The sequence below is a fragment of the Streptomyces sp. NRRL F-5727 genome (assembly GCF_000719555.1).
Lineage (GTDB): Bacteria > Actinomycetota > Actinomycetes > Streptomycetales > Streptomycetaceae > Streptomyces.
In genome coordinates this window covers 1-56131 of the sequence record NZ_JOGX01000017.1, presented here as the reverse complement: position 1 = coordinate 56131, position 56131 = coordinate 1, and the positions used below count along the sequence as shown (strand labels likewise).

The following is a 56131-nucleotide window of genomic DNA, read 5'->3' as shown; positions in this document are numbered from 1 at the left end:
CGGCCGCCCTCGCGGCCACGGCGGTGCTCCTCCTCACCCCCGCCGTCGCGGCCTGCTCCGACGACGAGCCCGCGACCGGCAACCAGGTCACCTCCACCACGCCGCCCGGCATGACGGCCCGGCCGCCCGGCGCCGGCGAACCGGACGACCCGGCCGCCGCCCGGGCGGAGATCACCCGGAACTGGACGGCCTTCTTCGACGCCGACACCCCGGCCGCCGAGCGGGTGAAGCTGCTGGAGAACGGCGAGCAGATGAAGGACGTCCTCGCCGCCTTCGCCGGCAACCCGCAGGCCGCCGCGACCACCGCGAAGGTCACCGGCGTCGCGTTCACCTCCGCGAGCGGCGCCGACGTCACCTACGACCTGCTGGTCGGCGGCAACCCGCTGCTGCCCGACTCCCGGGGCACCTCGGTGCTCCAGGACGACACCTGGAAGGTCTCCGTGAAGACCCTGTGCGGCCTGGTGAAGCTCAGCGGTGTCACCGTCGAAGGCTGCTGAGGCGGTCGCGGCGCGGCTCCCGGCCCTGCTGCTCGCCCTCCTCCTCGCCCTCCTCGCGGGCTGCGGCAGCCGGCTCCCGGAACGCGCCTTCGAGACGCGGCCCACCGCCCACCCCTCCGGCGGTGAGCCGCTCCGCGTCGGCATCATCACCAGCGCCACCAGCCCCGTCGGCGGCGCGGCCCTCACCGGCCCGCGCGACGGCGCCCTCGCCTTCTTCGACGCCCTGAACGCCGCCGGCGGCCTCGACGGGCGCCGGATCGAGGTCGAGACCTGCGACGACGGCGGCAGCGGCGTCGGCAACACCGCCTGCGTCCACGAACTCCTCGACGAGCGGAAGGTCTTCGCCCTCGTCGCCACCACCGCCCTCGACTACGCGGGCGCCCCGCTCGTCTCCCGCGCCGGGGTGCCCGACATCGGCGGCCAGCCCCTCACCCCCGCCTACGAGACCCATCCCCACCTCTACTCCCTGTACGGCAGCTCCGCCCCGCGCACCGGCGCCTCGCCCGGCTGGGACGGCACCCTGTACGGCGGGACCGAGGTCTACCGGTGGTTCGCGCGCGAACGCGGGGCGCGGACCGCCGCCGTCGTCGCGTACGACCAGCCCGCCTCCGCCGCCTACGCCCGGCTCGTCGAGCGGGGGCTGCGCGCCGAGGGGTACCGGGTGGTGACCGAACGCGTCGACTTCGTCCTGCCCGACTTCCGGGCCGTCGCCGCCGATCTGCGCGAACGCCGGGTGGACCTGGTGTTCGATGCGCTGGACGCGCACGGCAACACCCGGCTGTGCGAGGCGATGGAGGCGCTCGGCGTCCGGGTCGACGCCAAGGTGACGAACGTGCAGAACTGGTCCTCCGACGTGCCCCGCGCCTACGCCCGCGCGCCGGGCTGCCGCGACTCCCTCTGGGTGACCGGGTCCAGCCGCAACTTCGACGACACCGGACACCCGGAGGTCCGGGCCTTCCGCGCCGCCATGGGGGACCGGGAGCTCTCCCAGTGGCAGCTGGAGGGCTGGGCGGCCGCCATGTGGTTCACCGACGCGGCCCGCTCCTGCCTCGCCCGCCCCGACCGGGGCGGACTCACCCGGACGTGCGTCGAGGCGTACCTGGAGCGCCCCGAGCCGTACACCGCCCGGGGGCTGCTGCTGCCCGTCCGCTTCGAGCACCTGGAGCGGCCGCCCGCCACCCGTGAGACCTGCCTCTCGGTGGCCCGCTGGCGGGACGGGCAGGGCTGGCGGAGCCAGGGCGAGATGACCCGGAACTGCGCCACCGTCCCCCAGCTCGGTTACCGGCCGTGAGGGCGGGCGCCGCCGGAGCAGTACAGTCGCCCCGACCGACCAACTGACCGGGGGGAACCGGCAGATGCGCATCTCCTTCCTGCTCCACAACGGCTACCACTACGGCGGCACCATCCGGACCACCTTCACCCTCGCCGAACAACTGGCGGAACGTCACGAGGTGGAGATCGTCTCGGTCTTCCGCCACCGCGACCGCCCCCGCCTCGGCCTCCCGGCCGGGGTGACCCTCCGTCACCTCGTCGACCTGCGGGCGGACGGGCCGGACTACGACGGCGACCACCCCGACTTCCACCGCCCCGCCCGGGTCTTCCCGCGCGGCGACGGACGCTGGAAGCAGTACAGCGCGCTGACCGACGCGCGGATCGGGGAGCATCTGCGCGGGGTGGAGGCCGACGTCCTCGTCGGCACCCGGCCGGGACTCAACGTCCACCTGGCCCGGCAGGCCGGGCCCGGGCCCGTGCTCGTCGCCCAGGAGCACCTGATCCTCGACGGGCACAGCCGCCGGCTGCGCCGGGACATCGCCCACGAGTACGCGCTGCTCGACCTCGTCACCACCGTCACCGAGGCCGACGCCCGCGCCTACCGGCGGCTCCGGCTGCCGGACTCCGTCCGGGTCGAGTCCGTGCCCAACAGCGTGCCCGCGCCCGCCGTCCCGCCCGCCGACCCGTCCGCCCGGGTGGTCGTCGCGGCCGGCCGGCTCACCCGGGTGAAGCGGTACGACATCCTCGTCGACGCCTTCGCCGAGGTCGCCGCCGACCACCCCGACTGGAGCCTGCGGATCTACGGCAGCGGGGACGCCGCGCAGGACCTGCGGGGCCCGCTGGCCCGGCAGATCGAGGCCCGCGGGCTCGGCGGGCAGGTCCGGCTGATGGGCCAGGTCCACCCCATGGAGCCGGAGTGGGCGAAGGGCTCCATCGCGGCCGTGACCTCCGAGCGGGAGGCGTTCGGCATGACGATCGTGGAGGCCATGCGGTGCGGGCTTCCGGTGGTCGCCGCGGACTGCCCCCACGGGCCGCGCGAGATCGTCGAGGACGGCGTGGACGGGCGGCTCGTCCCCGTCGGCGACCCCGGCGCGGTCGCCCGGGCGCTGCGCGAGCTGATGGACGACGAGGAGCTGCGGGCCAAGGCCGGCCGGGCGGCCCTCGCGGCGGCGGAACGCTTCGACCCGGCGCGGATCGCCGCCCGCCACGAGGAGCTGTGGACCGGGCTCCTGGCGGGCCGCGCCCCCCGCCGCGCCCACTCCCCGGCGGCCGTCGCCCGGCACGTCTGGGCGGGCCGTGCGATCGACGCCGCGTACACCGCCAAGGCGGCGGCGGGCCGCACCCTGCGCCGCCTCGGCCTGCGCTGACGACGGGGTCTAGGGGAGTTCCCGCCGGTCCCGCCGGGCCGGCCGCGGGCTCGTCACCCGGATCCGCTCGTAGTCGGCGAACTCCGGGTGGTGCAGGTCGAAGGCGGGGGACTCGGAGCGGATCCGGGGCACCTCCACGAAGTTGTGCCGGGGCGGCGGGCAGGAGGTGGCCCACTCCAGGGAACGCCCGTGGCCCCACGGGTCGTCCACGTCCACCCGCGGCGCGTACCGCCAGGTCCGCCACACGTTGTACAGGAACGGCAGGGTGGAGACGCCCAGCAGGAAGGCGCCGATCGACGAGAGGGTGTTGAGCGCGGTGAAGCCGTCCGCGGCCAGGTAGTCGGCGTACCGCCGCGGCATGCCCTCCGCGCCGAGCCAGTGCTGGACGAGGAACGTCAGGTGGAAGCCGGTGAAGAGGGTCCAGAAGTGGATCTTGCCGAGCCGTTCGTCGAGCAGCTTGCCGGTGAACTTCGGCCACCAGAAGTGGAAGCCGGCGAAGGTCGCGAAGACGACCGTGCCGAAGACCGTGTAGTGGAAGTGGGCGACGACGAAGTACGAGTCGGTGACGTGGAAGTCCATCGGCGGCGAGGCCAGGATCACCCCGGTCAGCCCGCCGAAGAGGAAGGACACCAGGAAGCCGGTCGCCCACAGCATCGGGGTCTCGAAGGAGAGCGAGCCCCGCAGCATGGTCCCCGTCCAGTTGAAGAACTTCACCCCGGTCGGCACCGCGATCAGGAAGGAGAGGAAGGAGAAGAACGGCAGCAGCACCGCCCCGGTCGCGAACATGTGGTGCGCCCAGACCACCACCGACAGTCCGGTGATCGTCATGGTGGCGGCGACCAGGCTCAGGTAGCCGAAGATCGGCTTGCGGGCGAAGACCGGGATGATCTCGCTGACGATGCCGAAGAACGGCAGGGCGATGATGTAGACCTCGGGGTGGCCGAAGAACCAGAAGAGGTGCTGCCAGAGCAGCGCCCCGCCGTTGCCGGGGGCGAAGACCAGCGCGCCGAAGCGCCGGTCGGCCTCCAGGCAGAGCAGCGCCGCCGCGAGGACGGGGAAGGCGACGAGCACCAGGATCGCGGTGAAGAGGACGTTCCAGGTGAAGATCGGCATCCGGAACATGGTCATGCCGGGGGCCCGCATCACCACGATGGTGGCGAGGAAGTTGACCGAGGCGAGGATCGTGCCGAAGCCGGAGAGCGCCAGCCCCATGATCCACAGGTCGGCGCCGATCCCGGGGGAGCGTTCGGCGCTGTTCAGCGGCGCGTAGGCGGTCCAGCCGAAGTCGGGCGGCCCGCTCGGGGTGAGGAAGGAGCCGACCACCATCAGCCCGCCGAGCAGGAACAGCCAGTACGAGAACATGTTGAGGCGCGGGAAGGCGACGTCGGGCGCGCCGATCTGGAGCGGCACCAGCTCGTTGGCGAAGCCGGCGAAGGTCGGGGTGGCGAAGAGCAGCAGCATGATCGTGCCGTGCTGGGTGAACGCCTGGTTGAACTGCTCGTTGGAGAGGTACTGGAGGCCGGGGCGGGCCAGCTCCGCCCGCATCGCCATCGCCAGCAGACCGCCGAAGAGGAAGAAGACGAACGAGGTCACCAGATAGAGGTGACCGATCTTCTTGTGGTCGGTGGTGGTCAGCCAGTCGACCAGGATCCGGCCGTGCCGCTGCCGTGCCGATTCGGCCGTGGTGGTCGCCGCCTCGGTGCTCATCGGTGCCTCCGCCCCGTGTTCCGGTTCTCCGGCGTCCGGCCAGAGTAGGCATCTTGTAAGGGAACGGTGAGGGAGCCGCGCGCGGGCCTCCGCATATTTCGCCGGTTGGCCCCGGGGCGGGAATTCGGCCAGGCCGGGTCCGGCGGGGCGGGAAAACACCCCGAACAGCTCGTGCGAACCTCCGGCCGCCTATTCGAATTACCGGAGAAACGGCCGGGAACACCGTCTCCGGCAGCGGCCCGGCCGCCGCCGCGGCTGTCGGGAAGTTGTGACGCAAGCGTGACCGCGAGGGGACTAACGTGAACCCCATGGCACCCATACCGCGCATCCCCGAACCGCCCCGAGACGCGCCCGAGTCCTATGTGGGCCTCGACGCGGACGGCGCCGCCCGGCTCGCCAGGACCCGTGGCTGGCGCACCGTCCGGACCCTCCCGCCCGGCGCGATCGTCACCATGGAGTACGTCGCCGGACGCCTCAACCTCGAGGTCGCGGACGACACCGTCACCCGCTGCTGGATCGGCTGAGGCCGGACACGCGAGAGGGCCCCGGCCGGGTGGCCGGGGCCCTCTCGCGTACGGACGGGGCGGTGGGTCAGGCGGTGAGGCGGTCCGACGACGGCCGGCTCCGGGCCGCCCTGGCGTGGCTCGCCGCCGCCCCCACGGTCTCCCGGGACGGCTCCTCGGCGGCCACCGGTGCCGGGAAGAGCCGCGGCCCGCCGGACGCCACCGGCAGCGAGGGCACCAGCCGGCGACGGGCCCGCAGCCGCGCCCTGATCCGGTCGCGCCGGTCCAGGAGCCACGCCTCCACCACGGCGATGACCGGCTCGCACCAGGGCAGCGCCAGCAGGATCAGCAGGCCGGCGGCCCAGCCCAGCAGCACGTCGCTCAGCCAGTGCGTGCCGAGGTAGACGGTCGTGAGGCCGACGCCGAGCGCGACCACGGCGGAGAGCGCCGACAGATAGCGCCGGGCCCGCGGGGTGGTGGCGAGGTAGGCCAGGATGCCCCAGGTCACCACCGCGTTCGCGGTGTGACCGGAGGGGAATATGTCGCCGCCCGCGAACAGCTCGGCCGAGCCGATCTGTGTCGCGTAGTGGGGGCCGAGCCGGCCGAGTCCGAGCTTCACCGCGCCGACGGTGACGTTGAGGAGCAGCAGCGCCGCGCCGAGCGAGAGGAGCGGCCGCAGGGTGTGCTGGCGCCAGGAGCGCCAGCCCAGCCAGGCCGCCACCATCACCGCCGTCGGGCCGCGCTGTCCGAGGACGACGTAGTAGTCCAGGAAGGCGTGCAGCTCCGGCCACTGCTGGTAGGGACGGAAGAGCATGATCTTCCAGTCGAGGGTCACCAGCCAGGTGGACAACAGCACCGCCACCACGACCGCGAGGTAGAACGCCGACGTCCCGCCGAAGAGGGCGAGACGCGTCCGGGTCATCCGCGGGACCTCTATCTTCGGCGGGACCGGCTCCCGGTCCAGCCGGGCAAAGATGTCGGTACGCACCCAATCGACGTTACAGGGGGTGAGCAGACGACCCGGGCGATCCGCTCCCTTCGTGATGACGATGTGATGTGGAGTAGGTCTCAGTGGCCCGGCAATTCCGGACTCCCGTCGGAAAATCCGATGACCTTCCGCCCTATTGCCGCCGGTGCTGATTCCGGAAGCCTGTTTGTACGGCACGGAATTACTTCAAACACCCGTCCGTGCGGAATTCCATGCGACGCGCGGGGCGCACCCTGTGGCGTACGCCACACCGGGAGCCTCGCCGGGGTGAGAGGTGCGCCACCCTCCCCGGGCCCGTCCTCGCGTACGCTGACGGCTCACTCGCCCCTCATCGCCGCGCCGCCGCACGCACATCAGCCCTGGTCGGCGGCGCCATGCCGAGCGCGAGAGCGTCACTTGGAGGTACGTACATGTCGCGGACGATCACGGCCCGAGCAGGACGGCGTGCGGCCGTCGGCGACGCGAACCGCTGGGCCGTCCTCGTCGTCCTCTGCGTCAGCCTGCTCCTGGTCGCCCTCGACGCGACCATCCTCCACGTCGCCGTCCCCTCGCTGACCGAGAACCTGCGCCCCGGCTCCACCGAGCTGCTCTGGATCGTCGACGCCTACCCGCTGGTCTGCGCCTCGCTGCTGATCCTCTTCGGCACCCTCGGTGACCGGATCGGCCGGCGGCGGGTCCTCCTCCTCGGCTACGGACTCTTCGGCGTCGCCTCGGCCGTCGCCGCCCTCGCCACCGAGCCCTGGGTCCTCATCGCGGCCCGCGCCCTGCTCGGCGTCGGCGGCGCCATGATCATGCCGGCGACCCTCTCCATCATCCGGACGGTCTTCCCCGACCGCCGCGAGCGCGCCACCGCCATCGGCATCTGGACGGCGGTCGCCGCGATCGGCGCGGCCGCCGGTCCGGTGCTCGGCGGCTTCCTCGTCGAGCACTACTGGTGGGGCTCCGTCTTCCTCATCAACATCCCGCTGATGGCGCTGATCCTGCCGCTCGCCCGCCGGCTCCTGCCCGAGTCGCGGGGGAGCGCGGAGGGCCCCTGGGACGTCCTCGGCGCGCTGATGGCCGCGGCCGGCGTCCTCGGCTGCGTCCTCGGCGTGAAGCGGGCCGGCGCCGGAGAGCCGCTGTTCTCCCCGCTCACCGCCGGACCCCTGCTCGCCGGCGTGCTGCTCCTGGTCCTCTTCGTCCGGCGCCAGCGGCGCAGGCCGCACCCGCTGATCGACATGCGGCTCTTCTCCCGGCCCGCCTTCACCACCTCCGTCGGCTGCATCGTCCTCGCCATGCTGGCCCTGGTCGGCCTGGAGCTCATCGCCGTCCAGTACCTCCAGCTGGTCCTCGGACTCAGCCCCCTGGAGACCGGGCTGCGGCTCCTCCCGCTCACCTTCGCCGCCATGGCGGCCGGCGCCACCGGTTCGTACACCCTGCGCCGGCTCGGACCCCGCCGGATGGTCGGCTGGGGCTTCCTGCTCACCGCCGGAGCGGTGCTGCTGCTCACGCTCATGGGCCAGCACGACCGGCCGCTGCTGCTCACCGCCGGTTTCGTCCTGCTCGGCTTCGGCCTCCAGACCACCCTCTTCTCGGCGTACGAGTCGATGCTCAGCGAGGCGCCGCCGCGGAGCGCCGGCGGGGCCGCCGCGATCGGCGAGACCTCGTACCAGCTCGGCGCGGGCATGGGCATCGCCCTGCTCGGCAGCGTCATGAACGCGGCGTACGCCCCCGGCCTGACCGGCGTCCCCGGGGTGCCGGCGGAGGCGAGCGACGCCGCGGCGAACTCGCTCGGCGAGGCGTACCAGGTCGCCGACCGGCTCGGCGGAGCGGCCGGCGCGGCCCTGCACGCCGCCGCGCGCCACGCCTTCGTCGACGGACTGCACCTCACCCTCCTGGTGAGCGCGGGCCTGCTCCTCGCCGGTGCCGTGATGGCCGTCCGGCTGCCCCGGGTGATGGAGTGCCCGGTGGACGTCGAGGCGGCGCTGGAGGAGGCGGCGGCCGAGGCCGCGCGGGCCGCGGGCGCGCCGGCGGCGGGGGAGCGCGACGGGTGCGCCGGTCCGACGATGGTGCCCGGTCAGCCGGTGGCCTCCCCGGGCGACACCGGGGCGGCGGCCGAGCCCCGGCCGCTGCCGGGCTCCGGCCCCGCGGAGACGATGAGCGGCGCGGCCGGCCGGGCCCGCTGACGCGACCGGCCCGGTCCCGCGGGGCGGGTCCGGGCCGGGGTGGCGTCGGTCGGGATCGCGGGGCGATCCGGGGGCGGCGCGGTGCGGCGCCGGGCGGTCGGGGCGCGTCAGCTCTGATTGAAGAAACCGTCCTGCTGACGGCGGCCGGACTCGCCGCTGACGATCTCGGTGTCGGCGGGGGTGAGCAGGAAGACCCGGGTCGCCACGCGCTCGATCGAGCCGCGCAGGCCGAAGGCGAGGCCCGCGGCGAAGTCGACGACCCGCTTGGCGTCGTTCGGCTCCATGGCGGTCAGGTTCACGATCACCGGGACACCGTCCCGGAAGAGCTCGCCGATGGCCCGGGCGTCCCGGAAGCTGTCGGGCGAGACGGTGGCGATCCGGCGGCCCCGGTCCTCGGCGGTGTCCGAGGCGACCCGGACCCGGGGGTCCGTCACCCAGGCGTCGCCGCTCTCGGCACCGTCGGCGTACTCGTCGTCGTAGTAACGCTCGTCGTTGTCCTCGACGAGTCCCAGCCAGGCGCTCGCCTTGCGCACCGATCCCATGGACGCCTCCTTTCACGCGGTCACTGCGGTCACTTGTGGTTCCGCAATCCCTATCGTCGTCCATGATGCGGATCGCGCGCCAAGTGGATAGGCGCCGCGCAGGGGATTCGTGACGGTACTGGTGCAGAACGTGAGGCCCGTTTCCTGGCGATTCGTCAGGAAACTTGGGGTATGCGGGGTCTGACGGAGGGCCATGCTGCTGAAAATATGAAAGTCGGTCCAGAAGGGTGACGTCGGGCGCGTACGGGTGAACGCCGCCCCTCGCTACGATGCCGCGAGGCCGTCCGCGCTCCGCGCCCGGCACGCTCGCGCACCGCACCACGGGGGATGGAATTGTTCGGAATAGTCAGGCCCTGCACCCATCGGCTCACCGACCACCTGAAGACCCAGTGGATGGCGCACCTGTGCGGACTGTGTCTGGCCCTGCGTGCCGACCACGGCCAGTTCGCCCGGGTCGTGACCAACTACGACGGGCTCATCGTCTCGGTCCTGACGGAGGCTCAGACCGGCGTCACGGAGACCGGCCGGCGCACCGCGGGCCCCTGCCCGCTGCGCGCGATGCGCACCGCGCCCGTCGCCCGCGGCGAGGGCGCCCGGCTCGCCGCCGCCGTCTCGCTCGTCCTCGCCTCGGCCAAGGTGCGCGACCACGTCGCCGACCGGGACGGCCTGCTGGCCCGCCGGCCGGTCGCCGCCGCGGCCCGCCGGGTCGCCCGCTCCTGGGACAGGGCCGGCGCCCGGGCGGGCCACGCGGTCGGCTTCGACACCGCCGTGCTCGTCGACGCCGTGGACCGCCAGACCGGCATCGAGTCCCTCGCCGGCCCCGGCACCCCGCTCCTCGTCGTCACCGAACCCACCGAGACCGCCACCGCCGCCGCCTTCGCCCACACCGCGCTCCTCGCCGGCCGGCCCGGGAACGCCGAACCGCTCGCCGAGGCGGGCCGGCTCTTCGGCCGCCTCGCCCACCTCCTCGACGCCGTCGAGGACCAGGCCGCCGACGCCGAGGCCGGCGCCTGGAACCCGCTCACCGCCACCGGCACCTCCCGCGAGGAGGCCCGCCGGCTCGCCGACGACGCCCTGCACGGCATCCGGCTGGCGCTGCGCGACGCCGAGTTCACCGACCACAAGCTCGTCCACCAGCTCCTCGCGCACGAACTGCGGGTCTCGGTCGACCGCGCCTTCGGCACCACGACCTGCTCCCACGTCGGCGGCGGCGCCCCGGCGGGCGCCCACGGCCCGGTGCCCGGCAACCCCTACGCGCCGAACGGCCCCGGGACCGGCAGCCCTTACGGCCCCGGCACCCCGTACGCCCCCGGCCCCGGCGGTCCCGCCGGACCGGGCGGGCCCTGGAACCCCGGACCGGGCGGCGGCGGGGGCGGCGGCGGCTTCCCGCCCGGCCCGCCGCACCGCAACCGGCGCGGCCTGATCGCCGGTTGCGCGGTCTGGGCCGGCCTCGCCTGCACGTGCCAGATGTGCTGCGGCAGCTACGAGGACCCGTGGAGCCGGGAGCGCAAGGACGGCCTGTGCCAGCAGTGCGACTGCGGCAGCTGCTGCGACGGCTGCGAGTGCTGCTCCAACTGCTGCGGAGAGGACGGCTGCGGCTGCTGCGACGGCTGCGGCTGCGACTGCAGCTGCTGACGGGCCGTCGCGCGGGTCACCTCGCCGGGGCGGGCAGCTCCGGCGGGGAGATCCGCGACTCGGCGATGCCCGAGGCGGTCACCCCCCACTTCCGCAGGATCCGGTCGTAGGTGCCGTCCGCCTTCAGCCCGTTCACCGCCGCCCGGAAGGCGGGCGTCAGCGCGGACCCCTTCCTGAAGGCGAAGCCGACGTCGAGCCGCCGGTACTCGTTGAGGAAGCGCGTGCCGGGCTGCCGGTCCACCGCGTACCGGATGCCGTTGATGGTGCTCATCACCACGTCGCTGCGGCCCTGCCGGAGCGCCAGCCAGGGCGCCCCGCCCTCGTTGAAGACGTTCACCTCGTACGGCTCCTTCCCCGCCGCCGCGCAGCGCCCCCGGTTCTTCTCCAGGGTCTGCTCGAAGGTGGTGCCGGCGCCGGTCGCCACCTTCAGCCCGCACAGCTGCGTCAGATCGGTGACCGACTTCAGCGGACTGTCCGCGCGGACCGCGAAGCCCTGCCCGTCGTTGATGTAGGTCACGAAGTCGATCGTCTTCCGGCGCTCCTCGGTGACCCCGAAGTTGCCGGTGCCGACGTCGTACTTCCCGCTGCCCAGCGCCGGCAGGATCACCTCGAACCCGGCCGCCTCGCGCTTCAGTTCCAGACCGAGCGCCCGCGCGACGGCGGCCGCGAAGTCGGCGTCCAGGCCGACGACGGTCTTCCCGTCGGGGAGGTACGCCGAGCTGGGCGGGGTGCCGACCGAGGCGGCGAGCGTCAGCGTGCCCCGCTCGCGGACCTCCGCGGGCAGCAGCCGCACCGCCGCCTCGTTCCGGCCGACCGCCGCCACCACGTCCTGCGTGGGCAGCGCGTCCCGCGCCGCTCCGGCCGGGTCGGTCGCCGCGGGATCGCCGCCGGAGCAGGCGGTGAGTGCCAGCGCCGTGGCGGCGGTCAGGACGAGGGCGGTGGTACGGGTACGCCTGTGGGTGCTCATGACTCCGGGGTCTCCAGGTGTTTCTCGAACGGCAGCGGACCGATCGACTCGGGATCGGCGGTGACGTCGAAGAGCGGACGGTAGCCGGTCGCCAGGTAGAGGCCCCTGGCCTCCGGCTGGCGCGGACCGGTGGTGAGGTACACGCGGGTGTAGCCGCGGGCGGCGGCGTCGGCTTCGAGCGCGGCGAGCACCCGGCGGGCCAGCCCGCGCCGGCGGTGCGCCGAGTGGGTCCAGATCCGTTTCAGTTCGGCGGTGCCGGGGCCGTGGCGGCGGTACGCGCCGCCGGCGACGGCCGCGTCCCCGTCGAGGAGGAGCAGGAACGTGCCGTGCGGCGGGGCGAACTCCCCGGCCGGGAAACGGGTCAGGTCGGAGGAGTCGCCGTAGCGGGTCAGGTACTCGTGCGCCAGCTCGTCGAGGAGCGGGCGCGCCAGCGGATCGTCGGGCGTCGTCGCGCGCAGCGAGAGCGCGGACACCCGACCGGGCGGAAAGGACATGCGTCGGCCTCGGGCGGGAGGAGAGACAGGGCGGGGCGAGGGGAGGGGTGCGTGAAGGCGCGGGGGACGGCGTCAGCGAAAGCGCCGGAGGACAGGTACGACGACCTGGGGAAACGCAGCGGGACGGCTCAACAGGAAGAGGACCACACACGACCGAGGTCGATGTGGGAGCGCGTGACGAGCTGCTGCGGATGCATGGCCTCAGTGGAACAGGCATCCGTTCCCCAGTCAACCGGTAGGAGACGTACGCCTCACTCAACCGCCCGCATCGCGGACGGACTTGACAGCCGCGCGCCATCGCCCCGTAGCCTCACAGGGCGGACACCGGGCTGAGGGGCCCGGCCCGCGTTCTCCATCGCCGTGCGTGTGAAGGCGCACTCCCGAACGACCCGCCGCCTCTGGCAGTCACGGAGCCTTCGCATGTCTTCCGTACCCCTCGACACCCTCGAAGCCCCCGGCCCGAAACCGGCCGCCGCCCCGGCGAAGACCGATCCGGCCGCCCCGGTCGTCGTCCCCGCCCGCAGGACCGGCCAGTGGACCGCCGCCGCCGTCGTCCTCGTCCTGCTCGGCCTCGGCCTCGTCTCGGTCGTCCGCAACGACGCCTTCCAATGGGACGTCGTCGCCCGCTACTTCACCTCGGCGTCCGTGCTGCGCGGCCTCGGCCTCACCCTGTGGCTGACCGCCGCCGTCATGGTCCTCGGCTTCGCCCTCGGCACCCTGCTGGCCGCCCTGCGGCTCTCCGCCAACCCGGTGCTGCGCGCGGTCGCCTGGGGCTACGTCTGGTTCTTCCGCTCCACCCCGATCCTGGTCCAGCTGCTCTTCTGGTTCAACATCGGGATGCTCTACCCGAGGATCCTCGGCGTCTCCACCGTCGACCTCCTCGGCCCGGTCGCCGTCGCCGTCCTCGGCCTCACCCTCCACGAGGCCGCCTACGCCGCCGAAGTGGTGCGCGGCGGCATCCTCTCCGTCGACCGCGGCCAGATCGAGGCCGCCCAGGCGCTCGGCCTCGGCCGCCGCCGGCGCTTCACCCGGATCGTGCTCCCGCAGGCCATGCGCGCCATCGTCCCGCCCGCCGGGAACATGCTCATCGGCACCCTCAAGGGCACCTCGATCGTCTCCGTCATCGCCGTGCAGGACCTGCTCTACTCCACCCAGCTCGTCTACCACCGCACCTACGAGGTCATCCCGCTCCTCCTGGTCGCCACCCTCTGGTACGTCGCCGTCACCTCCGTCCTCGGCGTCGGCCAGCACTACGTGGAGAAGCGGTACGCGCGCGGCACCGGGACCGGCCGATGAGCGGCACCGCCTCGCTGGTGATCGTCGGCGCCGGACCGCGCGGCACCGGCTTCCTGGAGCGGCTCGCCGCCGCCCTGCCCGAGCTGTACGGCGACCGGCCGCTCGACCTCCACCTGGTCGACCCGTACCCGCCCGGCCCCGGCCGGATCTGGCGCACCGCCCAGTCCCCGCTGCTCTGGATGAACTCGATGGCCGAGGACGTCACCGTCTTCACCGACGACACCGTGCGCCTCGAAGGACCGGTCCGCCCCGGGCCCACCCTCGCCGCGTGGTCCGGCACGGACGGCCGCCGCTTCGCCCCCCGCCCCGAGCAGGGCGCCTATCTGCGCTGGGCGTACGAACGGGCCAGGGACGCGCTGCCCGCCACCGTCACCCTCCACGAACACCGCACCACCGCCCTGCGGGTGGACGGCCCCCGGGAGGGCCGGCAGCGGGTGTGGCTCGCCGACCGCGCCGCCCCGCTCCCCGCCGACCTCGTCGTCCTCACCCTCGGCCACCTCGACGCCGAACCCGACGCCGAACAGCGGGAACTGGCCGGCTTCGCCGAGCGCCACGGCCTCGTCCACGTGCCGCCCGGCCACACCGCCGACCTCGACCTGTCCGCCCTCCCGGCCGGCGAGCCCGTCCTCGTCCGGGGCTTCGGCCTCGCCTTCGTCGACCTGATGGTGCTGCTCACCGAGGGCCGCGGCGGCCGCTACGAGGGGACCGCGGACGCGCCCGTCTACGTGCCCTCCGGGAAGGAGCCGGTGCTGTACGTCGGCTCCCGCCGGGGCGTCCCGTACCACTCCAAGCTCGGCTACGCCCTCGACGGCGAACGGCCCCCGCTGCCCCGCTTCTTCGGCCCCGACCGGGTCGCCGCCCTGCTCGGCCGGGACGGGCCGCTCGACTTCCGGCGCGACGTGTGGCCGCACGTCTCCCACGAGCTCGGCTGGGCCCACTACCACCGCCTCTTCACCGCCCACCCCGAACGCACCACCGGTGACTGGGCCGGCTTCGCCGCCGCCTGGGCCGCCGCCGCGCCCGGCGGACCGGGCGCCCACGACCTCGCCGGACTCGTCGCCGCCGCCGTCCCCGACCCGGCCGACCGCTTCGACCCCGACGCCCTCGACCACCCCCTCGACGGCCTCCGCGTCCCCGACGCCGACGCCCTCCAGGACGTGCTGCGCGACTACGTCACCGCCGACCTGCGGCGCCGCCACGACCCCGCCCACAGCCCCGACGCCGCCGTCTTCGCCGCCGTCCTCTCCGTCTACGGGCAGCTCGTGCGGCTCGGCGACCGGATCGACACCGACGGCTGGTGGCACGGCTTCTTCAGCTACCTCGCCTCCGGCCCGCCCGGCCCCCGGCTGCGCCGGCTGCTCGCCCTCTCCGAGGCCGGCACCGTCCGCTTCCTCGGCCCGCGCCTCACCGTCGAGGCCGACGAACGGCACGGCGTCTTCCGGGCCTCCTCGCCCGCCGTGCCCGGCGCGGTCACCGAGGCCCGCGCCCTCGTCGAGGCCCGGCTGCCCGCCCCCACCGTCACCGGCACCGCCAGCCCGCTGCTGCGCGGCCTGTACGAGGACGGCGCCCGCGCCACCCCCGGCGGGCTGCTCGCCGTCGACCCCGCCGACGGGCGGATCCTCCAGCGGGACGGCCGCCCGCACCCGCGCCGGATCGCCCTCGGCCCGCACACCACCGCCCGCGCCGGCGGCGGCTTCACCCGGCCCAGGACCGGCGGGCTCGCCTTCGCGCAGAACGACGCCGCCGCCCGCGCCGCGCTCGCTTTCCTGCGGGACCACGCCCGCCGCCCGGCCGCCCCCGCCCGCACGCTCGTGCCCGTACCCGCCCCCCAGCGAAGGACCGAGGAACACCATGGCCCTCACCAGTGACCCACCGGTCGAGAAGACCGCGCCCCCTCCGCCCGGCGACGACGGCACCGCCCTGACCGTCGTCCCCGTCCGCCGCCCCTGGCGCTGGGCCGCCGTCGCCGCCACCGCCGTCGTGCTCGTCCAGTTCGGCCACGGCCTCGTCACCAACCCCGGCTGGGAATGGGACGTCTTCGCCCGGTACTTCGCCACCGACGCGATCCTCCGCGCCGTCTGGGTCACCCTCCAGCTGACCTTCCACGGCACCGTGCTCGGCTTCGCCCTCGGCGTGGTGCTCGCCTTCATGCGCCTCTCGGACAGCCCCTTCCTGCGGGCCGTCGCCTTCGGCTACGTCTGGGCCTTCCGCTCCATCCCGCTCATCGTCCAGCTCCTCTTCTGGTTCAACCTCGCCTACCTGTACGAGGAGCTGAGCATCGGCATCCCGTTCGGGCCCGGCTTCTACTCCTTCGACACCGTGGGCCTGGTCGGCGCCATGAGCGCGGCCGTCCTCGGCCTCGCCCTCCACCAGGCCGCCTACGCCGCCGAGATCGTCCGCGGCGGGATCCTCGCCGTCGACCCGGGACAGCTGGAGGCCGCCGCCTCCCTGGGCATCCCGCGGCTGCGCCGGCTGCGCCGGATCGTGCTGCCGCAGGCCATGCGGTCCATCCTGCCCAACGCCGCCAACGAGATCGTCTCGCTCTTCAAGGGCACCTCGATCGTCTCCGTCATGGCCATCGGCGAGCTCTTCTACCAGGTCCAGGTCGTCTATGGCCGCACCGGCCGGGTGGTGCCCCTGCTGATGGTCGCCACCGTCTGGTACGTGCTGCTGACCACCGCGCTCTCCGTCGTCCAGCACTACGTCGAACGCCACTACGCCAAGGGGAGCACCCGATGAGCACCCGCACCGCCCCGCCCGCCGCCGCCCCCAAGGTCGAACTCCGCGGCGTCCGCAAGAGCTTCGGCACCACCGAGGTCCTGCGCGGCGTCGACCTCGACGTCGCCCACGGCGAGGTCGCCGTCGTCCTCGGTCCGTCCGGCTCGGGCAAGTCCACGCTGCTGCGCACCATCAACCACCTGGAGAAGGTGGACGGCGGCTCGGTCAGCGTCGACGGCGTCCTCGTCGGCTACCGCCGCTCCGGGAACAGGCTGTACGAGCTGCGCGAGCGGGAGATCCTGCGGCAGCGCACCGCCATCGGCTTCGTCTTCCAGAACTTCCACCTCTTCCCGCACCTCACCGTGCTGGAGAACATCACCGAGGCGCCGGTCTCCGCGCTCGGCCGCCCCCGCCGGGCGGCCGAGGAGGCGGCCCGGAAGCTGCTCGCCCGGGTCGGGCTCGCCGACAAGGCGGAGGCGTACCCCCGGCAGCTCTCCGGCGGGCAGCAGCAGCGGGTCGCCATCGCCCGCGCGCTCGCCCTCGAACCGGGCCTGCTCCTCTTCGACGAGCCGACCTCGGCGCTCGACCCCGAGCTGGTCGGGGAGGTCCTCGACGTCATCCGGGACCTCGCCGCCGCCGGCACCACCATGATCGTCGTCACCCATGAGATCGGCTTCGCCCGCGAGGTCGCCGACACCGTCGTCTTCATGGACGAGGGCCGGATCGTCGAGCGGGGCACCCCCGCCGAGGTCCTCGACAACCCCGCGCACGAGCGCACCCGCGCCTTCCTCTCCAAGGTCCTCTGACCCTTTCCCCCCAGCACCCAAGGAGTCCGTCATGCGTACCCGCCGTCACCTGCTCGCCGCCGTCGTCGCGCTCACCGCCCTCGGGGCCCTCACCGCCTGCGGCACCGGCGACCCCGCCACCGAGATCAAGCCGGAGGGGAAGCAGGGCCGGGGCGTGAACCTCGGCCCGGACCAGAACCGGATCCGCACCGGCAAGGCCGACGCCGCCGCCGCCAAGGTGCCCGAGGCCGTCCGGGCGAGAGGCACCCTCGTCATCGGGGTGAGCGCCGGCGGGCAGCCGCCGCTCAACTTCTACGCCACCGACGACAAGACCCTCATCGGTGTCGAGACCGACCTCGCCACCCTGGTCGCCGACACCCTCGGGCTGAAGCCGGACTTCCAGGCGGTCTCCTGGGAGAACCTCTTCGTCGGCCTCGACAGCGGCAAGTTCGACGCCGTCTTCTCCAACGTCACGGTGACCGAGGAGCGCAAGGACAAGTACGACTTCGCCACCTACCGCCGTGACGACCTCGCCTTCGAGGCGAAGAAGGGCTCCGGCTGGACCGTGAAGGGCCCGGCGGACGTGGCGGGGAAGAAGATCGCGGTCGGCTCCGGCACCAACCAGGAGAAGATCCTCGTCGACTGGTCGAAGGAGAACGAGCAGGCCGGCCGGGCGGGCGTCGACATCGTGTACTTCCAGAACCCCACCGACTACTACCTCGCCCTCCAGTCCGGCCGCATCGACGGCTATCTGGGCCCCAACCCGTCCGTCGCCCACCATGTGGCCGCCGCCGGGCAGACCGAGGTGGCCGGGACGTTCTCCGGGGCGGGCGCCGGGCTCCAGGGCAAGATCGCCGCCACCACGAAGAAGGGCAGCGGCCTCGTCGAGGCGTACGCCGCCGCGCTCGACCACGTCATCGCGAACGGCAGCTACGCGAAGGTCCTGGACCGCTGGGGGCTGTCCTCCGAGGCCGTGCAGAAGTCCGAGATCAACCCGCCGGGCCTGCCCCGGACCGCCGGCTGACCGCCCGTCACCGACGCCACCACCACCGCCACCACCGCATCGAGGACCCCGCATGACCGGAGTACGACCGCTCCATCTGGCCGCCGAGCTCGCCCCCGCGCCCCCCGACGGGGGGTCACGGACCCTCGCCGACACCGTGGCGCTCGCCCGGCTCGCCGAGGACGCCGGGCTCGACTTCCTCACCCACGACGACTCCTTCGCCCGGCCGGGGCTCGACGCGCTCGCCGTGCTCGCCCGGATCGCGCCCGAGACCCGCTCCGTCGGCCTGGTGCCGACCGTCACCACCACCCACACCGAGCCCTTCCACGTCCAGGCCGCGGTCGCCACCCTCGACTGGGTGAGCCGGGGCCGGGCCGGCTGGCGGATCGCCGTCTCGCCCGGCGAGGCCGAGGCCCGGCTCTTCGGCCGCCGGCCGGCCCCGCCGACCGCCGCGCTCTGGCAGGAGGCGAGCGAGACCGCCGAGGTGTCCCGGCTGCTGTGGGACAGCTGGGAGGACGACGCGGAGATACGGGACGTGGCCACCGGCCGCTTCATCGACCGCCGCAAGCTGCACCACGTCGGCTTCGAGGGCGCCACCTTCTCCGTCAAGGGCCCCTCGATCGTGCCCCGCCCGCCGCAGGGCAACCCGGTCGTGGTGGTCGACGCCACCCGCCCCGCCGCCCGGGAGACCGCCGCCCGCCACGCCGACGTGGCGCTGATCCGGGCCTCCTCGCCCGAGGAGGCGGCCGCGCTCCGGGCCGAACTCCACCGGTCCGCCCGGGCGCACGGCCGCGACCCGGGGCTGCTGCGGGTGCTGCTGACCGTCACCGCCGACCTCGACGCCCACCCGGGCGGGCCGGCCGCGCTGGCCCGGCAGGCCGCCGACTGGCACGGCGGCGGCGCCGTCGACGGCCTCCACCTCGTGCCCGCCGTCCCCGGGCGCGACCTGCCCCGGTTCGCCGCGGAGACGGCCGGCGCGCTGCGGGACCGGGGCCTGTTCCGTACCGCCTACGAGGGCACCACCCTCCGCGACCGCCTCGGGCTGCCGCGGCCCGCCAGCCAGTACGCACCGAAGGGAGCCGACGCGTGACCGAGTCCCGGCCGGCCAGGAAGCAGATCCACCTCGCCGCGCACTTCCCCGGCGTCAACTCCACCACCGTGTGGTCCGATCCGCGCTCCGGCTCGCAGATCGACTTCTCCTCCTTCGAGCACCTCGCGCGGACCGCCGAGCGGGGGCTCTTCGACTTCTTCTTCCTCGCCGAGGGGCTGCGGCTGCGCGAGTACGGCGGCCGCATCCACGACCTCGACGTGGTCGGCCGCCCCGAGTCGATCACCGTCCTCAACGCGCTCGCCGCCGTCACCGACCGGCTCGGCCTGGCCGCCACGGTCAGCGCCACCTTCAACGAGCCCTACGAGCTGGCCCGCCGGCTCGCCTCCCTGGACCACCTCAGCGGCGGCCGGGCCGCCTGGAACGTGGTCACCTCCTCGGACGCCTTCACCGGCGAGAACTTCCGGCGCGGCGGCTTCCTGGACCGGGCCGACCGGTACACCCGGGCCGCCGAGGCGGTCGCCACCGTCCGCGAGCTGTGGGACTCCTGGCCCGGGGGCGGCGAGCGGCGCCGCTTCGCGCACGCGGGCACGCACTTCCGGATCGAGGGCGAGGTCACGGTGGAGCGGCCCCCGCAGGGGCATCCGGTCGTCATCCAGGCCGGCGACTCGGACGAGGGGCGGGAGTTCGCCGCCTCCGCCGCCGACGTGGTCTTCTCCCGGCACTCCACCCCGGAGGCCGGGCGGGCCTTCCACGCCGACGTCAAGCGGCGGCTCGCCCGGTACGGGCGGCGGCCGGAGGACCTGAAGATCATGCCGGGGGTCACCTACGTCCTCGGCGACACCGAGGCCGAGGCGCGGGAGAAGGCCGCGCTGGTCAGCCGGCAGCAGATCTCCCCGCAGAACGCCCTGCTCGCCGCGGAGCAGGTCTGGGGCCGGGACCTGTCCTCCCACGACCCGGACGGGCCGCTCCCGGACGTCGACCCGGACCCGGAGTCGACGCTGGTCCAGGGCCGGGTGCGGATCGCCGACCCGTTCGCGGTGGCGGCCCGCTGGCGGGCGCTGTCCGAGGCCAAGGGGCTCTCGCTCCGGGAGACGGTCATCGAGGCCACCGCCCGGCACTCCTTCGTCGGCACCCCGGAGTCGGTCGCCGCCGCCCTGGCGGAGCACGTGGCGACGGACGCCGCCGACGGCTTCATCCTGATCCCGCACCTCACCCCGGGCGGCCTGGACGACTTCGTCGACCGGGTGGTGCCGCTGCTCCAGGAGCGCGGGGTCTTCCGTACGGAGTACACGGGCACGACGCTCCGGTCGCACCTCGGGCTTCCGGCGCCGGTGTGGAAGGGTGGAACACCATGAGCGACCCCACGAGCAGCACCGACACCACCGACGCCGCCGGGGAGTGGCGGCACTGGCACGAGCAGCGCGAGGCGGCGGTGGCCTCCTCGTACGGCCCGCTCTCCCTCACCGGCACCCACTGGCTCGCGGACTTCCCCGACGGCCGGCTGCCGGACCTGCCGGGGGAGTGGCGCGAGGACGGCGACGCGGTGGTCCTGACGGCGGTGGCCGAGGACGGGCTCACCGTCGACGGCAAGCCCTTCGCGGGCACCGTCCGGCTCGGCGCCGACCACGCGCCGATCCACGAGTCCCGGGTCGAGGCGGCGGGCCGCCGGATCATGGTGCTGCACCGCGAAGGGCTGTGGGCGGTACGGGACTTCGACCCCGGTTCGGCGGCGCGGCGGGCCTTCCGGGGCATCGAGGCGACACCGTACGACCCGCGCTGGGTGGTGGCGGGGATCTACCGGCCGTACGAGGAGGCGCGCAGCGTCCGGGTGCGGAACGCGGACGGCAGGGAGCGCGGGCTCGGGCTCTCCGGCGAGCTGGTCTTCGAGCTCGACGGGCGGGTGCACGCGCTCCAGGTGGCGGTGGAGGACGACGGCACGCTGTGGGCGGTCTTCGCGGACGCCACCAGTGGGCGGTCCACCTTCCGCTTCCGCTTCCTGCGCCCGCCGGCGCCGGCGGAGGACGGCTCGGTGACGGTGGACCTCAACCGCGCGCTGCTGCCGCCGTGCGCCTTCGTGGACCACTTCATCTGCCCGTTCCCGCCGCCCGGGAACACGCTGGACATCGCCGTGGAGGCGGGGGAGCGGCGGGTGCTGACCGCCTGACCTTCCGTCTTCCGCAATCCGGACGACGGGTGCCCCGGACCGGTGTGTCCGGGGCACCGGTGGGTGCGGCGGTCTTGTGCGCCGGGCCGGGAGGCGGCACCATCGCTGGCGGTGCATGTCAGGGACACATCATCTGACGGCGCCTCACGGGCCTCTCACCCCCCGGGCCCCCTCCGCTTTTCCCAGAAGGATGTGAGGAGCACAGTGAGGATCAAGCGCACCCGTCTGCTCGCCGTCGCCGCCGGACTCGCGGCCGTCACCGCCCTCGGGCTCCCCGGAGCCCAGGCCGCGCCCGCCCCCGGCCCGGCCTCCGCCGCCCAGCTGGCCCGCGCCGAGCGCGCCGTCGACGCCGCCGGGGTCGGCGGCACGGCCTGGTACGTCGACCGGGCCGCCGGTCGGGTCGTCGTCACCGCCGACTCGACCGTCGGCGACGCGGGTCTCGCGAAGCTCCGGGCGGCGGCCGGAAGCGACGCCGGAGCCCTGCGCGTCGAGCGCGACCCCGGCGTCTTCAAGCCCCTCCTCGGCGCGGGCGACGCCATCTACGGCAGCGGCTACCGCTGTTCGCTCGGCTTCAACGTCCGCAGCGGCAGCACGTACTACTTCCTGACCGCCGGCCACTGCGGCAACGTGGTGAAGACCTGGTACACCTCGTCCGCCCAGACCACCCTGATCGGCGCCACCGTCGGCTCCAGCTTCCCGGGCAACGACTACGCCCTGGTGCGCTACGACAACACCTCGCTCGCCCACACCGGCGGCTTCACCGCCGCCGACGCCTACGTCGGCGAGTCCGTCAAGCGGTCCGGCTCCACCACCGGCACCCGCAGCGGCACCGTCACCGGCCTCAACGTCACCGTCCGCTACTCGGGCGGCGGCACGGTGAAGGGCATGATCCAGACCAACGTCTGCGCCGAGCCCGGCGACTCCGGCGGCGCGCTGTACGACGGCACCAAGGCGCTCGGCCTCACCTCCGGCGGCAGCGGCAACTGCTCGACCGGCGGCACCACGTTCTACCAGCCGGTGCCGGAGGCGCTGGCCAAGTACGGGGTCAGCCTCTACTGACCCGCCCGGATCGCCCCCGGCCGGTGCGGCCGGGGGCATCCCCTCCCAAGATCTTGTGAATCACTTCACAAAGGGACTTCCGGCCCCCTCACGAGGGCCTTTCCGCGCCCCTTCTCCCGGGCCGGCGGGTGTCGAATGGAGGAGACGAAGACATCAGGGACCGGTGAAGGAGGCCCGTCATGGAGGCCAAGGAGACGGTGGAAGGACTCGTGGGCCGAGCGCTCGGCGCGCTCGCGGAGTTCGAGACCCTCGACCAGGACCAGGTCGACCACATCGTGAAGAAGGCGTCGCTCGCCGCGCTGGCCGCCCACGGCGAACTGGCCCGCCTCGCCGTCGAGGAGACCGGCCGCGGCCTGTTCGAGGACAAGGCCGTCAAGAACCTCTTCGCCTGCGAGCACGTCACGAACTCGATGGCCGGACTGAAGACCGCCGGAGTGATCCGCCGCGACGAGCTGAGCGGCATCACCGAGATCGCCGAACCCGTCGGCGTCGTCTGCGCGATGACCCCGGTCACCAACCCCACCTCGACGACCGTCTTCAAGGCGCTGATCGCCCTCAAGACCCGCAACCCGATCGTCTTCGCCTTCCACCCCTCCGCCCAGAACTGCTCGGCCGAGGCCGCCCGGATCGTCCGCGACGCGGCCGTCGCCGCCGGCGCGCCCGCCGACTGCGTCCAGTGGATCGAGGAGCCCTCCATGGAGGCCACCGGCCTCCTCATGCGCCACGAGGGCGTCTCCACCATCCTCGCCACCGGCGGCAACGCGATGGTCGAGGCCGCCTACTCCTGCGGCAAGCCCGCCCTCGGCGTCGGCGCCGGCAACGTCCCCGCCTATGTCGCCAAGGACGCGAAGCTCCGGCGGGCGATCCACGACATCGTCCTCTCCAAGGCGTTCGACCACGGCATGATCTGCGCCTCCGAACAGGCCGTCATCCTCGACGAGGAGATCTACGAGGAGGGCGTCGCCGAGTTCCGGCGGCTCGGCGCCCACGTCGTCACCGCCGCCGAGAAGGCCAAGCTGGAGGAGTTCCTCTTCGGCGTCACCGCCCACGGCACGAACTGCGGCGGCGCGAAGCTCAACGCGGCCGTCGTCGGCAGGTCCCCGGTCTGGATCGCCGAACAGGCCGGCTTCGAGGTCCCCGAGGGCACCTCGATCCTCCTCGCCGAGTGCGCCGAGGTCGGCGAGAACGAACCGCTCACCCGCGAGAAGCTCTCCCCGGTCCTCGCCGCCCTCAAGGCCGGCTCCACCGAGCAGGGCATCGAACTGGCCGCCGCCATGGTCGAGTTCCACGGCCTCGGACACAGCGCCGCCGTCCACACCGAGGACGAGGCGCTCGCCGAGGAGTTCGGCCGGCGGGTCAAGGCGATCCGGGTCATCGTCAACGCCCCCTCCACCTTCGGCGGCATCGGCGACGTCTACAACGCCTTCCTCCCCTCCCTCACCCTCGGCTGCGGCTCCTACGGGCACAACTCCGTCTCGAACAACGTCACCGCGGTCGACCTGATCAACGTCAAGCGGATCGGACGGCGCACCACCAACATGCAGTGGTACAAGATCCCGCCGAAGATCTACTTCGAGCGGGGCGCCATCCGCTACCTCGGCGAGATGGAGGGCCTGAAGCGGGTCACGATCGTCACCGACCGGACCATGGGCGAGATCGGCCTCGTCCAGAAGGTCACCGACATCCTGAACGGCCGCCCCGAGCCGGTCGCGATCCAGGTCGTCGACGACGTCGAGCCCAACCCCGCGCTCGCCACCGTCCGGGCCGGCGCCGCCGCCATGCGCGACTTCCGGCCGGACACCATCGTCGCGCTCGGCGGCGGCTCCCCGATGGACGCGGCGAAGATCATGTGGCTGATGTACGAGCGGCCCGAGGTCGAGTTCGCGGACACCAGGGAGAAGTTCTTCGACATCCGCAAGCGGGCCTACCGGTTCCCGAAGCTCGGCGAGAAGGCGAAGCTGGTCGCGATCCCGACCACCTCCGGCACCGGCAGCGAGGTCACCCCCTTCGCCGTCATCTCCGACCCGGAGGCCGCGCAGAAGTACCCGCTCGCCGACTACGCCCTCACCCCGGACGTGGCCATCGTCGACCCGGTGCTCCCGCTGCACCTCCCGCCGACCGTCACCGCCGACTCCGGCTTCGACGCCCTGACCCACGCCACCGAGGCGTACGTCTCGGCCTACGCCAACGACTTCACCGACGGCCAGTGCCTCCAGGCCATCCGGCTGGTCTTCGAGAACCTGGAGACCTGTGTGACGCGGGGCGCGAAGGCGCCCGAGGCCCGCGAGCGGATGCACAACGCGTCCACCATCGCCGGCATGGCCTTCGCCAACGCCTTCCTCGGCCTGGTCCACGCCATGGCCCACACCCTCGGCAACACCTTCCACGTCGCCCACGGCCGCACCAACGCGCTGCTCCTGCCGCACGTCATCCGGCACAACGGCACCGTGACCCACAAGGCCGTGCCGTGGCCCAAGGCCGAGACCTACCGGGCTCCCGAGCGCTACCAGGAGATCGCGCGGATGCTCGGCCTGCCGGCCGCGACCCCGGAGGAGGGCGTGGAGTCCTACGCCCGGGCCGTGGAGGAGCTGCGCGACCGCTGCGGCATCCCGGCCTCCTTCCGGGAGGAGGGCGTCGACGAGGCGGCCTTCCTGGCGGCCCTGCCGCAGCAGGCGATGAACGCCTACGCCGACCAGTGCGCCCCGGCCAACCCGCGGATGCCGATGATCGACGAGATGAAGGAGCTGATGACCCGGGCGTACTACGGCGCGTAGACCCGGACGGTACGCAGGAGGCCCCCGCCGCGGCGGGGGCCTCCTCGCGTCTCCGGGGCGTCAGCTCCTGACCTCGGCCGGCCCCGCGGCGACCGGCTCGCCCTCCGGCTTCCGCTTCAGCGAGGCCAGCACCAGCGTGACCGCCGAGCCGACCACCGCCCAGGCGGAGAGCACCAGCATGGAGGCGGTCATGTCGTTGCCCTTGAAGTACGCGATCGAGCGCGCCGCCCAGGTGCCGGCGCCCGGCGGCAGGGCCGGGCCGATCGCCTTCCAGAACGGCGGCAGCATCGGCGCGGGGAAGGCGCCGCCGGCGCTCGGGTTGCCCAGCACCACCACCAGCAGGATCGCCAGGCCGATGCCGACGATCCCGAAGACCGACTGGAGCGCGAGGGTGGCGGCGCCGACGGCGAAGACGACCAGGGTGCCGAGCCCCCACAGGGCGGCGACGGAGCCCGGCAGGGCGCCCAGGACGGGGCCGACGATGACCGCGCCGCCGAGCCCGCCGAGGACGGAGTAGAGGGCGAGGACGCCGAGCCGGATGATCGCCCGCTCGGGGTTGGCCGGCCGGGAGCCGGCGCTGATGGCGAGGATCGCGGCGCAGATGTAGCCGCCGACGCACCAGCCGACCACCAGGTAGAAGGCGGAGAGCCCGTCGAAGTCCTGCGGCGAGGCGGGGGCCACGTCGACCGTCCGCACCTCCCGCCGCTGCGCCGCCTCGACCTGGGTGAAGATCTTCTCCAGGGCGGAGGAGAGCACGGTGCCGCCGCCGGAGGCGACGAGCAGGGTGTCGGTGCGGCCCGCGGGGTTCACGATCAGGGCCCCGTCGATCTCCCGGTTCAGGATCTGGTCCCGGGCCTCGTCCGCGTCGGCGACCGTCCGCGGGTCGAGCGGGTCGCCGGGCAGCTTCTCCAGCTCGCCCATGAGGGTGGCGGACACCTGGGAGGGCGCGACCACGCCGAACGGCACGTCCGAGGGCTTCGGGTTGTGCAGGGCCCCGACGTACGAGGTGATGAAGAGGAGCTGGAGGGCGAAGACCCCCAGGACGAGCAGGGCGGCTCGGGGGGTGACGGCGCTTTTCAGTTCGTCGACGAGACTCATGCCCCCCAGGCTCCGGGGGAGGGGGTGTTTCCGCAGGTGGGAAGGGGCCGAACGGCTGACGGAGGTCAGGCGTGCGCCGCTTATCGTACGCGCGTTCGAAATGAGCTAGGGTGGTGTGCGGGGGTGGGAACGTCTGTACGAATACCGGTGCGCGGAAGCACCGCCGGAGCAGGAACGCGGGAGGTGCGCCATGACGGGCTTCACCCATCTGCACACCGCCTCGGGCCACTCCCTGCGGTACGGCGCCTCCCACCCCGGCGACCTCGCCGCCCGCGCCGCCGAGCGGGGCATGGACGCCCTCGCGCTGACCGACCGCGACAGCCTCGGCGGCGCCGTCCGCTTCGCCAGGGCGTGCGAGAAGCAGGGCGTCCGCCCGCTCTTCGGCGTGGACCTCGCCCACGAACCCCTGACCGCCCCGGCCGGCTCCGCGGACGGACCCTCCTCCGCCCGCCGGGTGCCCGTGCGCGGCGGCGCCTTCGTCGACGAGTCCGCGCCCCGGGCCGTCTTCCTCGCCCGCTCCCGGGCCGGCTGGGCCTCCCTCTGCGCCCTCGTCACCGCCGCCCACGCCCGCGCCGGGGAGGGCCGGCCCGTGCTGCCCGCCTCCGCCGACCCCGGCACCGGCCTCTTCGTCCTGCTCGGCCCCGACTCCGACGTCGGCCGCGCCCTCGCCGCCGGCCGCCCCGACCGGGCCGCCCGGCTGCTCGCCCCCTGGCGCGAGCGGTACGGCGACGCGCTCCGCCTCGCCGCCGTCGACCACGGGCGCCCCGGCACCGGCCCCGGCTCCCTGCGGCTCGCCGCCCGGACCGTCGGCTTCGCCGCCGAGCAGGGAGTCCCGCCCGTCCTCACCAACGCCGTCCGCTACGCCGACCCCGGCCAGGGCCCGGTCGCCGACGTCCTCGACGCCGCCCGCCGGCTCGTCCCCGTCGACCCCCGCAAGGGCCTCGACAGCGGTGAGGCGTGGCTCAAGGACGCCGCCGCGATGACCGCCGCCGCCGAGCGGATCGTCGAGGCCGCCGGCTTCCGCCCCGACGCCGCCCGCCGACTGCTCGACCGGACCGCCGAGACCGCCGCCGCCTGCCTGGTCGACCCCGAGGACGACCTCGGCATCGGGTCCGCCCACTTCCCCGAGCCGCACCTCGTCGGCGCCGCGCACCGCACCGCCCAGCGCGTCCTCGCCTCCCGGGCCGCCGCCGGCATGGTCCTCAAGGGGTACGAGCGGCGGGGCGCCTACTGGGACCGGATGCACCGCGAGCTCGACATCATCGCCCACCACGGCTTCGCCACCTACTTCCTGACGGTCGCCCAGGTCGTCGACGACGTGAAGGGGATGGGGATCCGGGTGGCCGCCCGCGGCTCCGGCGCCGGCTCCCTCGTCAACCACCTCCTCGGCATCGCCCACGCCGACCCCGTCGAGCACGGCCTGCTCATGGAGCGCTTCCTCTCCAAGCGCCGCACCGCCCTGCCCGACATCGACATCGACGTCGAGTCCGCCCGCCGCCTGGAGGTCTACCGGGCGATCATCGGCCGCTTCGGCGCCGAACGGGTCGCCACCGTCTCCATGCCCGAGACCTACCGGGTCCGCCACGCCGTCCGGGACGTCGGCGCCGCCCTCTCCCTGGACCCGGCCGAGACCGACCGGATCGCCAAGGCGTTCCCGCACATCCGCGCCCGGGACGCCCTCGCCGCCCTCGACGAACTCCCCGAACTGCGCGAACTCGCGGGCGAACGCGAGAAGTTCGGCCGCCTCTGGGAACTGGTCGAAGCGCTCGACGCGCTCCCGCGCGGCATCGCCATGCACCCCTGCGGCGTGCTCCTCTCGGACGCCTCGCTGCTCACCCGCACCCCCGTGATGCCCACCAGCGGCGAGGGCTTCCCGATGTCCCAGTTCGACAAGGACGACGTGGAGGAGCTCGGGCTGCTCAAGCTCGACGTCCTCGGCGTGCGCATGCAGTCCGCGATGGCCCACGCCGTCGCCGAGGTCGAACGGGCCACCGGCACCCGCCCGGACCTCGACGCGGTCCCGGCCGGCGACCCCGACACGTACGCGCTGATCCGCTCCACCGAGACCCTCGGCTGCTTCCAGATCGAGTCCCCGGGCCAGCGCGACCTGGTCGGCCGGCTCCAGCCCGCGACCTTCCACGACCTCGTCGTGGACATCTCGCTCTTCCGCCCGGGCCCGGTCGCCGCCGACATGGTCCGCCCCTTCATCGAGGCCCGGCACGGCCGCGCCCCCGTCCGCTACCCCCACCCCGACCTGGAGGAGTCCCTGAAGGAGACGTACGGCGTGGTCGTCTTCCACGAGCAGATCATCGAGATCGTCCGGATCATGACCGGCTGCGACCGGGCCGAGGCCGACCAGGTGCGGCGCGGGCTCTCGCACCCCGAGTCGCAGGGCCGGATCAGGGCGTGGTTCGCCGAGCTGGCGAAGCGCCGGGGGTACGCGGACGAGGTCGTCGCCCGCACCTGGGAGATCGTCGAGGCGTTCGGCTCGTACGGCTTCTGCAAGGCGCACGCGGTGGCCTTCGCCGTGCCCACCTACCAGTCGGCCTGGCTCAAGGCCCACCACCCGGCCGCCTTCTACGCCGGGCTGCTCACCCACGACCCCGGCATGTACCCCAAGCGGCTGCTGCTCGCCGACGCCCGGCGGCGCGGGGTGCCGGTGCTGCCGCTGGACGTGAACCGGTCGGCGGTCGCCCACCGTATCGAACTGGTGTCCGACGAGCCTCCGGTGTGGGGGCTCCGGCTCGGCCTCACCGACGTCCACGGCATCAGCGCGGCCGAGTCCGCCCGCATCGCCACCGGACAGCCCTACGCCTCCCTCCTCGACTTCTGGGAACGGGCCCGCCCCGGCAAACCCGTCGCCGAACGCCTCGCCCAGGTCGGCGCCCTCGACGCCTTCGGCGCCAACCGCCGCGACCTCCTCCTGCACCTCACCGAACTCCACCGCACCCAGCGCGGCGCCGCCTCCTACGGCGGACAGCTCCCGCTCGCCCAGGGCCGCAAGACCGCGCCCGTCGGCCTGCCGGACCTCGACGAGTCGGAGCGCCTCAGCGCCGAACTCGGCGTCCTCGGCATGGACGCCTCCCGCCACCTCATGGGCGACCACCACGCCTTCCTCCGCGAACTCGGCGCCGTCTCCGCCGAGCGGCTGCGCTCCGCCGTCCACGGCCAGACCGTCCTGGTCGCGGGCGCCAAGGCCGCCACCCAGACCCCGCCGATCCGCTCCGGGAAACGCGTCATCTTCACCACCCTCGACGACGGCACCGGCCTGGTCGACCTCGCCTTCTTCGACGACGCCCACGAGCGCTGCGCCCACACCGTCTTCCACTCCTGGCTGCTCCTGGTCAGGGGCGTGGTGCAGCGGCGCGGCCCGCGCAGCGTCAGCGTCGTCGGCTCCGCCGCCTGGAACCTCGCCGACCTCGCCGAACTCCGGGCCTCCGGCGGCCTGGACGCGGTGGGGGAGCGGCTCGCGGAGGAGGCGGCCGTCCCCGCGGAGAGCACCGACAGCGGCCGCCGCATCCGGATGGGGACCGGCTACGAGATGAACCCCTGGGCCGACCTCAAGCCCGCCGGGGAGGGCGCCGCCACCCCGGCGCGGAAGCTCTGGCACAGCAGCCCGGGGAGCGCCGGATGATCCTCTGCGTACGGTTCCGCCAGGAGACGCCGGAACCGCTCTTCCCCCGACTGGTCGACCTGCTCGGCGAGTTCACCCCCGTCGTGGAGGCCGCCCCGCCGCACGAGGCGCTCGCCGACGTGCGCGGCGCGCTGCGCTACTTCGACCGCACCCCCGCCGAACTCGCCGCCGTGATCCGCGTCCGGGCCCTCGCCCTGTACGGCGCCGACTGCGTCATCGGCGCCGGGCCCAACCCGATGCTGGCCCGGATGGCCGCCCGCGAGGCCCGCCCCGGCCTCACCCTCACCGTCGACGACCCGGCGGCCTTCCTGCGCGACCGCCCCGTCGTCGCGCTCGACGGCGTCGGCCGCACCACCGCCCGCACCCTCTGCGGCTACGGGCTCGACTCCGTGGGCCGGGTCGCCGACGCCCCGCTCGCCGTGCTCCAGCGGCTCGTCGGCGCCAAGGCCGGCCGCGAGCTGTGGGAGCGGGCCCGGGGCATCGACCGCACCCCCGTCGTCCCGAACGCCGCCGCCCGGTCGCTGGCCGCCGAGCGCTCCTTCCCGTACGACGAACTCGACCGCGCGGAACAGCGCCGCGCCCTGCTCTCGCTCGCCACCGAGCTGGGCACCCGGCTGCGCGCCGACTCCCAGGTCTGCCGGTCCCTCGCGCTCACCGTGCGGTACGCCGACCGGAGCACCACCAGCCGGAGCCGCACCCTGCCCGAACCGACCGCCCACGGCGCGGCGCTCACCGCCCTCGCCTACGCGCTCCACGACTCCCTCGGCCTCCAGCGGGCCCGGGTGCGGGGCGTCGCGCTGCGCGCCGAGGGCCTGGGACCCGCCGAACGGGCCGCGCACCAGCTCACCTTCGACCCGGCGGACGAGAAGGCCCGGCGGATCGAGGCGGTGGCCGACCGGGCCCGCGCGAAGTTCGGGCCGCGGGCGATCCTGCCGGGCTCCCTGGCGGCCTGAACCTCCGCCGTACGGGCGACCGCTGACGGCGCGACAGGTTTTACCGACGCGTAACTTCCCAGCCGGTAACACCCGTGCGTAACGTGGCCGGAAGAGCATCCCCACTTGTGGTCCGGACCGCAGGGCACACCACCCCCACCTCCCTTGAGCCGCAAGGAGATCGCCCGATGCTGCCCTGGAAACACCTCGCCAGAGCGCTGTCCGTCCTGCTCCTGACGGTCGCCGCCGTGCTCGCCCCCACCGCCGCCGCCCAGGCCGCCGAGCCGAACCGTGGCTGGAACGACTGGAGCTGCAAGCCCTCCGCCGCCCACCCCCGCCCGGTCGTCCTCGTCCACGGAACCCTCGGGAACTCGATCGACAACTGGCTCGCCCTCGCCCCCTACCTGGTGAACCGGGGCTACTGCGTCTACTCGCTCGACTACGGGCAGCTGCCGAACGTGCCCTTCTTCCACGGCCTCGGCCCCATCGAGCGGTCCGCCGGCCAGCTCGACGCCTTCGTCGACCGGGTCCTCGCCGCCACCGGCGCCCCCGAGGCCGACCTCGTCGGCCACTCGCAGGGCGGCATGATGCCCCGCTGGTACCTCAAGTTCCTCGGCGGGGCCGAGAAGGTGAACGCGCTCGTCGGCATCGCCCCCGACAACCACGGCACCACCCTGCTCGGCCTCACGAAGCTGCTGCCGTACTTCCCCGGCGCCGAGGACCTCATCAAGGCGAACACCCCGGGCCTCGCCGACCAGATCGCCGGCTCCGCCTTCCTGACCAGGCTCAACGAGGGCGGCGACACCGTGCCCGGCGTCCGCTACCACGTCATCGCGACCCAGTACGACCAGGTCGTCACCCCGTACCGCTCGCAGTTCCTCTCGGGGCCGAACGTCACCAACGTCCTGCTCCAGGACAAGTGCGCCCTCGACCTCTCCGAGCACGTGACCATCGGCACGGTGGACCGGATCGCCTTCCACGAGGTGGCCAACGCCCTCGACCCGGCCCACGCCACCCCGACCACCTGCCTGTCGGTGATCGGCTAGCCCGGCACCCGCTAGCGGGTACGCCGCCGGGTCGCCCGGAACAGCACCGCCGCGCCGGCCGCCAGCACACCGGCACCGCCCAGCGCGAGGTACGGCGTGGCCCCGCCCCCACCGGTCTCGGCCAGCTCGACGGCCGCACCGGCGGGGGCGGGGGCCGGAGCCGGGGCGTCGGACGCGGGGGCGGCCGGGACGGGGGCCGCGGTGCTCGGCGCCGCGGAGGCCGTAGCCGTGTGCGCGTGCGTGTGGGCAGGCGCGGCCGTGGGCGTCGACGCGGCCGTGGGCGCCGGCGCGGCCGTGGGCGCCGGGGCCGTCGTGCCCCCGCCCGTCTGCTCCTGGTTCTCCCGCTCCCCGCCGAAGACCACGTCGGAGCAGGTGTAGAACGCCTCGGGGGAGTCGGACCGCTGCCAGATCGAGTAGATCAGGTGGCGGCCCGACTTCTCCGGCACCGTCCCCTCGAAGACGTAGTCGCCGCCCCGCATCCCCGGGTCGGTCACCGTCAGGAACGGCCGCTCCTCCAGGTCCGACCACCTCAGCGGCGCGGACGGGTCGTAGCCGTCCTTCGTCACGTACAGCGCGAACGTGCCCCTGTGCGGCGCCGTCCCCTGGTAGCGGAAGATGTGCTTCCCGGGCGTCAGCGGCGACGACGGCCAGTCCGCCCGGGGCAGGTCCAGGCCGCGGTACTTGTCGTTGCCCGCGCTGCACAGCTTCCCGTCCGGGATCAGGTCCCGGTGCCGGCCGGCCGCGTCCGCGATGTTCACCGCGTTCCAGTCGTAGAACGCCTGCGGCCCGCTCGCCGCCACCGCCGCCCGGCACGCCGCCGACGACGGCGACTCGGGCCCCTCCGCGTAACAGGCCGCGACCCGGCTCACCGGGTCCGTCATCGAACCGTGCGCGAAGGCGGGCGCGCCGGCGAACCCGGCGAGGACCAGAGCGGTGCCGGCGACCGCGGCCGTACGACGAGACGTCATGGGGGGACACTCCTGGGACGAGGGTGGGGTGTGGGGGGTGACCCGCACGCTAGCCCCCGGAATCGCCCAGGAAGGCCCCGGAGAAGGGGAGAAGGCGATTCTTAGGGCCGCTTTAAGGCGCACGAAAGAGCCGCCTCAGGAAGCGGAGCCGGCCCGCCTCAGCCCGCCGGCCGGTACCGCCGCTCCGGCCGGCCCGTGCCCCCGTAGCGGAGGGTCACCTCGGCGCGGCCCGTGGCCGCGAAGTGCTCCAGATAGCGCCGGGCGCTGACCCGGGAGAGCGAGCCCGCCTCCGCGCACTCCGTCGCCGACAGGCCCTCGGGATGGGCGCGCAGGATGCCCTCCACCAGCTCCGCCGTGTGCGCCGCGAGCCCCTTCGGCAGCTCGCGGGAGCCGCGCGGACGGGTGCCGAAGATCTGGTCCACGTCCTCCTGCCGCGCCTCGTCCAGACCGTCCAGCCGGCTCCGCAGCGAGGCCACGTGCCGCAGCTGCTCGTGGAGCGCCGCCTGGTTGAAGGGCTTGATCAGATAGTGCAGGGCCCCGGCCCGCAGCGCCGCCCGGACCATGCCCGCGTCCCGCGCCGCCGTGATGAAGAGCGCGTCCGTCGCCAGACCGGCCCCCCGCAGCTCGCGCAGCACCCCGATGCCGTCCATGTCCGGCAGGAAGATGTCGAGCAGCAGCAGGTCGGGACGGAGCCGGTGGGCGGCGCGCAGCGCCTCCGCGCCGGTGTGCGCGACACCGACGACGGAGAAGCCCGGCACGGCCGACACATAGCGGCTGTGCAGCTTGGCCACCATGAAGTCGTCGTCGACCACCAGCACCTTCGTCACGCCGGACACGGTAGGTCGCGACCACAAGGACCACAACGTCCGTTGGTTGCGGAAGCGCGACAGCTTCCTCACGCGCGGGCAACATGTGGCCCACTTCACCCGTCCCGGGCCCGCCCGGGAACCCACCCCCAACCACCGAGAGGCGGCCTCGTGCGTCTTCGCACCCCCTTCGCCCTGCTCGGGGCGGCGCTGCTGGTGCTCGTGGGGCCGCCGCTGCTCACCCCGGGCAGCGGCTCCGGCACCGGCACCGACATACCCGGCCTGCGGTTCATGGTCCCCAACACGCCCGGCGGCGGCTACGACATCACCGCCCGCACGGCGGCGAAGAACGCCGAGGAAGCCGGTCTCACCGGCGACATCGAGGTCTTCAACCTGCCCGGCGCGGGCGGCACCGTCGGCCTCACCCGGCTCGTCGGCGAACGCGGCGACGGCCGCGTCGCCATGTCGATGGGGCTCGGCGTCGTCGGCGCCGTCCACACCAACAAGACCCCCCGCACCCTCGCCGACACCACCCCGATCGCCCGGCTCACCGAGGAGCAGGACATCGTCGTGGTCTCCAAGGACTCCCCGTACACCACCCTCCAGGAGCTGCTCGCGGCCTGGAAGAAGGACCCCGGCAAACTGCCCGTCGGCGGCGGCTCCTCGCCCGGCGGCCCCGACCACCTCGCGCCGATGCTGATGGCCCAGGCCGCCGGCATCCCGCCGAAGGACGTCAACTACATCCCCTTCGACGGCGGCGGCGAACTCCTCGCCTCCATCCTCGGCTCCAAGGTCGCCTTCGGCGTCTCCGGCGTCGGCGAGTACCTCGACCAGATCAAGGCCGGCGAGCTGCGGCTGCTCGCCGTCACCGGCGCCGAGCGGGTCCCCGGCCTCGACGCCCCCACCCTGCGCGAGGCCGGCCTCGACACCGAGTTCACCAACTGGCGCGGCATCGTCGCCCCGCCCGGGCTCACCGACGCCGAGCGGGACCGGCTGGTCACCCTCGTCACGAAGCTGCACGACTCGCCCCAGTGGCGCGAGTCCCTGAAGACCCACGGCTGGACCGACGCCTTCCTGCCCGGCGAGGAGTTCGGCGCCTTCCTGACCGCGCAGAACACCCGCGTCGACACGGTGCTGAAGGAGCTCGGACTGTGACCACCCCCACCTCCTCCCGGCTGCGCGACCGCTCCGAACTCGGCGTCAGCGCCCTGCTGCTCCTCCTCGGCGTCCTCGTCCTCACCGACGCCCTCACCCTCGACGTCGACGTCACCGCCCGCGGCCCCGTCGGCCCCGCCACCGTCCCCCTCGTGGTCGGCTGCGGCCTCCTCGTCGTCGCCGTCCTGCTCGCCCTCGACGTGCTCCGCGGCGGCCGCGGCGAGGCCGAGGGCGGCGAGGACATCGACCTCGACGCCCCGGCCGACTGGCGCACCGTCCTGCTGCTCGTCGGCGTCTTCCTCGGCTTCGCCGTCCTCATCGGCCCGCTGGGCTTCCCGGTCTCCGGCGCCCTCCTCTTCTGGGGCGCGGCCTACGCCCTCGGCAGCCGCCACCCCGCCCGCGACCCGCTGATCGCGGCCGTCCTCTCCCTCCTCACCTACGGCGTCTTCGACCGCCTGCTGGGCGTTCCGCTGCCCGGCGGGCCGCTGATGGGAGTGCTCTGACCCATGGAATCCCTGACCTCCCTGATGGACGGCTTCGGGACCGCCCTCACCCCGGTCAACCTGCTGTGGGCCGCCGTCGGCGTGCTCCTCGGCACCGCGATCGGCGTGCTGCCCGGCATCGGCCCCGCCATGGCCGTCGCCCTGCTGCTCCCGGTGACCTACGGCCTCGAACCGACCGGCGCGTTCATCATGTTCGCCGGCATCTACTACGGCGCCATGTTCGGCGGCTCCACCACCTCGATCCTGCTGAACACCCCGGGCGAGAGCGCGGCCGTCGTCGCCGCCCTGGAGGGCCATCCGATGGCCCGGGCGGGGCGCGGCGCGCAGGCGCTCGCCGCCGCCGCGATCGGCCACTTCACCGGCGGCATGATCGGCACGATCCTGCTGGTCGCCCTCGCCCCGGCGGTCGCCGCCCTCGCCGTCGGCATCGGCGCGCCCGACTACTTCGCCCTGATGGTCCTCGCCTTCATCGCGGTGACCTCGGTCCTCGGCTCCTCCCGGGTCCGCGGGATCGCCTCCCTGCTCATCGGCCTCACCCTCGGCCTGGTCGGCCTCGACCAGCTCACCGGCCAGCAGCGGCTCACCTTCGGCTCGCTCCAGCTCGCCGACGGCATCGACGTCGTCATCGTCGCCGTCGGCCTCTTCGCCATCGGCGAGGCCCTGTGGGTCGCCGCCCATCTGCGCCGCACGGCCGGCCGGCCGGTCCCGGTGGGCCGCCCCTGGCTGGGCCGCGAGGACGTGCGGCGGACCTGGAAGCCGTGGCTGCGCGGCCCGTTCATCGGCTTCCCGTTCGGCGCCGTCCCGGCCGGCGGCGCCGAGATCCCGACCTTCCTGTCGTACGTCACGGAGAAGCGGCTCTCGAAGCACCCTGAGCAGTTCGGGAAGGGCGCCATCGAGGGCGTCGCCGGACCCGAGTCGGCCGCCTCCGCCTCCGCCGCCGGCACCCTCGTCTCCATGCTGACGCTCGGGCTGCCGACGACCGCGGTCGCCGCGGTGATGCTCGCCGCCTTCCAGCAGTACGGCATCCAGCCGGGACCGCTGCTCTTCGAGCGGGAGCCCGAGCTGGTGTGGGGCCTGATCGCCTCGCTCTTCGTCGGCATGGTCCTGCTGCTCGCGCTCAACCTGCCGCTCGCGCCCGTCTGGGCGAAGCTGCTGCGCATCCCGCGTCCGTACCTCTACGCCGGCATCCTGTTCTTCGCCGCCGTCGGCGCGTACGCGGTCGGCGGCGAGGCCCTCGACCTGGTCGTCCTCCTGGTGGTCGGCCTCCTCGGCCTCGGCATGCGCCGCTACGGCCTGCCGGTGCTGCCGGCGGTCATCGGCGTCATCCTCGGCCCGGCCGCCGAGCAGCAGCTCCGCCGCGCCCTGCAGATCAGCGACGGCTCCGTCACCGGCCTGGTGAACACCCCGTTCTCGGTGACCGTCTACGCGGTCGTGCTGCTCCTGCTCGGGTGGCCGCTGCTGCGGAAGGCGGTGACCCGCCGCCGTACCGCCGCCTGACCCGTTCCGGGGCGTACGACGGTACGACGATCGGGGTGACGTCGGGCCCAACGCGCCGATGAAGGAGTGAGTTTCGGACAACGGGCGACCGGATCCGGTATCCCTGGCGGGCGAAGTCTCCCCCCACCCCCGAAGGGACACCCATGCGCGTCCGACTCGCCCTCGCCGCCACCGCGCTCCTCGCCGCGGCCGCCGCCCCCCTCGCCCACGCGGGCGGGGCGGACGGCCGTACGGCCGACCCGGCCGCACGTCACGCGAACCTCCTCACGGTCGACTCGGCCGGACTCCTCGGCGCCGACGGCTCGGTCACCCTCTCCGGCACCTACCGCTGCCTCGACGACAGCGCCGGCCCCGTCTTCGTCAGCTCCACCCTCCGCCAGCAGGACCGTTCCGTCGGCATCGGCGGCACCCGCGCCGTCTGCGACGGCCTGCTCCGCACCTGGACCAACACCGCGGTCGTGAAGGAACCCGCCTACCAGCCGGGCGAGGCCGGCGTCGAGGCCACCCTCATGCAGCTCACCCCCCAGGGCGACCTCGGCCTCCCCACCCCCGGCTTCCTCGCCATGGAGGACGCCCGCGTCACCCTGAACTAGCCGTCCAGGAGGGCCACCAGACCCCTGCGGCCCAGTCGTTCCAGCTCGTCGAGGGCGGCCACGGCCCGCTCGGCCGCCTCCGGATCGGAGACGGCCAGACCGCTCGCCGCGAACTCGTCCTCGTCGAGCCGGAGCACCTCGCTGCCGTCCGCCGACACCCACAGGTCCAGGTCCAGGTCCTCGACCGTCACCCCGGCCGCCCCGAACTCGGCCGGCCGGGTGATGTCGCAGTACCAGCCCTTGAGCCCGCCCTCCGCCGACCACACCTCCTTCACGGAGAACCAGCGGTCGGACCAGTAGTGCTCGACGAAGACGTCACCCGGCTCGAAGCGCACGAAGCCGAAGTCCCGCACCCCCTCCGCCGCCCACGGCGCCCGCACCGAGCGCCGCGTCGCCGTCTCCGCCAGCACCTCGGCGGGATAGCGGATCTTCAGCCGCCCCGCCTTCCACAGCGCCACCTCAACCGAGCGCCCGGACATAGCGCACCTCCGTCGCCCCGATCGCGTACCCGAACCACTCGTTGATCGCCAGCATCGGCCCGTTCCCCGCGTCGTTCCCGGTGAACGCCTCCACACAGCCGGCCGCCCGCGCCCGGTGCAGCGACGCGTTCTTGGCGAGCTTGGCGAGCCCGCGGCCGCGGAAGTCCGGGGCCGTCCCCGTCATCCCCGTCGCGTACCGGCCGAGGCCGTCGGTCCGCGCCGCGCTGAACGCGGCCGGCACCCCGTCCACCACCGCCACCATCGTCAGCGCCCGGTCGAACAGCGGGTGGTTCCAGGTGGTCTCCAGCCAGTGGTCGTAGTCGTCCAGCTCCGTCCCCACGTCCCCCGGCTCGTCGGCGGTGGTCACCGCGTCCAGCTCGAAGAGCGGCCGCGGGTCGGCCGCGAACTCCTCGGCCGTCAGCAGCCGGACACCGGCCGGCGGCGCCTGGAGCGGCGGCAGCCCCGCCGTCAGGTCGAGTCGCAGGAAGTGCGCGGTACGGCTCGCCGTGTCCCCCCGCCGCTCGGCGTAGGCACGGTTCGACGGCTCGTCCATGGCCCAGCCGTACAGCACCGTCGCGCCCCGCTCGGCCAGGTACTCCTCGGCCGTGCGCACCAGGAGCGTCCCCGCGCCGAGCCCCTGGCGGTCCGGGTGCACGTACACGTTGAGGTAGCCGACCCCCGGTCGCGGGGCGTCGTGGGCGATGCCCACCTGGGCCGTCCCGATCACCTCCCCGTCCTCCGTCACGGCGACGAGCGGCCGGGAGTGGGCCTCGGGATGGGCGTGCGCCCAGTCGAAGGCCACCTGCTCCGCGGTGGCCAGCATGAAGGGGACGGCCGCGCGCCGGACGCGGGCGAAGCCCTCGGCGTCCTCGGGCCGTACGTCACGGACGATGACAGTCATGGGGCCGCACGCTACGGCCGGGGCCGCGCCGCCGCCTCCCATTTTCCGGCGGGGTGGGGGCAGAATCGGGCGGGTGACACTGACACTCGCCGTGGACCACCAGTCCACCACCGCCCCCTACGAACAGCTGCGTGCCCAGATCTCGGAGCGCGCCCGGTCGGGCCGACTGCCGGTCGGCTACAAGCTGCCCACGGTCCGGGGACTCGCGGAGCAGCTGGGGCTCGCCGCGAACACGGTCGCCAAGGCGTACAAGGCGCTGGAGTCCGACGGGGTCATCGAGACCCGGGGCCGGCACGGCACCTTCGTCGCGGCGGCCGGTGACGCCGCCAGCCGCAGGGCCGCCTCCGCGGCCGCACAGTACGCCGAGGAGGCGTACCGCCTGGGACTCACCCGGGACGAGGCCGAGGCCGCCGTACGCGACGCGCTGAGGGCCGCGTACGACTCCGAGTGACGGCGGACGGTCCGCCGGCGGCGGCTGCCCCGGCGGACCGTGCCCTCACAGATACAGCCCGGCGGCCGGCGTGCGCTGGTCCGGGAGCTCGGCGGGGGAGGCGCCGCGCCGCAGCGCGTACAGCTCGGCCAGCGTGGCGCCGTCCGCCGGCACCCCGTCCTCGCGGCCCAGCCACGCCACCGACTCGGCCCGGCTGAGCGGCCCGACCTCGATCCGCGCCAGGCAGCGGCCGGGGCGCACGATGGCCGGGTGCAGCCGCTCCAGGTCCTCGTTGGTGGTGAGCCCCACCAGCACCTTGCGGCCCTGCCCGAGCAGACCGTCCGTCAGGTTGAGCAGCCGCGACAGCGCCTGGCCGGTGGCCTCCTTCGCGCCGCCGCGGATCAGCTCGTCGCAGTCCTCCAGGAGCAGCAGCCGCCACCGCTCCTTCTCGGTGCCGTCGTCCTCCCCGATGGCGATGTCCATCAGATACCCGATGTCGTTGAAGAGCCGCTCGGGGTCGAGCACGCAGTCCACCTGGCACCACTCCTGCCAGGACCGGGCGAGGGTGCGCAGCGCGGAGGTCTTCCCGGTGCCGGGCGGGCCGTGCAGCAGCAGGAGCCGTCCGGTGACGTCCTCCGGCGTCAGCTTCATCAGCCGGTCCATCGCGTCGGCCACCGACGCCGTGTAGTTGGGGCGGGCCTCGTCCCAGGTGTCGGCGCTGATCCGGCGGGTCGTCCGGCGCGGGCCGCGCTGCGGCGCCAGGTACCAGAAGCCCATGGTGACGTCCTCGGGCTCCGGCTCGGGCTCGTCCTTGGCGCCGTCGGTGGCCTCGGCGAGCACCCGGGCGGCCAGCTCGGCGTCGGTCGCCGTGACGGTGACGTCGGCGCGGTGCTTCCAGCGGGAGGCGAGGATCGTCCACCCCTCGCCCTCGGCCAGCACCGCGCTGCGGTCCTCCTCCTTGGACCCCCACAGCACCCGGGCGCCGGGCGGCAGCAGGGTCGCGTCGGGCCGGGCCCGGTCCAGCGTGAGGCCGTGCGCGTGCGGCTGCGCCCCGGTGGCGAACCGGTCGAGGAAGAGCGCGTCCATCACGTCGCTCGGCGAGTCGCTGTCGTCGAGGTTGACCACGACCGGCAGCGCCTCGTGCGGCCCGGACGGTACGGCGGGGGTCTCTGGCATGCCGCCATGATCCGCCAACCGGCCGGGCCGCGCACCGGGTTTTGCCGGGGTCAGATCCAGTGTCCGCGCACCGCGCCGCGGGCCCGGCGGGCGAGCGCGTACCCCTTCGTCAGGGCCCGGTCGACGGCGAAGTCCCGGGCGAGGGCGGTCCCTTCGAGGAGCCGGCCGAACTGCTCGACGGTGGTGGAGCGGCGCACGGTCACCCGCTCCAGGGCGTACGGCCCCTGGCGGCGGCGCGCGAGCCCGTTCCCGACCGCGAGCGCCTGCCCGAAGCCGGCCTGCCGGACGGCGGCGCGCACCCGCCGGCTGGAGTAGCCGTACGGGTAGGCGAAGGAGTCCGGCGCGGTGCCGAGCTCCTCGCCGATCAGCTCCCGGCAGCGCAGCGCCTCGAAGCGCAGCCGCCGCGCGTCGAGCTGGTCCAGCTGCGGGTGGCTGTGGCTGTGCCCGCCGATCTCGGTTCCGGCGGCGGCCAGTTCGTGCACCTGTCCCCAGGAGAGCATGGTGTCGAGGGCGCCGCCGGTGGCGTGCCGGCCGGGCAGCCAGCCGCTGGTGACGAAGACGGTGGAGGTGAAGGAGTGCCGGGCGAGCACCGGCAGGGCGTACCGGTGCACGCCCTCGTAGCCGTCGTCGAAGGTGACGAGCACGGGCCGCGCGGGCAGCTCCGCGCCGGTCCGCCACGCGGCGGCGAGCGCGGCGGTGGTGACCGGCGTGAAGCCCCGCTGCGCCACCAGGTCCATCTGCGCGGCGAAGGCGTCGGGCGTCACGGACAGCCCGAGCGTCGCGGGCGCCGGGTCGGGCGCGACGGCGTGGTACATGAGGATCGGCACGGGGGCGGGCGTCCCCTGCCGTCCCAGGGCCGCGGGGTGCGCGGGGTGGGCGCTCACGCCGCCGCCCCCTTCTTCTCCGGCTGCTCCGGGGCGGCGGTCTCCTGGGGTACGCCCTCCGGGGTGATCGGGCCCCAGGAGAAGGCGGGGGAGCCGCCGCGGCGGGCGCGGAGGGTGCCGAGGGCGTAGCCGCCGGCGGCGAGCGCCACGCCCGTGACGATGGCCCCGGCCCGGCCGGCGCCGCCCGGCCGGCCGAGCAGGGTGTCCCGCACCCCGCGCAGCACCCCGGCGGGCAGGACCCGGCTGGTGTAGCGCCGCTCGGACTCCAGGCCCTTGCCCGCGCCGACGCTCTGGGCGACGAGCGCCTTGGAGAGGCCCTCGGCGTAGACGCGGGTGCGGAAGTAGGCGAAGCGCTCGCGGACGGCGGGCACCTTGTGGTGGATGACCGCGCGGTCGTCGATGAGCAGGACCGCGCCCGGCACCGCGTTCGCGAGCCGGATGCACAGCTCGGTCTCCTCGCAGCCGAGCGGCCGCCGGTCGCCGTCGCGTCCGATGCCGGTGGCGAAGCCGCCCGCCGCGTCGAAGGCGGAGCGCCGGAAGGAGGCGTTGCCGCCGAGCACGTTGCGGACCCGTACCCGGCCGGGGGGCAGCCCCCGGTACGTACAGCCGACGACCCAGTCGAACTCCTCGGGGAACCAGACGGGGCGGCGGCCGGAGGCCCAGGCGGGCAGGGTGCGACCGCCGACGGCGACGACCGCCGGGTCCGTGTAGCCGGCGGCGAGGTGGTGGAGCCAGTCGTGCTCGGCCACGGCGTCGTCGTCGAGGAAGGCGACGACGTCGCCGCGGGCGGCGGCGATGCCGGTGTTGCGGCCGGCGGAGAGGCCGCGGGGGCCCGCGTTGGCGAGCACCCGTACCTCCCCGGTCCGCCGCGCGTCCGCGAACTCCTCGGTGAGCCGGTCCAGGAGCCGCTCGTTGTGGTCGACGACGAGCAGGGTCTCCAGCGGGGCCAGCGACTGTTTCCGGACGGAGTCGACGGCGGCGAGGATGTCCCCCCACCGCTCCTCCGTGTAGACGCAGATCACCACCGAGAAGCGGGGCGGGGCCGGGCGGTCGCTCAAGACACCTCTCCCCGGGGGACGTTGACCGAGAACGCGGCGGGCCGGCGGAGCGCCCGGGCGGCCCTGGGGACGCGCTTCTCGCGGAGGATCACCTTGAGGACCCGGATGCCGTCGCGGACCGCGTTGAGGTTGCTGACGCCGTGGATCCGCAGGTACTCGTGGCTCGGGACCTCCTGCACCTTCAGGCCGGCCTTGACGACCCGGATGTTGATGAGGGTCTCGATCTCGAAGCCGGTGCAGTCGAGGACGATCTTGTCGAGGCAATGTCGCCAGAAGGCGTTGTAGCCGTAGCAGAGGTCGGTGTAGCGGGCGCCGAACTTCCGGTTGACGAGGGCGCAGAGGGCCCAGTTGCCCAGCCGGCGGATCCCGGTCATGTCGTCGGTGCCGCCGCCGTTGGCGAAGCGCGAGCCCTTGGCGAAGTCGGCGCCGCCGACCAGGGCGGAGACGTAGGAGACGATCTCCTGGCCGTCGGCCGAGCCGTCGGCGTCGACCATGACGATGATGTCGCCGGTGCAGGCGGCGAAGCCACTGATCAGGGCGTCGCCCTTGCCCTTGCCGACCTGTTTGACGACCTTCACGTCGGGGCGCAGTTCACGGGCGACCTCGACGGTGTTGTCCGTCGAATTTCCGTCGACGAGGACGACTTCGTGAATCCATTCCGGCAGCGACTTGAACACGTACGGAAGATTTTCCGCCTCATTCATCGCGGGAATGACGACGCTCACCGGTGGAGTGATCGCCAGATGGGACGTGATGGCCCGGTACTGGGCCGCTATTCGACTCGGCTCGGTGAATTCTTGGCCCGTGACGGCCGGGCGCAGGAACGAGCTCATGGTCGGTTTCCCTCTCGTCCGGTGGGCCGCCCACCCCTGGGCGGCCCGGTCGTGTGTCCGGTTCGAAAGGGGGGTTCTCGCCCTCCCCGCACGGAAGCGATCTCCTTGCGGGATCGGCGAGTTGGCATGACTGGCCGCGCGGTACCCGCGACTCGGCGCATGGACGCGCACCGAGCACGGCACCCCCCTACCGCGCCCCGCTCCGGTGTCGCCGGGCCTTACGCGCTCTCCCCTGAGCGCCTTGCCGATGAACCGATGCGGGTGAGATGTACGACGGTATTGATGAATGGGACTGTATGGCAAGTCCCGCTTGTACGGCCCGGTTTCTGGCACTTTGGCGAACGATCGGTGGCCGGAAGCGCTGTCTTCTCGATCGGATTTGATCAATCCGTTTTCCTGGTGGGGAGGGTGGGGATCCGCCGCACTCCTGGGTGGCGTCGTGCGGTTGTGCCGTGATCCCGTTCGATCGAGAAACGGGACGGGAGCGTCCGGTTCCTCAGGTGGCTGAAAACCGCCGCCTCCTGAGAGGTGCTCACCTGTGCTTCCGGAGCGAGTTTTGACATGAACACTTCCGGAGCGGCGGATCCGATGCTACTTCCTGGTAGCGCAGAGATCCTGCTCCAGGGAGGTTCCATGAAACTGTCGCGATTCGCGGCCTTCGCGTCCTCGCTCCTGCTCGGTTCCGTCCTCGCCCTGACCGGGGCGGGGGCCGCGCAGGCCGCAGAGAGCGCCGGACTCGACTACGTGGCCCTCGGCGACTCGTACTCCTCCGGCGTCGGCGCCGGCAGCTACGACAGCGCCAGCGGCGACTGCAAGCGCTCCACCAAGGCGTACCCGCGCCTCTGGGCCAACGCCAACGCCCCCTCCTCCTTCGCCTTCACCGCCTGTTCCGGCGCCGTCACCACCGACGTCACCACCAAGCAGCTCGCGCCGCTCTCCTCCGCGACCGACCTCGTCTCGATCACCGTCGGCGGCAACGACGCCGGATTCGCCGACGTCATGACGACCTGTGTGCTCCAGTCGGAGAGCACCTGCGTCAGCCGGGTGAACCAGGCGAAGGCGTACGTGGACTCCACCCTGCCCGCCCGCCTCGACGCCGTGTACGACGCCATCCGCGCCAAGGCCCCGGCCGCCCGGGTCGTCGTCCTCGGCTACCCGCGCTTCTACCAGCTGAACGGCAGCTGCGTCGCCGGCCTCAGCGAGACCGAGCGCGCCGCCATCAACAGCGGCTCCGACTACCTCAACGCCGCCGTCGCCAAGCGCGCCGCCGACCACGGCTTCACCTTCGCCAGTGTCGTCCCGGCCTTCACCGGCCACGAGATCTGCTCCGGCTCGTCCTGGCTGCACAGCCTCAACTGGCTCAGCATCGGCGACTCCTACCACCCGACGGCCACCGGCCAGTCGAGCGGCTACCTGCCCACCTTCAGGAACGCGGCGTAGCGGCGGGTCCCCCGTCCTCCGCACCCGTACCCGCGGCGCCGGGAACGGCAGGAGCGGTGCTCGACGCCCCGCCCCCGCCCGGACCGGCGCCCCGATCCCCGTCCCTGACGGCCTGCCAGACCAGCGCCGCCACGATGACCAGCAGCCCGGCGATCCCGGCGGCGATCACCGCCCGCCTGCCGGGCCCGCGCCGCCGCGCACCGTCGCCCGCGCGCTCCTCCGTGCGCGCCCCGCGCACACCACCCGGACCGTCGTGCTCCCGATCCTCCGGACGCTCCGGGCCGCGCCCCGGCGCCCGGCCGGCCCGCACCTCCCCGCGCGGCGCCTCCCCGGCCCCGGCCACCCGCTCCAGCTCCCGTACGGCCCCGGCCCGCACCCCCGCGTCCCGGTCCGCCAGCCCCGCCGCCACCGGCGCCAGCGGCCCCGACCGCGGATCGGCGACCATCCCGCCGAGCAGCGCGCCCAGCGGCCGCAGGTCCCCCTCGGGCCCGGGCGGCGGCGCGTCGGGCGCGGCGTCCCGTGCCGAGGTCCCGGTGGCCACCCCGGTCACCACCACCCGCCCGTCGTTGGCCAGCAGCACCCGGTCCGGCCCCAGTTCGCGATAGGGGACACCGGCCTCCCGGGCGGCCCGCAGCGCCGCCAGCACGCCGAGCGCGACCCGCGCCGCCTCCCGGTCCGGAAGCGGCCCGCCGGCCTCCAGGGTCTCCGCCAGCGTCAGCCCGCGGACCAGCTCCATCACGATCCACGGCCGGCCGTGCTCCACGGCCACGTCGTACACCTCGGCCACGCCGGGTCCGGAGATCGCCCGCGCGGCCCGCGCCTCCCGCTCCACGCGCGCGTACAGCAGGCGCTCCGCCTCCTCCGGCGTCCCCGGCGGGGCGTGCACCTCCTTGACGGCCACCTCGCGGCCGAGCGCCTCGTCCCGGGCGCGCCAGACGATCCCCGCCGCGCCCTCCGCGAGGGCGTCGAGCAGCCGGTAACGGCCCGCGATCAGCGTCATGGCCCCACGGTAGCCGCGCCCCCGCCGGGTGGCGACCCACCCGAACGGCCCCCGGTGTCGTAGATCACACAACACGCCGGGGCCGGCGGCGGGCCGCCGGGGTGCAGGATGGTTCATGACGGTTCGGCAGGTGTTCGAACCCTGTCCAACTCGCCCTGGAATCAGATGGATTCGGAGAGTGACCGTCAACCCCCGTACGGGTGTGGTGAATCCCGTCGGCGGGATACACGCGTGTCACTGTGGGGCGATAGGGTTAACCTGCCCGGGCCGGGTGCCCTCGTACGGGTGGGGAGTGACATGGAACAGATAACGATGCGCAGCAGGCCGCGTGTGCCTGCCATCACCTGCGGGAGCAGCGCGACCAGTTCGCGTCTCGACCGCCATCTCGCGGTGCTCGGCGGTCCCGCCGTGCCGCAGCGCGACGTGGCCGAGGCGACCCTGCTGATGCGGGAACTGACGACGCGTCGCCACGAGGCGCCGGTCCAGAGCCCGCACGTCGGCCGGACGCGGGTCTCGCTCTTCGCCCCGCTCCGCCGCCTGCGCCGCACCCTGTTCGGCGCCCACCACTAGCCCTCCGCCGCCCACCCGCACGCCGAGAGCGCCGGACGCGTCCCCGCCCGTCCGGCGCTTCGTCGTACCCTCGGCGTCCGCTCCCGGTCAGGCGACCACCCCGGCCGCCCGGAGCTCCGCCACCTCCGCCGCCGGAACGCCCAGCCCCGCGAGGACCGCGTCCGTGTGCTCGCCGAGGGCCGGGACGCGGCCCATCGGCGCCTCCGGGGCGCCGGGGAAGCCGACCGGCGGCAGCAGCGACGGCAGCGGGCCGACCGGCGAGTCCACCGGGCGCCAGCGGTCCCGGGCCGCCAGCTGGGGGTGGCGTACCAGGTCCGCCACCGTGTTGAGCCGCGCGCAGGCGATCCCGGCCGCGTCCAGGCGCCGTACCGCCTCCTCCGCCGGCAGCGCGGCGAGCGCCGCCCCGACCGCGGCGTCGGTCGCCGCCCGACCGGCGACCCGGGCCGCGTTGGTGGCGAAGGCCGGATCGCCGGCGAGTTCCGGCCGCTCCAGCACCCGCTCGGCGAGCCGCCGCCACTCGCGGTCGTTCTGCACCGAGAGCAGCACCAGCCCGCCGTCCGCCGTCGGATAGGCGTCGTAGGGCGCGATCACCGCATGCGCGAGCCCCGTGCGCGCCGGGGCCGTACCTCCGTGCGCCCCGTGGTGCAGCGGATGCCCCATCCACTCGGCCAGCGCGTCGAACAGCGAGACCTCCACGGGCCCGCCGAGGCCGGTCCTGCCGCGCCGGACGAGGGCGGCGAGGACGCCGGAGTACGCGTACATCCCGGCCGCGATGTCGGCGGCCGGGATGCCGGACTTGACGGGCTGTCCGGGGGTGCCGGTGACCGAGACCAGTCCGGTCTCGCACTGCACGAGCATGTCGTACGCCCTCCGGTGGGCGTACGGGCCGTCCGGTCCGTACCCGGAGACGTCGACGGCGACCAGCCGCGGGTGCGCGGCACAGAGGGTGGCCGCGTCGAGGCCGAGCCGGGCCGCCGCCCCGTGCGCGAGGTTCTGCACGAAGACGTCGGCGTCCGCGACCAGCCGCCCCACCAGCTCCCGGCCGCGCGGCTCCTTCAGGTCGACGGCGACCGACTCCTTGCCGCGGTTGCACCAGACGAAGTGCGAGGCCAGGCCGCGGGCGGCGGTGTCGTAACCGCGGGCGAAGTCGCCGCCGTCGGGGCGCTCGACCTTGATCACCCGGGCGCCGAGGTCGGCGAGCTGTCTCGTGGCGAAGGGCGCGGCGACGGCCTGCTCGACGGAGACGACGGTGATCCCGTCCAGGGGGAGTGGCTGAGTGCTCATGCCCGCCTGCCTACCGCGCCCGGCCGGGCCCTGTCATCAGGAGCCCGCTCACACCGCCGGTTCAGCGGCGTCCGTACCGGCGGACGGCGAGCGGCGCGAGGACCGCGATCAGGCCGAGGGACCACAGCAGCGAGCCCGCCACCGGGTGGGCCACCGGCCAGGCGGCGCCGTCCGGCACGGGGGCGTTGCCGAAGAGCGCGCGGACGGCGGTGGTGACGGCGGAGATCGGGTTCCACTCGGCGACCGTGCGCAGCCAGCCCGGCATGCCGTCGGTCGGGATGTACGCGTTCGAGAGCAGCGGCAGCATGAAGGTGGCGCTGCCGAGCTGCCCGGCCGCCTCCTCGCTCTCGGAGGCGAGGCCGAGCAGGATCCCCGCCCAGGTCGTCGCGAAGCGGAAGAGCAGCAGCAGGCCGAAGGCGCCCAGCGCCGCCGGCGCGCCCCCCTCGATCCGCCAGCCCATGGCGAGCCCGACGAGGACCATCGGGACCGTGCCGACGGCGCAGACGAGGAGGTCGGCGACGGCCTGCCCGAGCGGCACGGCGGCGCGTCCGACCGGGAGGGTCAGGAAGCGGTCCGTGACGCCCCGGTGGGTGTCCTGGGCGGCCTGGAACATGCCGGTCATCAGTCCGCCGGCGGCGGTCGCGACCAGCAGCCCGGGCACGAGGAAGGAGCGGTACTCGGCGCCGGGCATGGCGAGGGCGCCGCCGAGGACGTACCCGAAGAAGAGCAGGAAGACGATCGGCATCGTCTGGGTCATCACGGTGATGGCGGGGGCGTGCCGGATCCGCCGGAGGTTGCGGCCGACCAGGGCGGCGCCTTCGAGGGCCAGGGCGTTCACGCGGCGGTCTCCTTCCGTCCGGTGAGGCGCAGGAACACCTCGTCGAGGGTGGGCGGACGCAGCGAGGCGTCGACGATGTGGATCCCGGCGGCGTCGATCTCGCGGACCAGCCGGGGGAGGGTGAGGGTGGGGTCGGTGGTGACCGCGCCGACCGTGCGCCGCTCGGCGTCCAGGACCGGCGCCGAGCCGGTCAGCCGGTCCAGGACCGCCGCGGCGGGCTCCAGCGGCCCGGGCCCGGCGAGCACGACCTCGGCCCGGCTGCCGACGAGCGCCTTCAGCTCGGCGGGGGTGCCGCGGTGGGCGGCCCGGCCCTCCTCGATCAGCACGATGTCGTCGGCGAGCCGGTCGGCCTCCTCCAGGTACTGCGTGGTGAGCAGCACGGTGGTGCCCTGCGCCGCGAGCCTCCGGACGGTGTCCCAGACGGCGCCCCGGCTGCGCGGGTCGAGGCCGGTGGTCGGCTCGTCGAGGAAGAGGACCGAGGGGCGGGCCAGCAGGCTCGCCGCGAGGTCGAGGCGGCGCCGCATGCCGCCGGAGTAGGTGCGGGCGAGCCGGTCCCCGGCCGCGGCGAGCCCGAACTCCTCCAGGAGCTCGTCGGCGCGGGCGCGCGGGAGCCGCAGCAGCCGGGCGAAGAGGCGCAGGTTCTCCGCGCCGGTGAGGTCGCCGTCGACGGAGGCGTACTGGCCGGTGACGGCGATCCGCCGGCGCACCCCGGCCGGGTCGCGGATCAGGTCGTGGCCGGCGACGCGGGCGCTTCCGGCGTCGGGGGCGAGGAGCGTGGTGAGCATCCGGACCGCGGTGGTCTTGCCGGCGCCGTTGGGGCCGAGGAGACCGCAGACCGTGCCCTCGGGGACCGCCAGATCGAGCCCGCGCACCGCGTGGACCTCGCCGTACCGCTTCTCCAGGCCCTCACTAAGTACAGCGTACGTAGTTGTCATGCGGAGACCGTACCGCACTACGTACGGTGTACGTAACTACGATGGTGGGCGAGGTGATGTGATGGCGGGCCGAGCGGCCGAACCCGAAGTGATCTGGGCGCGCCCCGAGCGCGCGGGCCGCGGCCCCAAGCCCGCCTTCAGCAGGCAGGACGTGGTCGACGCCGCCGTCCGCATCGCCGACGCCGACGGCATCGACGCGGTCTCCATGCGGCGGATCGCCGCCGACCTCGGCTGCGGCACCATGTCGCTCTACAACTACGTCCCCCGCAAGGAGGACCTCTACGAGCTGATGGTCGACGCGGCCGGCGCCGAGTACACGTTCCCGGAGCGGCCCAGCGGCGACTGGCGGGCCGACATGACCGAGCTGGCCGGCCAGACCCGCGCGATCATGTACCGGCACCCCTGGCTCACCCGGGTCATGACCACCGCCTACGGCTTCAGCCCGAACGCCCTGCGCTATCTGGAGTGGTGCCTCGGCTGCCTCGCCCCGCTCGACGTGCCCGCCGGCCTCAAGATGCAGCTCATCGCGATGGTCAACGGCACCGTCATGGCGACCGTCCGCAACGAGCAGGCCATCGCCGAACGCGCCCGCGGCCTGCCCTGGTCCGAGGAGGAGGAACAGGCCGTGCGCGGCGCCTACCTCAGGAGCCAGGTGGCGACGGGACGGTACCCGCACCTCGCCGCGCTGCTCGCGGAATCGGCCGCGCCCGTCGACCCGGACGAGATCTTCGCGATGACGATCGCGCGGCTGCTCGACTCCTTCGCGACGGCGGGACCGGCCGAGGGGTGACCCGCCGTGGGAGGACTCGCCGAGGGTGACCCGCTGTGGGTGACCGCCGTGGGAGGGCCCGCTGTGGGTGACCGCCGTGGGAGGGCCCGCCGAGGGTGACCGCCGTGGGAGGACCCGCCGAGGGTGACCCGCCGTGGGGAGGCCCGGTGACCCGTCGTGGGGTGATCGCCGAAGGGCCGTCACACCAGCATGAACTGGCCCTCCGGGCCCTCCTCCTGATGGTCCAGGACCGAGGCCGGGCGGCGCGCCCGGTCCGGGACCGGCAGCACGCCCGCCGCGCGCAGCGCCGACCGGCCCGGTCCGCCGGCCGCCGTGAACGGGGCGCGCTCCGCCTCCCGTCCGCCGAGCAGCGCGAGCACCGTGACCAGGTCGAGCAGTTCGGAGGTCCACTCCTGCGGCCAGGCCGCCGGGCCGATCGCCTCCAGCGAGCCCGGCTCGGCCGGAGCGGTCCGGCGGGCGAACCACCGTTCCAGGACCCGCACCCCGCCGGCCCGGTACTCCCAGGCCGCCTCCGGCACTGGGGAGATCCGGCCCTCGCCGACGCTCAGCACCTCGTCGACGGGGTCGTACGCCAGCGCCTCCGGGCGCGCCGGGACCGCCGCCCGCACATAGGGCCGGCGCCCGCCCGGCAGCCGTGGCCGCGTCCCGCTCAGCGCGCCCCGCAGCTGGACGTCGAGCAGCTCCCGCCCGAGCGCCACCCCCGCCGCCCACACCTCCGGGTCCGCCGGCAGCGGCACCCGGCACCCGGCGGGGGAGGGGACCGCCGCCGCGACGACCCAGGCCAGCCACTGGACCGGCTCCACCGCCCCGTACCGCTCCCGCAGGAAGCCGGGCAGCCCCGGCACCAGGTTCGGCTCCGCGCCGCCGGGGCGCCGGAAGAGCGGCCGGATCCGGCCCGGGCGGCCCGCGGGGGACCGCCCCTCCGGCAGCGCGCCGGTCACCACCAGCGGAGGCCCGGCCGCCCCCGGCACGTACCCCTGCTCCACCGCGAAGAGCTGCGGGCCGCCCGCCACCCGCCACAGCTCGGGACGGGCGGTGTCGATCAGCCGGTGGTCGGGGAGCAGCCACTCCTCGTCGAACGGCCCGGACAGCACCCGGACCGGCTCGGGACAGGGCCCGGTCTCGCGGGCGAACCGCCCGGTCCCGGTCCGCTGCCCCGGCAGCGCCGCCACCGCCGTGCCCGTCGTGCGCGCCCGGCTCGGCCGGAACAGCGCCTCCCGCTCGCCGCCCTCCGCCGCCACCAGCCGGTCCCACCGCCCGCGCAGCGTGCGGACGTCGGGCGCCACGATCCACGCCCGCCCGAACCGCAGCGGGGCCACCGACCACGGCATCAGCTCGTCGAGCAGGGGCGTGTCGTCCTCCGGTGGGGATGCCTGCCGCCGCGAAGCCTCTGTCACGCCCCGCATGCTAACGAGCGCGGAACGGACGCGTCAGTGCGCCTCGACCGTCACCGTGAAGGAGAAGCGGTCGCCCCGGTAGCGGATGCGGGCCACGTCGACGACGCGCCCGTCCTCGTCGTAGGTGACGCCGGTGTAGTGCAGGATCGGGGAGAGCAGCGGGACTTCGAGGAGCTCCGCCGTCTCCGGGTCGGCGAGGCGCGCCTCGACGGTGTCGGTGATCCGGCTGATCCGTACCCCGACGACGTCCCGGAGCACCTTCGTCATCGGCCAGCGCTCCAGGTCCGCCGGGTCGATGGCGGCGGCGAACTCCGGCCGGACCGCGTTCTCCGCCCAGTTCGTCGGCTCGCCGCTCTCGCCGTCGCGGCGCAGCCGGCGGTAGGTGGCGACCTCGGCCAGGTCCGGGAAGTGCTCGGCTAGCTCACCGGGCACCGGCTCCGGGCCGTGGCCGAGGACCGTGGTCCGCTCGCCGGACTGCTGGGCCACGATCGCGTCGATCGAGCCGAGCAGCCGGCGCGGGGTGGAGCGCCGGGCGCCCGGCTCGATGAAGGTGCCGCGCCGCCGGTGCCGGCTGATCAGCCCCTCCTCCTCCAGCTCCTTCAGCGCCTGCCGCATGGTCAGCACGCTGACGCCGTAGTGCGCGGCGAGCTGCTCCTCGGTGGGCAGCCGCAGCGAGGCGTCGGGCGTGCGCCCCAGTATGGAGGCGCGCAGGGACTGCGAGACCTGGTACCACAGCGGGAGCTTGCGGTTCAGGACCAGCGAGTCGGGAGCGAAGGCGGTCACGGCGTTCTCCGTACGACGACGGGGTGGGGCGGCTGAGGCAGGACTCTACGGCCGGAAATGACGCTCCAGACCCTGCCACACGTCGTCGTAACCCCGCTGCAGGTGGTCGGCCCCGGCCGCCTGCGCGGTCGCCGTCACCGGCCAGCGGGTCTCGAACATGAAGGCCAGGCCGTCGTCGATCTTCTGCGGCTTCAGCTCGGCCGCGCTCGCCCTGTCGAAGGTCTCCCGGTCGGGGCCGTGCGCGGACATCATGTTGTGCAGCGAGCCGCCGCCGGGCACGAAGCCCTCCGCCTTGGCGTCGTACGCGCCCTCGATCAGGCCCATGTACTCGCTCATCACGTTCCGGTGGAAGTACGGCGGCCGGAAGGTGTCCTCGCCGACCAGCCAGCGCGGGGCGAAGACGACGAAGTCGACGCCGGCCAGGCCGGGGGTGTCGGACGGCGAGGTGAGGACGGTGAAGATGGACGGGTCGGGGTGGTCGTAGGAGATCGTCCCGATGACGTTGAAGCGGCGCAGGTCGTAGACGTACGGGGTGTGGTTGCCGTGCCAGGCGACGACGTCGAGCGGCGAGTGGCCGTACGTCGCCGTCCAGAGGTTGCCGCAGAACTTGTTGACCACCTCGACCGGGCCCTCGACGTCCTCGTAGGCGGCGACGGGGGCCCGGAAGTCCCGCGCGTTCGCCAGGCCGTTGGCGCCGATCGGGCCGAGGTCGGGGAGCTGGAACGGGGCGCCGTAGTTCTCGCAGACGTAGCCGCGCGCGGTGTCGTCCAGGAGCTCGACGCGGAAGCGGACCCCGCGCGGGATCAGCGCCACCTCGCCGGGGCGGGCGGCGAGCAGGCCCAGCTCGGTGCGGAGCAGGAGGCCGCCGCGCTCGGGGACGATCAGCAGCTCGCCGTCGGAGTCGCCGAAGACCCGCTCCATGGAGGCGTTGGCGTGGTACAGGTGCACGGCCATGCCGGTGCGCTGGGTCGCGTCGCCGTTGCCGCCGAGGGTCCACAGGCCGGCCAGCCAGTCGGTGCCCGGCGCCGGTTCCGGCAGCGGGTTCCAGCGCAGCCGGTTGGGGTCGGCGACGGTCTCCGCGAAGGGCGCGGTGCGGACGGCGCCGTTGTCCGTCCGGACGAACGGCGGGTGGGCCGCCGACGGGCGGATCCGGTACAGCCACGAGCGGCGGTTGTGCGCCCGCGGCTCGGTGAACGCGCTGCCGCTGAGCTGCTCGGCGTAGAGCCCGAGCGGGGCGCGCTGCGGCGAGTTGCGGCCCTCCGGCAGGGCGCCGGGGAGCGCCTCCGAGCCGTGCTCGTTGCCGAATCCGGTGCTGTAGGTGAGCGCCTCGGCCGTCTTCCTGGCCTGCTCGGTCGTCATCGCCCGCTCCTGTCCTGCGCTGGTCCTGAAAGGATTCCTATGGATGACCGTAGGATTCCGCGCCGCTCCCGTCAACGGGGCGGACCGGCGGGCCCGTGCGGCCGGTCCTCGATCCCTGCGTGCACGGCGGGGTCAAAAAGATGAACAATGCTCTACTCTCGCGGCCATGTCGTGGACCAGAAGGCTCTTCTCCGTGCTCTCGGTCGTGCTCGCGGTGCTCGCCGCGGCCCTGCTCACCGCCCCCGGCGCCCAGGCGCACGAGGAGCGGCCCGTCACCTTCCCCGACGGCTCCGGCAGCGTGCCGGAACTCCGCACGGGCGAGCCGGACCTCCTCGTCTGCAAGACGGACCGGGCCGACTTCGACCGCCGGATCGCCGCCTTCCCGGCCGCCCTCAAGGCCCGCAACCTGGAGCTCTTCGCCCGCTGCGGCCGCTCCGGCTTCCGCCACCTCCAGCAGGCCGTCGACGCCGTCGACAGGCCCGGCATGACCATCGCGATCCTGCCCGGCCTGTACGAGGAGGAGCCCTCGCTCCCCGCCCCCACCGGCGCCTGCGCCTCCCTGGACGCCCCGAAGTCCTCCTTCGGTTACCAGATCCTGTCGTACGAGCAGCAGGCCCGGTGCCCGCACAACCAGAACCTCGTCGCGATCCTCGGCAAGAAGGACCTCCAGATCGAGGGCACCGGCGCGTCCCGCCTCGACGTCGTCATCGACGCGAAGTACACCAAGCTCAACGCGATCCGCGCCGACCGGTCCGACGGCGTCTACTTCCGCAACTTCACCGCCCAGCGCACCACCTTCAACTCGCTGTACGTCCTCGCCGCCGACGGCTTCGTCATCGACGACGTCCTGACCCGCTGGAACGACGAGTACGGCTTCCTCACCTTCGCCTCCGACCACGGCCTCTACAAGAACTGCGAGTCCTACGGCAACGGCGACTCCGGCATCTACCCCGGCTCGGCCTCGAACATCAACGACGGGCGCGGCTACGACGTCCCCCGCTACTCCATCGAGATCACCGGCTGCCGCAGCCACCACAACATGGTCGGCTACTCCGGCACCGCCGGGGACTCCGTCTGGGTCCACGACAACGAGTTCGACCACAACATGGGCGGCGCCTCCATGGACTCCGCCTTCCCCGGCCACCCCGGACTCCCGCAGAACCACGCCCGGTTCGAACGGAACGTGATCCACGACAACAACGAGGACTACTACCGGCACGTCGCCGACGGCACCTGCGCGAAGCCGCCCGCCGACCGCGGCTACGAGAACGGCGTCGTCTGCCCCCAGATCTCCATGCCGCCCGGCTCCGGCATCATCACCGCCGGCGGCAACTGGAACCTCTACGAGAACAACTGGATCTACGGCCACGAACGCACCGGCTTCTACCTCAACGCCGTCCCCGCCTTCATCCGCGGCGAATCCGCCTGGTCCAAGCAGACCGACACCTCCCACCACAACCGCTACGCGAACAACCGCCTCGGCACCGACAAGGCCGGCAACTCCCGCCCCAACCGCACCGACGTCTGGTGGGACGGCCAGGGCAGCGCGAACTGCTGGCAGTCCGACACCGGCGCCTCCAGCCCTCGCGCCCTGCCCACCTGCGGCGCCGCCCGCGGCGAGGTGTCCGGCGCCACCGCCCGCCTGATCGGCGAACCCGTCAAACTCGCCCAACTCCTCGTCTGCGCCGACTACAGCGTCCAGGCCCGCCGCCTCCCCGCCGGCTGCGACTGGTACGGCGCCCGCGGTCTGCGGCGCGTCGAGGTCCAGATCGCCCTCGCCGCCTCCCTCCTCCTCGCCCTCGTCGGCACCGCCCTCTGGTGGCGCCGCCTGCGCGGCCGCCGCCTCGCCGCCGCGGCCCTTCTCACCGGCCTCGCCGGACTCGCCCTGGACGTCGCCGGCTCCACCCTCGCCCTCGCCCCGACCTACGTCCCCGCCCTCGCCCTCCTCCTCACCGGCGCCTGGTGGACGATCACCGGCCTCCTCCTGCGCCCCACCCGCCCCGTCTTCGCCTGGACGACGGTCGCCCTCGGCCTCCTCACCCTCCTCGACGCCTTCGACAAGGCCGTCCTGATGATCCCCGGCATCCCCCTCAGCCCCGCCTGGCTCCGCCTCCTCCTCGGCGTCGTCTGGGTCCTGTGGGCCGTCATCGCCGCCGGCACCCGCCCCACCCCCGAACCCCCGGCCGACTCCACCGACCCCGCCGAGCCCGCGGAAGAGGCCACCGCATGACCGGCCCCGACCCCCGGCCCGCGTCCCGCCCCGCGCCCCGTCCTACCCAGGCCCGGCTGCTCACGGCGGCCGCGGTCGCCGCCGCCGTGCTCCTGGCCGCCGGCTGCGGCGGCCGCCCCACCACCCACCACAAGCCCGGCACCGGCCACGAGCAGGCCACCGGCACCGGCGGCACCCTGCTCGCGGCGCGCGACGAGTCCGGCCACCGCCTCCGCGAACTCCCCGCCGCCGACGCGCCCTCCGTCCGCGCCGAGCTCCTCCCGGACACCGAGGGCGGCTGGAACGTCCACCTCGCCGTGGAGAGGTTCCGCTTCACCCCCGAGTCCACCGGCGGCGCGGCCCTCGCCGGCCGCGGCCACGCCCGCGTCCTCGTCGATGGCCGCGAGACCGCCCGCGCCTACGGCCCCTGGTTCCACCTCCCGCCCGGCGCCCGCACCCTCACCGTCCGCCTCCACGCCGACGACCACACCGTCTGGGCCGTCTCCGGCAAGCCCGTCCAGACCACCCTCCCCCTCACCTCCACCC

General features: G+C 74.2%; 48 protein-coding genes and 2 pseudogenes (1 of these 50 cut by a window edge). 29 read left to right on the top strand and 21 right to left on the bottom strand.

Features of this window, described 5'->3' with window-relative positions:
• From IF73_RS0114840 to IF73_RS0114830, 3 genes are all read left to right on the top strand, one after another.
• A protein-coding gene (locus tag IF73_RS0114840; protein WP_031007706.1) for a hypothetical protein crosses the window boundary here: on the top strand, nucleotides 1-497 show its 3' portion. The gene continues 19 nt to the left of window position 1, outside the view; only the last 497 of its 516 coding nucleotides appear in the window; its start codon lies off the left edge, out of view; it ends in the stop codon at nucleotides 495-497.
• Nucleotides 475-1788 carry an ABC transporter substrate-binding protein gene (locus IF73_RS0114835; protein WP_031007704.1) on the top strand — a complete coding sequence of 438 codons (1314 nt, stop codon included), beginning with the start codon at nucleotides 475-477 and terminating at the stop codon, nucleotides 1786-1788. The genes IF73_RS0114840 and IF73_RS0114835 overlap by 23 nt, the downstream gene beginning before the upstream one ends.
• Nucleotides 1789-1852: 64 nt before the next feature.
• On the top strand, nucleotides 1853-3136 hold the full coding sequence (locus tag IF73_RS0114830; protein ID WP_031007701.1) for a glycosyltransferase: 1284 nt from the start codon (nucleotides 1853-1855) through the stop codon (nucleotides 3134-3136).
• 9 nt (nucleotides 3137-3145) lie between these two features.
• Here the strand turns inward: IF73_RS0114830 and ctaD are convergent, their stop codons facing one another.
• Complete coding sequence (gene ctaD / locus IF73_RS0114825; RefSeq protein WP_031007699.1) at nucleotides 3146-4843, bottom strand: cytochrome c oxidase subunit I; 1698 nt, start codon at nucleotides 4841-4843, stop codon at nucleotides 3146-3148.
• A gap of 308 nt (nucleotides 4844-5151) precedes the next feature.
• On the opposite strand from ctaD, the gene IF73_RS0114820 reads away from it, so the two are divergent.
• Entirely contained in the window at nucleotides 5152-5367 is a 216-nt protein-coding gene (locus tag IF73_RS0114820; RefSeq protein ID WP_031007697.1) for an I78 family peptidase inhibitor, read from the top strand.
• Between the two features lie 85 nt (nucleotides 5368-5452).
• Here the strand turns inward: IF73_RS0114820 and IF73_RS0114815 are convergent.
• Nucleotides 5453-6334, bottom strand: a pseudogene (locus tag IF73_RS0114815) (phosphatase PAP2 family protein); the annotation flags it as partial.
• A 410-nt stretch (nucleotides 6335-6744) separates the two neighbouring features.
• Between IF73_RS0114815 and IF73_RS0114810 the strand changes: the two are divergent.
• On the top strand, nucleotides 6745-8499 hold the full coding sequence (locus IF73_RS0114810) for an MFS transporter (protein ID WP_031007693.1): 1755 nt from the start codon (nucleotides 6745-6747) through the stop codon (nucleotides 8497-8499).
• 107 nt (nucleotides 8500-8606) lie between these two features.
• On the opposite strand, the gene IF73_RS0114805 is transcribed toward IF73_RS0114810, so the two are convergent.
• Nucleotides 8607-9041 (bottom strand): cell division protein SepF, encoded by a 435-nt coding sequence (locus IF73_RS0114805; RefSeq protein ID WP_031007691.1) that lies wholly within the window; start codon nucleotides 9039-9041, stop codon nucleotides 8607-8609.
• A 333-nt stretch (nucleotides 9042-9374) separates the two neighbouring features.
• Between IF73_RS0114805 and IF73_RS0114800 the strand changes: the two genes are divergently transcribed.
• Nucleotides 9375-10676: a DUF5685 family protein gene (locus IF73_RS0114800; protein ID WP_031007689.1), complete on the top strand. Its 1302-nt coding sequence runs from the start codon at nucleotides 9375-9377 to the stop codon at nucleotides 10674-10676.
• Nucleotides 10677-10692: 16 nt separating this feature from the next.
• Here IF73_RS0114800 and IF73_RS0114795 read toward each other — a convergent pair whose 3' ends face one another.
• Together IF73_RS0114795 and IF73_RS0114790 are read right to left on the bottom strand one after the other, a co-directional pair.
• Complete coding sequence (locus tag IF73_RS0114795) at nucleotides 10693-11643, bottom strand: ABC transporter substrate-binding protein (RefSeq protein WP_031007688.1); 951 nt, start codon at nucleotides 11641-11643, stop codon at nucleotides 10693-10695.
• Nucleotides 11640-12137, bottom strand: coding sequence for a GNAT family N-acetyltransferase (locus tag IF73_RS0114790; RefSeq protein WP_031007687.1), 498 nt, complete (start codon nucleotides 12135-12137; stop codon nucleotides 11640-11642). The genes IF73_RS0114795 and IF73_RS0114790 overlap by 4 nt, the downstream gene beginning before the upstream one ends.
• Before the next feature lie 420 nt (nucleotides 12138-12557).
• Between IF73_RS0114790 and IF73_RS0114785 the strand changes: the two genes are divergently transcribed.
• The 10 genes from IF73_RS0114785 to adhE all read left to right on the top strand — a co-directional run bounded on the left by IF73_RS0114785 (nucleotide 12558) and on the right by adhE (nucleotide 24987).
• Complete coding sequence (locus IF73_RS0114785; RefSeq protein ID WP_031007686.1) at nucleotides 12558-13433, top strand: amino acid ABC transporter permease; 876 nt, start codon at nucleotides 12558-12560, stop codon at nucleotides 13431-13433.
• The gene (locus tag IF73_RS0114780; RefSeq protein WP_031007685.1) at nucleotides 13430-15301 is read left to right on the top strand and encodes an FAD/NAD(P)-binding protein; all 1872 of its coding nucleotides are present in this window, start codon (nucleotides 13430-13432) and stop codon (nucleotides 15299-15301) included. The genes IF73_RS0114785 and IF73_RS0114780 overlap by 4 nt, the downstream gene beginning before the upstream one ends.
• On the top strand, nucleotides 15285-16172 hold the full coding sequence (locus IF73_RS0114775) for an amino acid ABC transporter permease (protein WP_031007684.1): 888 nt from the start codon (nucleotides 15285-15287) through the stop codon (nucleotides 16170-16172). Before IF73_RS0114780 ends, IF73_RS0114775 begins: the two co-directional genes overlap by 17 nt.
• Nucleotides 16169-16957: an amino acid ABC transporter ATP-binding protein gene (locus IF73_RS0114770; protein ID WP_031007683.1), complete on the top strand. Its 789-nt coding sequence runs from the start codon at nucleotides 16169-16171 to the stop codon at nucleotides 16955-16957. The genes IF73_RS0114775 and IF73_RS0114770 overlap by 4 nt, the downstream gene beginning before the upstream one ends.
• Nucleotides 16958-16988: 31 nt before the next feature.
• Entirely contained in the window at nucleotides 16989-17960 is a 972-nt protein-coding gene (locus IF73_RS0114765) for an ABC transporter substrate-binding protein (RefSeq protein WP_031007682.1), read from the top strand.
• Nucleotides 17961-18012: 52 nt separating this feature from the next.
• On the top strand, nucleotides 18013-19029 hold the full coding sequence (locus IF73_RS0114760) for an LLM class flavin-dependent oxidoreductase (protein WP_031007681.1): 1017 nt from the start codon (nucleotides 18013-18015) through the stop codon (nucleotides 19027-19029).
• Nucleotides 19026-20345, top strand: coding sequence for an NtaA/DmoA family FMN-dependent monooxygenase (locus tag IF73_RS0114755; protein ID WP_031007680.1), 1320 nt, complete (start codon nucleotides 19026-19028; stop codon nucleotides 20343-20345). Before IF73_RS0114760 ends, IF73_RS0114755 begins: the two co-directional genes overlap by 4 nt.
• Nucleotides 20342-21154 carry a DUF1684 domain-containing protein gene (locus IF73_RS0114750; protein ID WP_031007679.1) on the top strand — a complete coding sequence of 271 codons (813 nt, stop codon included), beginning with the start codon at nucleotides 20342-20344 and terminating at the stop codon, nucleotides 21152-21154. Before IF73_RS0114755 ends, IF73_RS0114750 begins: the two co-directional genes overlap by 4 nt.
• Nucleotides 21155-21358: 204 nt before the next feature.
• The gene (locus tag IF73_RS0114745) at nucleotides 21359-22213 is read left to right on the top strand and encodes a S1 family peptidase (RefSeq protein WP_031007677.1); all 855 of its coding nucleotides are present in this window, start codon (nucleotides 21359-21361) and stop codon (nucleotides 22211-22213) included.
• A 179-nt stretch (nucleotides 22214-22392) separates the two neighbouring features.
• Nucleotides 22393-24987, top strand: coding sequence for a bifunctional acetaldehyde-CoA/alcohol dehydrogenase (gene adhE / locus IF73_RS0114740; protein ID WP_031007676.1), 2595 nt, complete (start codon nucleotides 22393-22395; stop codon nucleotides 24985-24987).
• Between the two features lie 60 nt (nucleotides 24988-25047).
• Here adhE and IF73_RS0114735 read toward each other — a convergent pair whose 3' ends face one another.
• On the bottom strand, nucleotides 25048-26085 hold the full coding sequence (locus IF73_RS0114735) for a membrane protein (RefSeq protein ID WP_037879216.1): 1038 nt from the start codon (nucleotides 26083-26085) through the stop codon (nucleotides 25048-25050).
• A 190-nt stretch (nucleotides 26086-26275) separates the two neighbouring features.
• On the opposite strand from IF73_RS0114735, the gene IF73_RS0114730 reads away from it, so the two are divergent.
• The 3 genes from IF73_RS0114730 to IF73_RS0114720 all read left to right on the top strand — a co-directional run bounded on the left by IF73_RS0114730 (nucleotide 26276) and on the right by IF73_RS0114720 (nucleotide 31697).
• Nucleotides 26276-29719 carry a DNA polymerase III subunit alpha gene (locus IF73_RS0114730; RefSeq protein ID WP_031007673.1) on the top strand — a complete coding sequence of 1148 codons (3444 nt, stop codon included), beginning with the start codon at nucleotides 26276-26278 and terminating at the stop codon, nucleotides 29717-29719.
• The gene (locus tag IF73_RS0114725; protein ID WP_031007670.1) at nucleotides 29716-30672 is read left to right on the top strand and encodes a DNA polymerase Y family protein; all 957 of its coding nucleotides are present in this window, start codon (nucleotides 29716-29718) and stop codon (nucleotides 30670-30672) included. The genes IF73_RS0114730 and IF73_RS0114725 overlap by 4 nt, the downstream gene beginning before the upstream one ends.
• Nucleotides 30673-30839: 167 nt before the next feature.
• On the top strand, nucleotides 30840-31697 hold the full coding sequence (locus IF73_RS0114720) for an esterase/lipase family protein (protein ID WP_031007668.1): 858 nt from the start codon (nucleotides 30840-30842) through the stop codon (nucleotides 31695-31697).
• Nucleotides 31698-31708: 11 nt separating this feature from the next.
• Here IF73_RS0114720 and IF73_RS0114715 read toward each other — a convergent pair whose 3' ends face one another.
• Both IF73_RS0114715 and IF73_RS0114710 read right to left on the bottom strand, forming a co-directional pair.
• Nucleotides 31709-32665: a lytic polysaccharide monooxygenase auxiliary activity family 9 protein gene (locus IF73_RS0114715; RefSeq protein WP_031007666.1), complete on the bottom strand. Its 957-nt coding sequence runs from the start codon at nucleotides 32663-32665 to the stop codon at nucleotides 31709-31711.
• Nucleotides 32666-32823: 158 nt separating this feature from the next.
• Nucleotides 32824-33492: a response regulator gene (locus tag IF73_RS0114710; RefSeq protein ID WP_031007664.1), complete on the bottom strand. Its 669-nt coding sequence runs from the start codon at nucleotides 33490-33492 to the stop codon at nucleotides 32824-32826.
• A gap of 150 nt (nucleotides 33493-33642) precedes the next feature.
• Here IF73_RS0114710 and IF73_RS0114705 point away from each other — a divergent pair, with 150 nt between their 5' ends.
• The 4 genes from IF73_RS0114705 to IF73_RS0114690 all read left to right on the top strand — a co-directional run bounded on the left by IF73_RS0114705 (nucleotide 33643) and on the right by IF73_RS0114690 (nucleotide 37219).
• The gene (locus IF73_RS0114705; protein ID WP_031007663.1) at nucleotides 33643-34626 is read left to right on the top strand and encodes a Bug family tripartite tricarboxylate transporter substrate binding protein; all 984 of its coding nucleotides are present in this window, start codon (nucleotides 33643-33645) and stop codon (nucleotides 34624-34626) included.
• Nucleotides 34623-35129, top strand: coding sequence for a tripartite tricarboxylate transporter TctB family protein (locus IF73_RS0114700; RefSeq protein ID WP_031007661.1), 507 nt, complete (start codon nucleotides 34623-34625; stop codon nucleotides 35127-35129). The genes IF73_RS0114705 and IF73_RS0114700 overlap by 4 nt, the downstream gene beginning before the upstream one ends.
• A gap of 3 nt (nucleotides 35130-35132) precedes the next feature.
• A complete protein-coding gene (locus IF73_RS0114695) occupies nucleotides 35133-36626 on the top strand; it encodes a tripartite tricarboxylate transporter permease (RefSeq protein WP_031007658.1) in 1494 nt (497 codons plus the stop codon).
• Nucleotides 36627-36769: 143 nt separating this feature from the next.
• Entirely contained in the window at nucleotides 36770-37219 is a 450-nt protein-coding gene (locus IF73_RS0114690) for a DUF6299 family protein (protein WP_031007656.1), read from the top strand.
• Here the strand turns inward: IF73_RS0114690 and IF73_RS0114685 are convergent.
• Both IF73_RS0114685 and IF73_RS0114680 read right to left on the bottom strand, forming a co-directional pair.
• On the bottom strand, nucleotides 37216-37698 hold the full coding sequence (locus IF73_RS0114685; RefSeq protein ID WP_031007646.1) for a DUF402 domain-containing protein: 483 nt from the start codon (nucleotides 37696-37698) through the stop codon (nucleotides 37216-37218). The two genes, IF73_RS0114690 and IF73_RS0114685, sit on opposite strands and share 4 nt — an antisense overlap.
• The gene (locus tag IF73_RS0114680) at nucleotides 37679-38599 is read right to left on the bottom strand and encodes a GNAT family N-acetyltransferase (RefSeq protein ID WP_031007643.1); all 921 of its coding nucleotides are present in this window, start codon (nucleotides 38597-38599) and stop codon (nucleotides 37679-37681) included. Before IF73_RS0114680 ends, IF73_RS0114685 begins: the two co-directional genes overlap by 20 nt.
• Nucleotides 38600-38672: 73 nt before the next feature.
• Here IF73_RS0114680 and IF73_RS0114675 point away from each other — a divergent pair, with 73 nt between their 5' ends.
• Nucleotides 38673-39050, top strand: coding sequence for a GntR family transcriptional regulator (locus IF73_RS0114675; protein ID WP_030494480.1), 378 nt, complete (start codon nucleotides 38673-38675; stop codon nucleotides 39048-39050).
• Between the two features lie 45 nt (nucleotides 39051-39095).
• Here IF73_RS0114675 and IF73_RS0114670 read toward each other — a convergent pair whose 3' ends face one another.
• The 4 genes from IF73_RS0114670 to IF73_RS0114655 form a co-directional block, all read right to left on the bottom strand.
• Nucleotides 39096-40205 carry a DUF5925 domain-containing protein gene (locus IF73_RS0114670; protein WP_031007641.1) on the bottom strand — a complete coding sequence of 370 codons (1110 nt, stop codon included), beginning with the start codon at nucleotides 40203-40205 and terminating at the stop codon, nucleotides 39096-39098.
• Nucleotides 40206-40255: 50 nt separating this feature from the next.
• Complete coding sequence (locus tag IF73_RS0114665) at nucleotides 40256-41020, bottom strand: polysaccharide deacetylase family protein (protein ID WP_031007639.1); 765 nt, start codon at nucleotides 41018-41020, stop codon at nucleotides 40256-40258.
• Between the two features lie 65 nt (nucleotides 41021-41085).
• The gene (locus IF73_RS0114660) at nucleotides 41086-42147 is read right to left on the bottom strand and encodes a glycosyltransferase family 2 protein (protein WP_051716794.1); all 1062 of its coding nucleotides are present in this window, start codon (nucleotides 42145-42147) and stop codon (nucleotides 41086-41088) included.
• Nucleotides 42144-42980: a glycosyltransferase family 2 protein gene (locus IF73_RS0114655; protein WP_031007635.1), complete on the bottom strand. Its 837-nt coding sequence runs from the start codon at nucleotides 42978-42980 to the stop codon at nucleotides 42144-42146. Before IF73_RS0114655 ends, IF73_RS0114660 begins: the two co-directional genes overlap by 4 nt.
• Before the next feature lie 633 nt (nucleotides 42981-43613).
• Here IF73_RS0114655 and IF73_RS0114650 point away from each other — a divergent pair.
• Nucleotides 43614-44420, top strand: a complete 807-nt coding sequence (locus tag IF73_RS0114650; RefSeq protein ID WP_031007632.1) for an SGNH/GDSL hydrolase family protein — start codon at nucleotides 43614-43616, stop codon at nucleotides 44418-44420.
• Here the strand turns inward: IF73_RS0114650 and IF73_RS0114645 are convergent.
• On the bottom strand, nucleotides 44404-45420 hold the full coding sequence (locus tag IF73_RS0114645) for a protein kinase domain-containing protein (RefSeq protein WP_037879214.1): 1017 nt from the start codon (nucleotides 45418-45420) through the stop codon (nucleotides 44404-44406). The genes IF73_RS0114650 and IF73_RS0114645 overlap by 17 nt on opposite strands.
• A 297-nt stretch (nucleotides 45421-45717) precedes the next feature.
• On the opposite strand from IF73_RS0114645, the gene IF73_RS0114640 reads away from it, so the two are divergent.
• Nucleotides 45718-45990 (top strand): hypothetical protein, encoded by a 273-nt coding sequence (locus tag IF73_RS0114640; RefSeq protein WP_078868063.1) that lies wholly within the window; start codon nucleotides 45718-45720, stop codon nucleotides 45988-45990.
• An 87-nt stretch (nucleotides 45991-46077) separates the two neighbouring features.
• Here the strand turns inward: IF73_RS0114640 and IF73_RS0114635 are convergent, their stop codons facing one another.
• The 3 genes from IF73_RS0114635 to IF73_RS0114625 form a co-directional block, all read right to left on the bottom strand.
• Nucleotides 46078-47274, bottom strand: a complete 1197-nt coding sequence (locus IF73_RS0114635; protein WP_031007627.1) for a CaiB/BaiF CoA transferase family protein — start codon at nucleotides 47272-47274, stop codon at nucleotides 46078-46080.
• 61 nt (nucleotides 47275-47335) lie between these two features.
• A complete protein-coding gene (locus IF73_RS0114630; RefSeq protein WP_031007625.1) occupies nucleotides 47336-48112 on the bottom strand; it encodes an ABC transporter permease in 777 nt (258 codons plus the stop codon).
• Nucleotides 48109-49047, bottom strand: a complete 939-nt coding sequence (locus IF73_RS0114625) for a daunorubicin resistance protein DrrA family ABC transporter ATP-binding protein (protein WP_031007623.1) — start codon at nucleotides 49045-49047, stop codon at nucleotides 48109-48111. Before IF73_RS0114625 ends, IF73_RS0114630 begins: the two co-directional genes overlap by 4 nt.
• 61 nt (nucleotides 49048-49108) lie before the next feature.
• Here IF73_RS0114625 and IF73_RS0114620 point away from each other — a divergent pair, with 61 nt between their 5' ends.
• The gene (locus tag IF73_RS0114620) at nucleotides 49109-49837 is read left to right on the top strand and encodes a TetR/AcrR family transcriptional regulator (RefSeq protein WP_031007621.1); all 729 of its coding nucleotides are present in this window, start codon (nucleotides 49109-49111) and stop codon (nucleotides 49835-49837) included.
• A 179-nt stretch (nucleotides 49838-50016) separates the two neighbouring features.
• Here the strand turns inward: IF73_RS0114620 and IF73_RS0114615 are convergent, their stop codons facing one another.
• The 3 genes from IF73_RS0114615 to hmgA are packed head-to-tail and all read right to left on the bottom strand — an operon-like array spanning nucleotide 50017 to nucleotide 53376.
• A complete protein-coding gene (locus IF73_RS0114615; protein ID WP_031007619.1) occupies nucleotides 50017-51243 on the bottom strand; it encodes a type ISP restriction/modification enzyme in 1227 nt (408 codons plus the stop codon).
• Between the two features lie 24 nt (nucleotides 51244-51267).
• On the bottom strand, nucleotides 51268-52017 hold the full coding sequence (locus IF73_RS0114610) for a GntR family transcriptional regulator (RefSeq protein ID WP_031007617.1): 750 nt from the start codon (nucleotides 52015-52017) through the stop codon (nucleotides 51268-51270).
• Between the two features lie 45 nt (nucleotides 52018-52062).
• Nucleotides 52063-53376 carry a homogentisate 1,2-dioxygenase gene (gene hmgA, locus IF73_RS0114605; protein ID WP_031007615.1) on the bottom strand — a complete coding sequence of 438 codons (1314 nt, stop codon included), beginning with the start codon at nucleotides 53374-53376 and terminating at the stop codon, nucleotides 52063-52065.
• A 166-nt stretch (nucleotides 53377-53542) separates the two neighbouring features.
• Here hmgA and IF73_RS0114600 point away from each other — a divergent pair, with 166 nt between their 5' ends.
• Nucleotides 53543-55606, top strand: a complete 2064-nt coding sequence (locus tag IF73_RS0114600; protein WP_031007613.1) for a right-handed parallel beta-helix repeat-containing protein — start codon at nucleotides 53543-53545, stop codon at nucleotides 55604-55606.
• Nucleotides 55603-56131, top strand: a pseudogene (locus IF73_RS0114595) (hypothetical protein); the annotation flags it as partial. The gene IF73_RS0114600 and the pseudogene IF73_RS0114595, both read left to right, overlap by 4 nt.

Excerpts from the sequence above, each read along its gene's own strand:
- IF73_RS0114765 (WP_031007682.1), top strand. The coding sequence starts at position 16,989 with ATGCGTACCCGCCGTCACCTGCTCGCCGCCGTCGTCGCGCTCACCGCC.
- IF73_RS0114830 (WP_031007701.1), top strand. The coding sequence starts at position 1,853 with ATGCGCATCTCCTTCCTGCTCCACAACGGCTACCACTACGGCGGCACC.
- ctaD (WP_031007699.1), bottom strand. The coding sequence starts at position 4,843 with ATGAGCACCGAGGCGGCGACCACCACGGCCGAATCGGCACGGCAGCGG.
- IF73_RS0114615 (WP_031007619.1), bottom strand. The coding sequence starts at position 51,243 with ATGCGGGGCGTGACAGAGGCTTCGCGGCGGCAGGCATCCCCACCGGAG.
- IF73_RS0114735 (WP_037879216.1), bottom strand. The coding sequence starts at position 26,085 with ATGAGTCTCGTCGACGAACTGAAAAGCGCCGTCACCCCCCGAGCCGCC.
- IF73_RS0114775 (WP_031007684.1), top strand. The coding sequence starts at position 15,285 with ATGGCCCTCACCAGTGACCCACCGGTCGAGAAGACCGCGCCCCCTCCG.
- IF73_RS0114715 (WP_031007666.1), bottom strand. The coding sequence starts at position 32,665 with ATGACGTCTCGTCGTACGGCCGCGGTCGCCGGCACCGCTCTGGTCCTC.
- hmgA (WP_031007615.1), bottom strand. The coding sequence starts at position 53,376 with ATGACGACCGAGCAGGCCAGGAAGACGGCCGAGGCGCTCACCTACAGC.
- IF73_RS0114670 (WP_031007641.1), bottom strand. The coding sequence starts at position 40,205 with ATGCCAGAGACCCCCGCCGTACCGTCCGGGCCGCACGAGGCGCTGCCG.
- IF73_RS0114620 (WP_031007621.1), top strand. The coding sequence starts at position 49,109 with ATGGCGGGCCGAGCGGCCGAACCCGAAGTGATCTGGGCGCGCCCCGAG.
- IF73_RS0114760 (WP_031007681.1), top strand. The coding sequence starts at position 18,013 with ATGACCGGAGTACGACCGCTCCATCTGGCCGCCGAGCTCGCCCCCGCG.
- IF73_RS0114785 (WP_031007686.1), top strand. The coding sequence starts at position 12,558 with ATGTCTTCCGTACCCCTCGACACCCTCGAAGCCCCCGGCCCGAAACCG.
- IF73_RS0114720 (WP_031007668.1), top strand. The coding sequence starts at position 30,840 with ATGCTGCCCTGGAAACACCTCGCCAGAGCGCTGTCCGTCCTGCTCCTG.
- IF73_RS0114795 (WP_031007688.1), bottom strand. The coding sequence starts at position 11,643 with ATGAGCACCCACAGGCGTACCCGTACCACCGCCCTCGTCCTGACCGCC.
- IF73_RS0114645 (WP_037879214.1), bottom strand. The coding sequence starts at position 45,420 with ATGACGCTGATCGCGGGCCGTTACCGGCTGCTCGACGCCCTCGCGGAG.
- IF73_RS0114600 (WP_031007613.1), top strand. The coding sequence starts at position 53,543 with ATGTCGTGGACCAGAAGGCTCTTCTCCGTGCTCTCGGTCGTGCTCGCG.
- IF73_RS0114655 (WP_031007635.1), bottom strand. The coding sequence starts at position 42,980 with ATGAGCTCGTTCCTGCGCCCGGCCGTCACGGGCCAAGAATTCACCGAG.
- IF73_RS0114805 (WP_031007691.1), bottom strand. The coding sequence starts at position 9,041 with ATGGGATCGGTGCGCAAGGCGAGCGCCTGGCTGGGACTCGTCGAGGAC.
- adhE (WP_031007676.1), top strand. The coding sequence starts at position 22,393 with ATGGAGGCCAAGGAGACGGTGGAAGGACTCGTGGGCCGAGCGCTCGGC.
- IF73_RS0114625 (WP_031007623.1), bottom strand. The coding sequence starts at position 49,047 with ATGACAACTACGTACGCTGTACTTAGTGAGGGCCTGGAGAAGCGGTAC.
- IF73_RS0114790 (WP_031007687.1), bottom strand. The coding sequence starts at position 12,137 with ATGTCCTTTCCGCCCGGTCGGGTGTCCGCGCTCTCGCTGCGCGCGACG.
- IF73_RS0114650 (WP_031007632.1), top strand. The coding sequence starts at position 43,614 with ATGAAACTGTCGCGATTCGCGGCCTTCGCGTCCTCGCTCCTGCTCGGT.
- IF73_RS0114635 (WP_031007627.1), bottom strand. The coding sequence starts at position 47,274 with ATGAGCACTCAGCCACTCCCCCTGGACGGGATCACCGTCGTCTCCGTC.
- IF73_RS0114665 (WP_031007639.1), bottom strand. The coding sequence starts at position 41,020 with ATGTACCACGCCGTCGCGCCCGACCCGGCGCCCGCGACGCTCGGGCTG.
- IF73_RS0114680 (WP_031007643.1), bottom strand. The coding sequence starts at position 38,599 with ATGACTGTCATCGTCCGTGACGTACGGCCCGAGGACGCCGAGGGCTTC.
- IF73_RS0114640 (WP_078868063.1), top strand. The coding sequence starts at position 45,718 with ATGGAACAGATAACGATGCGCAGCAGGCCGCGTGTGCCTGCCATCACC.
- IF73_RS0114820 (WP_031007697.1), top strand. The coding sequence starts at position 5,152 with ATGGCACCCATACCGCGCATCCCCGAACCGCCCCGAGACGCGCCCGAG.
- IF73_RS0114685 (WP_031007646.1), bottom strand. The coding sequence starts at position 37,698 with ATGTCCGGGCGCTCGGTTGAGGTGGCGCTGTGGAAGGCGGGGCGGCTG.
- IF73_RS0114750 (WP_031007679.1), top strand. The coding sequence starts at position 20,342 with ATGAGCGACCCCACGAGCAGCACCGACACCACCGACGCCGCCGGGGAG.
- IF73_RS0114695 (WP_031007658.1), top strand. The coding sequence starts at position 35,133 with ATGGAATCCCTGACCTCCCTGATGGACGGCTTCGGGACCGCCCTCACC.
- IF73_RS0114780 (WP_031007685.1), top strand. The coding sequence starts at position 13,430 with ATGAGCGGCACCGCCTCGCTGGTGATCGTCGGCGCCGGACCGCGCGGC.
- IF73_RS0114770 (WP_031007683.1), top strand. The coding sequence starts at position 16,169 with ATGAGCACCCGCACCGCCCCGCCCGCCGCCGCCCCCAAGGTCGAACTC.
- IF73_RS0114690 (WP_031007656.1), top strand. The coding sequence starts at position 36,770 with ATGCGCGTCCGACTCGCCCTCGCCGCCACCGCGCTCCTCGCCGCGGCC.
- IF73_RS0114725 (WP_031007670.1), top strand. The coding sequence starts at position 29,716 with ATGATCCTCTGCGTACGGTTCCGCCAGGAGACGCCGGAACCGCTCTTC.
- IF73_RS0114810 (WP_031007693.1), top strand. The coding sequence starts at position 6,745 with ATGTCGCGGACGATCACGGCCCGAGCAGGACGGCGTGCGGCCGTCGGC.
- IF73_RS0114730 (WP_031007673.1), top strand. The coding sequence starts at position 26,276 with ATGACGGGCTTCACCCATCTGCACACCGCCTCGGGCCACTCCCTGCGG.